This window comes from Flavobacterium undicola, assembly GCF_009909155.2.
Lineage (GTDB): Bacteria > Bacteroidota > Bacteroidia > Flavobacteriales > Flavobacteriaceae > Flavobacterium > Flavobacterium undicola.
The window spans coordinates 1-57,671 of the sequence record NZ_JAAAPM020000019.1 but is presented as its reverse complement, the minus strand read 5'-3'; the positions used below and the strand labels follow the sequence as shown (position 1 = coordinate 57,671).

Here is a 57,671-nt window from a genome sequence, read left to right as displayed (position 1 = left end):
GTGGTATCAAAGCTACTGGATTCGATGGTAGAGGTAATTATAATCTTGGAGTTTTAGAGCAAATCATTTTCCCAGAAATTGATATTGATAAAGTTAACAAGATTTCAGGAATGGATATCACTTTTGTTACTACTGCTCAAACAGACAAAGAAGCAAAGTCATTATTGGCTGAATTAGGTTTACCTTTTAAAAAGAATTAAGATATGGCTAAAGAATCAATGAAAGCCCGCGAGGTTAAGAGAGAAAAAACGGTAGCTAAGTATGCTGAGAAAAGAAAAGCTTTGATAGAGGCTGGAGATTTCGTAGGTTTGCAAAAATTACCTAAAAATGCTTCACCAGTTCGTTTACACAATCGTTGTAAATTAACAGGTAGACCAAGAGGGTACATGCGTCAATTCGGTATTTCACGTGTAACTTTCCGTGAAATGGCTAATAATGGATTGATACCAGGAGTTAAAAAAGCCAGCTGGTAAAAAACGAATTTTAATTGGTTAAAGGTTCAATGAGAAAGACTTAAAGAAAACCATAACCGCAAATTAATAAATATGAATACAGATCCTATTGCAGATTATTTAACGCGAGTTAGAAACGCTGTGGCTGCAAACCACAAAGTTGTCGAAATTCCTGCATCTAATCTAAAAAAAGAAATTACTAAGATCTTATTTGATCAAGGTTATATCTTAAGTTACAAATTTGAAGAAAACACTATTCAGGGTTCTATCAAAATTGCTTTGAAGTATGATAAAGATACTAAAGAGGCAGTTATTAAAGATATCCAAAGAATTAGTAAACCAGGTTTACGTAAATATTCTAGTTCTTCAAATATTCCTAGAATCCTTAACGGATTAGGTATTGCTATTGTTTCTACTTCAAAAGGTTTGATGACTGGAAAGAAAGCTAAGCAATTAAATGTAGGTGGTGAAGTAATTTGCTACGTATACTAATTTAAAAAGACTTATAAGAGATGTCAAGAATAGGAAAGAGTCCAATTGTAATCCCTGCTGGAGTAACTATTGAAGTTAAAGATGGTATCATTACAGTAAAAGGAAAAAACGGTCAACTAACACAGGAGTTTTCGGATGTAACTGTAACAGTTGAAGGTGATCAAGTTCAAGTTGAAAGATCATCTGATCATAAAGATCAAAGAGCAAAACACGGTTTATATAGATCTTTAATCAACAATATGTTTATTGGTGTAACTGAAGGTTTTACAAAATCATTAGAATTGGTAGGAGTAGGTTACAGAGCTTCTAACCAAGGACAAAAATTAGATTTAGCACTTGGATTTTCTCACAATATTGTTTTAGAAGTTGCTCCAGAAGTAATTGTTGAAACTATATCTGAAAAAGGTAAAAACCCAATTGTAAAATTAACATCATTAGATAAACAACTTTTAGGAGCTGTTGCTGCGAAAATCAGAGGTTTCCGTAAGCCAGAGCCGTACAAAGGAAAAGGTGTTAAATTTGTAGGTGAAGTATTAAGAAGAAAAGCAGGTAAATCAGCTTAAAAAATAAGAGATTATGTCATTAACAAAACCTGAAAGAAGACAGAGAATCAGATTCAGAATCAGAAAAACGATAAGTGGTACTGCTGCTAATCCAAGATTATCTGTATTTAGAAGTAACAAAGAAATTTACGCTCAACTTATTGATGACGTAAACGGAGTTACATTGTTGTCTGCTTCTTCAAGAGAAAAAGAAATAGGAAACGGTACTAACGTTGAAGTTGCAGCTGCAGTTGGAAAACTTGTTGCAGAAAAAGCGTTAAAAGCTGGGGTTGAAACAGTAAAATTCGATAGAGGAGGATACTTATACCACGGTCGTATTAAATCATTAGCAGAAGGCGCAAGAGCGGCTGGACTTAAATTCTAATATATTATGTCTAAATACAAAAATGTAGAATTGGTAAAACCAAGTGGTCTTGAACTTAAAGATCGTCTGGTAAGTGTTAATCGTGTTACTAAAGTTACAAAGGGTGGTAGAGCTTTCGGTTTTTCTGCTATTGTAGTTGTAGGTGATGAAAACGGAGTAGTTGGACACGGATTAGGAAAATCTAAAGATGTTTCTGAAGCAATTGCGAAAGCAGTAGAAGATGCTAAGAAAAATTTAGTTAAAATTCCTTTGAATGGTCAATCAGTTCCTCACGAACAAAAAGGTAAATTTGGTGGTGCACGTGTATTCTTAATTCCTGCCTCTCATGGTACAGGAGTTATTGCTGGTGGAGCTGTTCGTTCAGTTCTTGAATCAGTAGGTATTCACGATGTATTATCTAAATCTCAAGGATCATCAAATCCTCACAACGTAGTAAAAGCAACTTTTGATGCTTTATTACAAATGAGAAGTGCTCACACCGTTGCAAAACAAAGAGGAGTATCTTTAGAAAAAGTTTTTAAAGGTTAATCAAGGAAATTATGGCTAAATTATTAGTAAAACAAGTTAGAAGTAAAATCAACTGTCCACTTGATCAAAAAAGAGGATTAGAGGCTTTAGGTCTACGTAAAATGGGTCAAGTTGTAGAGCATGACTCAAACCCTACAATCCTTGGGATGATAAACAAAGTTAAACACTTAGTTTCTGTTGAAGAAGCTAAATAACAAATACTGTTATGAATTTAAGTAACTTACAACCAGCTGAAGGGTCAACACACAATCAAAATAAAAGATTAGGTAGAGGAGAAGGTTCTGGAAAAGGTGGTACCGCTGCACGTGGACACAAAGGAGCAAAATCTCGTTCTGGATATTCTAAAAAGATTGGTTTTGAAGGAGGTCAAATGCCACTTCAAAGGCGTGTTCCTAAGTTTGGTTTCACAAACATCAATCGTAAAGAATACGAAGGTGTTAATCTAGATACACTTCAATTATTGGTAGATAACGGTCTAGTTACAGATTCTGTTCAAATGACAGATTTTGTTGCAAATCGTTTGGCTACTAAAAATGAAATTGTAAAGATTTTAGGAAGAGGAGAATTGAAAGCTAAATTAAAAGTAACTGCTCACAAATTTACTGCTACTGCAAAAGCTGCTATTGAAGCTGCTGGTGGAGAAGCTGTAACAATATAATTTTTCAATTAATATGAAGAAATTTATTGAATCAATAAGTAATGTTTGGAAAATCGAGGAACTAAAAAACAGAATCCTAATGACCTTAGGACTGCTTTTAGTTTATCGTTTTGGAGCTCACGTTACTCTTCCAGGAATTGACGCTACACAATTAAACAGTTTAGCTGGCCAAACCGAAAAGGGTATTGGGTCTATTTTAGACATGTTTACTGGAGGAGCTTTTTCTAAAGCGTCAGTTTTTGCTTTAGGAATTATGCCTTATATTTCTGCATCTATCGTTGTACAGCTTATGGGAATTGCTATTCCTTATTTGCAAAAACTACAAAGTGATGGAGAAAGTGGTAGAAAAAAGATTAATCAAATCACACGTTGGTTGACTATTGTTATTACTCTAGTACAAGGACCTACGTATATTTACAATCTTTACAGAACTTTACCAAGTAGTGCATTTTTATTAGGTTTTAATTCTTTTGAATTCTTATTTTCTTCAGTAATTATCTTAGTTACAGGTACAATTTTTGCCATGTGGTTGGGAGAAAAGATAACTGATAAAGGAATAGGTAACGGTATATCACTATTAATAATGGTGGGTATCCTTGCTAGATTTCCTCAAGCATTTATTCAAGAATTTACAACTAGAGTTACTAATAACAATGGTGGTCCAATGTTGTTAGTGATTGAAATAATTATTTGGCTTTTAGTTATCATTGCATGTGTGTTGTTAACTATGGCTATTCGAAAAATACCAGTTCAGTATGCTAGACGTACTGCTTCTGGTGATTTTGAACAAGATATGTTAGGTGGAAATAGACAATGGATTCCTTTGAAGCTTAATGCTGCTGGGGTTATGCCTATCATTTTTGCGCAAGCAATTATGTTTATTCCTGCTGCTGTAGCAGGGTTGTCAAAATCCGATGCTTCACAATCTATTGTAGGTGCTTTTAGTAATATGTTCGGTTTTTGGTATAATTTTGTTTTTGCAACTTTAATCGTTGTTTTTACATTCTTTTATACTGCAATTACAGTTCCTACTAATAAAATGTCAGATGATCTTAAAAGAAGTGGTGGTTTTATTCCAGGTGTTAGACCGGGAGCTGAAACTTCTGATTTTCTTGACAAAGTGATGTCTTTAATAACTTTTCCAGGTTCTTTATTTCTTGCTCTAATAGCTGTGTTCCCAGCGATAGTTGTAAGTCTTATGGATGTTCAACAATCTTGGGCAATGTTTTTTGGAGGTACCTCATTAATAATTATGGTAGGTGTTGCAATCGACACCATTCAACAAATCAATTCGTACTTGTTGAATAAGCATTATGATGGTTTAATGAAAAGCGGAAAAAACAGAAAGGCAGTAGCTTAATTTTATGGCAAAACAATCAGCAATAGAACAAGACGGATCAATTATCGAAGCATTATCTAATGCAATGTTCCGTGTAGAATTAGAGAATGGACATGTTGTGATTGCTCATATTTCGGGAAAGATGCGTATGCATTATATCAAATTATTACCTGGTGATAAAGTGAAACTGGAAATGAGTCCTTACGATTTGTCTAAAGCAAGAATTACTTATAGATATTAAAGATATTCACAATGAAAGTAAGAGCATCAGTAAAAAAGAGAAGTGCCGAGTGCATTATCGTACGTAGAAAAGGAAGATTATACGTAATAAACAAAAAGAATCCTAGATTTAAACAAAGACAAGGATAATTATGGCAAGAATAGCAGGGGTAGATATCCCAAAAAACAAGAGAGGTGTTATTGCACTTACCTACATCTTCGGATTAGGAAAAAGTAGAGCTATAGAGATTTTAGAAAAAGCTCAAGTTAGCCAAGACAAAAAAGTTCAAGATTGGAATGATGACGAAATAGGAGCAATTCGTGAGGCAGTTTCAACTTTCAAAATTGAAGGTGAATTGCGTTCAGAAGTTTCTTTGAACATCAAACGTTTAATGGATATTGGATGTTACAGAGGTATTCGTCATAGAACTGGTCTTCCATTAAGAGGACAAAGAACTAAGAATAACTCTAGAACAAGAAAAGGTAAAAGAAAAACTGTTGCTAACAAGAAAAAAGCAACTAAATAATAAGTAATATGGCTAAAGCAACTACAAAAAAACGTAAAGTTATCGTTGAATCAACGGGAGAAGCTCATATTTCTGCTACCTTCAATAACATCATTATTTCTTTGACTAACAAAAAAGGTGAAGTTATTTCTTGGTCTTCAGCTGGTAAAATGGGTTTTAGAGGTTCTAAAAAGAATACTCCATACGCAGCTCAAATGGCCGCAGAAGATTGTAGTAAAGTAGCTCTTGAAGCTGGATTGAAAAAAGTTAAGGTTTATGTAAAAGGACCAGGAAACGGACGTGAGTCTGCTATCCGTTCTTTGCATAACGGTGGAATCGAAGTAACTGAAATTATCGACGTTACTCCAATGCCACACAACGGTTGTCGTCCTCCAAAGAGACGTAGAGTTTAATAATAAATTTAAGTATAACTAGGTAGAATCACGATTATCGAAGGATATGACCTGAATTCATAATCTCTACCTTAATTAATTCATTGAAATGGCAAGATATACTGGTCCTAAAACTAGAATTGCTCGTAAATTTGGCGAAGCAATCTTCGGAGATGACAAATCTTTCGAAAAAAGAAACTACCCTCCTGGACAACACGGGATGGCTAAAAAAAGAGGTAAAAAATCTGAATATGCTATCCAGTTAATGGAAAAGCAAAAAGCTAAATATTCTTACGGAATTTTAGAAAAACAATTCAGAGGTTTATTCAAAAAAGCATCAGCTACTAAAGGTGTTACTGGTGAAGTTCTTTTACAATTATGTGAGGCAAGATTGGATAACGTAGTTTTTAGAATGGGCGTTGCTCCTTCTAGAAGAGGTGCTAGACAATTAGTTTCTCACAGACACATCACTGTTAACGGTGAAGTTGTAAACATTCCTTCTTACCACCTTAAACCTGGTGATAAAGTTGCTGTTCGTGAAAAATCTAAATCTTTAGATGCTATCGAACGTTCTTTATCTAATTCAAGTCAAGTTTATGAATGGATTACTTGGAACAATGACGTTAAAGAAGGTACTTTCGTAGCTGTACCTGCTAGACTTCAAATTCCAGAAAACATTAAAGAACAATTAATCGTAGAGTTGTACAACAAATAATAATTGACTTAGTCGAAATTTATGGCAATATTTAATTTTCAAAAGCCCGATAAAGTTATCATGATCGATTCAACCGATTTTGAAGGTAAATTCGAATTTAGACCTTTAGAACCTGGTTACGGATTGACTGTTGGTAATGCACTTAGAAGAGTTTTGCTTTCAGCATTGGAAGGTTATGCAATTACATCTGTTCGCATAGAAGGTGTAGATCATGAGTTTTCTACTATTTCAGGAGTTGTTGAAGATGTTACCGAAATTATCCTTAATCTAAAACAAGTACGTTTCAAACGTCAAATTGAAGATATCGATAATGAATCAGTTTCTATTTCTGTTTCAGGTAAAGATCAGTTAACAGCTGGTGATTTTCAAAAATTTATTTCAGGTTTCCAAGTTTTGAATCCAGAACTAGTGATCTGTAATTTAGATAGTAAAATCAAATTAAACCTTGATTTAACAATTGAAAAAGGTAGAGGATATGTTCCTGCTGAAGAGAACAAAAAACAGAATGCTGCAATTGGAACCATATTTACAGATTCAATTTTTACTCCGGTAAAAAATGTAAAATATGCTATTGAAAACTTCCGTGTAGAGCAAAAAACAGATTATGAAAAATTAGTTTTTGAAATTAAAACTGATGGTTCTATTAATCCAAAAGATGCTTTGACAGAAGCTGCTAAAGTTCTAATTCACCATTTCATGTTGTTCTCTGACGAAAGAATTACACTTGAGGCTGATGAAATTGCACAAACAGAATCTTATGATGAGGAATCATTACATATGAGACAATTGCTTAAAACTAAGCTTGTTGATATGGATTTGTCTGTGAGAGCCTTAAATTGTTTGAAAGCGGCTGAAGTTGATACACTTGGTGATTTAGTATCGTTCAATAAAAATGACCTAATGAAATTCCGTAATTTCGGTAAAAAATCTTTAACAGAGCTAGATGAACTTGTAGCAGTTAAGAATTTGACTTTCGGAATGGATTTAGCGAAATACAAACTAGATAAAGAATAATTTACTTCATATTTTGCTCTCCATAGTGGATTGTAGCAAGATGAAGTTAAAATAAATTGGTCATGAGACACGGAAAAAAATTCAATCACTTAAGCAGACAGACTGCGCATAGAAAATCTATGTTAGCTAATATGGCTTGTTCTCTTATCGAGCACAAACGTATTAACACTACTGTTGCTAAAGCAAAAGCACTTAAACAATTTGTTGAGCCGCTTATAACAAAATCTAAAAATGATACGACTCACAATCGTCGTATTGTTTTTGCTAACTTACGTAGCAAATATGCGGTAACTGATTTATTCAGAGACGTAGCTGTTAAAGTTGGTGACCGTCCAGGTGGATACACTCGTATCATTAAAGTTGGAAATCGTTTAGGAGATAATGCTGATATGGCAATGATCGAATTAGTAGATTTCAATGAACTTTACAATGGAGGTAAAAAAGAAGTTAAAAAAGCAAAAAGCCGTCGTGGTGGTAAAGCTAAGAAAACAGAAGAAGCTCCAGTTGATGAGGCTCCTGCTGCAGAAACTGATACTACTACTGAAGCTGCTGAATAATTATGAAAATAATCATTCAATAAAATCAAGGATAAACTATTTTTTTAGTTTATCCTTTTTTTTTGATTTTTTATTACCTGGAGTTGGTGTTAGCTACTAATTATAAGTATTATTTCAATTTTAAAATAATTTTTTAAAATTGTTGCTTTCACTCCTTTAATGAATTAAATTTGCACCATATTTAAAAACAAATGAAATACACAACACGAAAAAGCGCCATCCTTTTATTAAGTGACGGAACTATATTCCACGGAAAATCTATCGGAATCAGCGGAACCACTTTTGGTGAAGTTTGTTTTAATACAGGAATGACTGGTTATCAAGAAATTTTCACTGATCCATCTTATTTTGGACAAATTATGGTGGCAACTAACGCACATATTGGAAATTATGGCGTTAATGAAAATGAAGTAGAGTCAAACGGAATTAAAATTTCAGGTTTGGTTTGTAAAAATTTCAGTTTTAACTATTCCAGAGTTGATGCTTTAGGAAGTTTAGAAGATTATTTTACAAAACACAATCTAATCTGTATCTCAGATGTTGATACTCGTGCTTTGGTAAGTTATATTAGAGAAAATGGAGCAATGAACTCTGTAATTTGTACAGATGATACTCCTATCGAAGAATTAAAAGCGGCTTTAGCTAGTGTTCCGGATATGAAAGGTTTGGAATTAGCTTCTAAAGTTTCTACTAAAGAGCCTTACTTTTACGGAGATGAAAATGCTAAATATAAAGTGTCTGCTTTAGATTTAGGAATTAAAACAAATATTCTTCGCAATCTGGCTAAAAGAGATTGTTATATTAAGGTATATCCTTATGATGCTTCTTATGCTGATTTAGCGTCTTTCAATCCTGATGGTTTCTTTCTTTCCAATGGACCTGGAGATCCAGAACCATTAGAAAGTGCAATTGGAGTAGCTAAAGAAATTTTGGCAAATAATAAGCCTTTGTTTGGAATTTGTTTAGGACACCAAGTAATTGGTTTAGCAAATGGGATTTCAACCTATAAAATGTTTAATGGTCACCGTGGAATTAATCATCCTGTAAGTAATTTGATTACTGGTAAAGGTGAGATTACTTCTCAAAATCACGGTTTTGCAGTAAATAGAGAAGAGCTGGAAGCTAATCCGGAAATGGAAATTACGCATCTTCATTTGAATGATGGAACTGTTGCTGGTATGAGAATGAAAAATAAAAATTGTTTTTCTGTTCAATACCACCCAGAAGCAAGTCCTGGCCCACATGATTCTTCTTATTTATTTGATCAATTTATTGAGAATTTAAAGAAGTAATTTTTTTTTTAAGATATTAAAACAGGCTAAGCATTTTTTGTTTAGCCTGTTTTTTTTGCTCTAAATTTCGGTTCTGTCTTTAATTTGTAAATTTTATTTTAAATTATGTTTAAAAAATGAATTTATAACGTTTTCGTTGATAACGATTAAAAAAAATAGTACTTTGTTTGAAAAACTTAGAATATATTTGTATTCTAAAAAATTAAAAACTAAGTAATATGAGTATTATTATCAAAATTCATGCAAGACAAATTTTCGATTCAAGAGGTAATCCTACTGTAGAAGTAGATGTAATTACAGAAAACGGTGTTTTAGGAAGAGCGGCAGTTCCATCTGGAGCTTCAACTGGAGAACACGAAGCTGTAGAATTACGTGATGGTGGAAAAGCTTTCTTAGGAAAAGGAGTTTTAAATGCAGTGAACAATGTTAATACTGTTATTGCTGAAGAACTTGTTGGAACTTCTGTTTTCGAACAAAATCTTATCGATCAATTAATGATTGATTTAGATGGTACTCCAAACAAATCTAAATTAGGAGCTAATGCAATTTTAGGAGTTTCTTTGGCTGTTGCTAAAGCTGCTGCTGCTGAATTGGGATTACCTTTATACAGATATGTAGGTGGAGTTTCTGCAAATACATTACCTGTTCCAATGATGAACATCATCAACGGTGGTTCTCACTCTGATGCTCCGATTGCTTTTCAAGAATTCATGATTTTCCCAGTAAAAGCAACTTCTTTTTCTCACTCTATGCAAATGGGTACTGAAATTTTCCATAGTTTGAAAAAAGTATTACACGATAGAGGTCTTTCTACAGCTGTAGGTGACGAAGGAGGTTTTGCTCCAAACTTGGCTGGTGGTACTGAAGATGCTTTGGATACTATCAAATTAGCAGTTGAGAAAGCTGGTTATACTTTTGGTGACGAAATTATGATTGCTTTAGACTGTGCTTCTGCTGAATTTTATGTAAACGGAAAATACGATTACTCTAAATTTGAAGGAGAAACTGGAAAAGTTAGAACTTCTGCTGAACAAGCTGAATATTTAGCTGATTTAACAACTAAATACCCAATTATCTCTATCGAAGACGGTATGGATGAAAACGACTGGGAAGGATGGAAATTATTGACTGAAAAAATTGGAGATAAAGTTCAATTAGTAGGTGATGATTTGTTTGTAACTAATGTTGAGCGTTTGTCAACTGGTATCGAAAAAGGAATTGCTAACTCAATCCTTATTAAAGTAAACCAAATTGGAACTTTAACTGAAACTATTGCAGCAGTTAACATGGCTAAAAATGCAGGATATACTTCAGTAATGTCTCACCGTTCAGGAGAGACTGAAGATAATACAATTGCTGATTTAGCAGTAGCTTTAAACTGTGGTCAAATTAAAACAGGTTCAGCTTCACGTTCTGACCGTATGGCTAAGTACAATCAATTGATTAGAATTGAAGAAGAATTAGGAAATACAGCTTATTTTCCTGGAAAAAAAGCCTTTAAAATAAAATAAGAATAACGATTTGTTGTTTTTGAAAGCCACTCTTATTAAAAGAGTGGCTTTTTTTTTCAAATTTAACAATATCACTACTTTTTTCTCTTTTTAATTAATGTTATTATCCTTAGATTTGGTAAATTATTAAGTGTAAAGATTTATTTCAAATTATTATGTCAAAAACAGCTATATTAGAAATTGATGGTAAGAAGTATGAGTTTCCTGTTATTAAAGGAAGCGAGAACGAAGAAGCGATCAATATTAACAAATTAAGAGATTTAACAGGGGCAATTACTATTGATCCAGGTTTTAAAAATTCAGGTTCTTGTACTAGTGGAATTACTTTCTTAGATGGAGAATTGGGGATTTTGCGTTATAGAGGATATGCTATTGAAGATTTAGCGGATCAAGCTAACTTTTTAGAAGTTTCTTATCTTTTAATTTTTGGTGAATTACCAAAGGCTGCTCAATTAGAACAATTTGAAACAGATATTAGAAAACATACCTTAGTAAATGAGGAAATGAAAGGTATCATCGATGGTTTCCCTAAAACTGCACATCCAATGGGTGTTTTAGCAGCTTTGACAAGTGCATTGACAGCTTTCAATCCTAAATCAGTTAATGTTGAGAATGAAAAAGAATTATATCAGGCAGTTTGTAAAACTATGGGTAAATTCTTGGTTATCGCAACTTGGACCTATAGAAAATCAATGGGTTATCCTTTGAATTATTATGATAATACTAAAGGATATGTAGAGAACTTTATGAGGTTAATGTTTGAATTACCTACAGAGCCTTATAAATTAAGCCCTATTGTAACTGAAGCCTTAGATAAATTATTTATTCTTCACGCTGATCACGAGCAAAACTGTTCTACTTCTACAGTAAGAATGGTAGGTTCTTCTCATGCAGGTTTATTTGCTTCTATCTCTGCTGGAGTTTCTGCTTTGTGGGGACCATTACACGGAGGTGCAAACCAAGCGGTATTGGAAATGTTAGAAGAGATTCACCAAAACGGTGGGGATACTGAAAAGTATTTGGCTAAAGCAAAAGATAAAAACGATCCATTTAGATTAATGGGATTCGGACACAGAGTTTACAAAAATTTCGATCCACGTGCTAAAATTATCAAAAAAGCAGCTAAAGAAGTATTAGAGACTTTAGGAGTTGATGATCCAATTTTGGAAATTGCTAAAAAATTAGAAGCAGCAGCTTTAGAAGATGAATACTTCAAAGCTAGAAATTTATATCCAAACGTAGATTTCTATTCAGGAATTATCTACAGAGCTTTGGGAATTCCTACTGATATGTTTACAGTAATGTTTGCAATTGGAAGATTACCAGGTTGGATTGCACAATGGAAAGAAATGCGTGAAAACAAAGAGCCAATTGGAAGACCAAGACAAATTTACACTGGATCTCCATTAAGAGAGTTTAAAAAACCAGTATAATATAGATTATATCAAAGCAAAAGCTTCACTGAAAAGTGAAGCTTTTTTTTATCTTTGGTGTAAGCAATAAATAATAGTTTTGAATTAAATGAAACAAGTAACAAATTCAGTTTTGATGATTCGTCCGGTAGCTTTTCGAATGAATGAGCAAACGACAGAAAATAATTATTTTCAAAAGGAATTAAGCGGAATGCTGCCAGCAGCAGTAAATGCTAAAGCGCAACAAGAATTTGACGCCTTAGTAATTCATCTTCAAAGTGTAGGGGTTAATGTTGTTGTGGTAGATGATACTCCAGAAACAGATACGCCTGATAGTATTTTTCCAAATAATTGGATTTCATTTCATGATAATGGAGATGTGGTTTTGTATCCAATGTTTGCAGAGAATCGTAGAGCCGAACGTCGGGAAGATATTTTAGATTTACTGGAAGAGAAAGGTTTTGTAATTGAAAATGTTATCGATTTTACATCGGCTGAGGAAGATGGTGTTTTTCTTGAAGGAACCGGGAGTTTGGTTTTAGATAGGGCGAAATCAATAGCCTATTGTGCTTTGTCTCCAAGAGCTAATGAAGAGCTTTTTATTGAATTCTGTGAAGATTTTGATGCTGCACCAGTAATTTTTGAAGCTTTCCATACAGTTGATGGAAAACGAAAATTAATCTATCATACTAATGTTATGATGAGTGTTGGAGAGCATTTTGCAATAATTTGCGCCGATATGATTGACGATAAAAAAGAACGCAAAATGGTTTTGGATAATCTAAGAGCTAGTGGAAAAGAGCTAGTTTTAATTACTGAGAAACAAGTGGAGCATTTTGCTGGAAATGTATTAGAACTTTCAGGAACTAATGACAAGAGATATATTGTGATGAGCACCGCTGCTGCGGAGTCATTGAACGCTGCGCAAAAAACACAATTAGAAAAACATGCGAGTATTTTGAGTGCTAATTTGCAAACTATTGAAACTTGTGGTGGTGGAAGTGCCCGATGTATGATGGCTGAAATTTTCCTGCCTAAGAATTAAATGACTTAAAAAGTTAGTTTCGTTTTAATAGCGCGATGCTAGCTGTATTTTTATTACTTTTGTGAAAAATAATACTCTAAATGAAAAATAAAAAAACCTTGGTTCTTGGAGCCTCCACAAAGACTCATAAGCCAGTGTTTAAAGCAATTGAAATGCTTGTAGAAAAAGGACATTCGGTTCTTGCTATTGGTCAAAATGCAGGAGAGGTAGCAGGAATTAAAATTAGGACTAAAGCTATTCCTATAAAAAATATTGATACGATTTCTTTGTATTTAAATGCCAAAAATCAACGCGATTATTATAATTATATAGTAGAAGCACAGCCTAAACGTGTTGTTTTTAATCCAGGAACTGAGAATCCTGAGTTGTACCAACTTTTAGAATTAAATAATATAAAAGTTGATGTAGCTTGTACGCTGACTTTGTTGGTGACAAATCAATATTAATTATCTTATTTGAAAAAATACTAAAGCCGTTTTCGTCAAGAAGATGGCTTTTTTTGTTTTAATCTAAAAACTGATTTTATCTTTGGTGGTTTTGCTAATCAATAATAAACCTACAAGAGTAATTAATCCGTTGATGATGATTAATTCGTTGTCAAAAGTGTATCCCATTAAAAAATCCTTTGAATGTTCGCTGATAAAATAAGTGAGTGCAGGTGAAGAGACGCAGACAAAAGGAACGTAACGGTCTTTTACCGTTTTTGATTTTAGAAATAGTCCAAAGCAATACAAACCTAATAATGGACCATAGGTATAGGAGGCGACTCTGAAAATCATTCCAACTACCGAACTATCGTTGATGGAATTAAAAAATACGATTACTAGAAACATCAAGAAAGAAAATCCAAGATGCGTAAAATGTCTTGTCCTTATAATATTAGGTTTATCTAAATTCTCGGTTTTATCCATTCCTAAAAAATCGACGCAAAAAGAAGTCGTTAGCGCTGTTAAAGCCGAATCGGTTGTGGCGAAAGTGGCGGCGGTTAATCCTAATAAAAAAATCACTGAAGGAACAATGCTCAGATGATGAAAAGCAATTTCAGGAAAAAGTAAATCGGTTCTGGGTTTTCCTGTTATTAGATCTTTCGGGATTTCAACACCATTTTTTGTAGCATAAATGTAAAGCAAGGCGCCAACACTTAAAAAGAAAAGATTGATAATGACGAAAATTCCAGTGAAGGTAAACATGTTTTTTTGGGCTTCGCCAATGTTAGCGCAACTTAGGTTTTTTTGCATCAAGTCTTGGTCCAGGCCTACCATGGCGATTGTCACAAATATTCCTCCGAGAATTTGCTTTACAAAATGGAATTTATTCGTTAGAAAGTCGTCAAAGAAAAAAGTTTTTGAATAATTACTGTTTTTTACCACTTCGAATGCTTGAAATACATTCAAATTTAGGCTTTGACAAATAAAGTAAATGGTTAAGAAAACGGAGCTTACTAAGAAAAAAGTCTGCAAAGTATCAGTGATAATAATTGTTTTTAAACCACCGCGATAAGTATAGGCAAAGATTAGAGCTAATGAAATTATGACGGTAACAGCAAATGGGATTTGGTAATAATCAAACACAAAACGTTGCAGCACGATAACTACGAGATATAATCTAAAGGAGGAACCAATGGTTCGGCTAATTAAAAAAATAGAGGCCGCTGTTTTGTAGGAGTAGAAACCAAGTCGTTGTTCAATATAACTATAAATCGAAGTGAGGTTCATTCGATAATATAATGGTAATAGTATTTTGGCAACGATTATAAAACCTATTGCATTGCCTAAGACAAATTGAAAATATTTGAATTGCTCTCCATTGGGAGAACCTACTTCTCCGGGGACAGAAATAAAAGTGACTCCTGATAGGGCGGTTCCAATCATTCCAAAAGCAACCAAATACCATTTGGAATTTTTATTTGCTTTAAAAAAAGCATCATTTCCATTGTTGTTTTTACTTGTGAAATGAGCTATTGCAAATAGAATTCCGAAGTAAATAACAATGAGTGTTAGTATTGTGGCTGGTGTCATTTTCCTGGATTTATAATAGCCAAAATACAATTTTTTAAGCAAGCAACCGTGGTGTGAAATGCCAATTTAAAAAGTATCCGAATTTTAAAAGGCATTTTAGAATAATCAATTATTTCAATAAACAAATTGTTACATTTGCAACTATGGAATTTTCTTCAAAATTATTAGAGAAAGCAGTAAATGAAATATCGCAATTGCCCGGAATTGGAAAAAGAACGGCTTTGCGATTAGTGTTGCATTTGTTAAAACAGCCTAAGGAACAAACTGGTTTTTTAACCCAGGCATTAGTCAATATGCGTGAGGATATTAAATTTTGCGAAAGCTGTCATAATATTTCGGATACCGCAATTTGTGAAATATGCAGTAATAAGAACAGAAATCACCAAGTGGTATGTGTTGTTGAAGACATTCGCGATGTGATGGCAATTGAAAACACAGGGCAGTTTAAAGGTGTATACCATGTTTTGGGAGGTAAAATTTCGCCAATTGACGGAGTGGGGCCAAGCCAATTAAAGATTGCCAGTTTAGTAGAAAAGGTGAAATCAGGAAAATTGATTGAGGTGATTTTTGCATTGAGTTCTACGATGGAAGGAGATACCACTAATTTTTATATTTATAAGCAAATCTCCGATTCGGATATCATAATTTCCACTATTGCCAGAGGAATTGCCGTAGGAGACGAATTAGAATATGCCGACGAAGTGACTTTAGGACGAAGTATTTTACAGCGTTTGCCTTTTGAAAAGGCGATTAAAAATAATTAATTGGTTTAATAATAACGAGGCTTTTAATATAATAAATGAAAAGCTATATTTGTTATCTAAAATAATAAAATGGGTAAGTATCTATTTGGTTTATTGCTAAGTATTAGTGTGTTGTTTTCCTCCTGTATATCAACAAGAGATTTGGTTTATTTGCAAAATAAAAATGAAACAAATATTGAAACTTCAATTTCGGCTGTAATGTCTAAACCTTATCGTTTACAATCTAATGATGTTTTAAGTATTAGCATTAAAGCAAACGATCCTAAATTAGTTGAGATTTTTAACACTACAAATGAAGGAGAATCAGGAAAGTCTGAAGCAGCTTTGTATTTTGGTGGTTTTACGGTTGATGATCATGGGAATATTAGAATGCCAGTTTTAGGGGAGTTGAATGTAATAGGATATACTCTTGACGAGGTAAGACAGCGTATTGAAAAACAATTGTTAGCTGAGTATTTCAAAAAAGAAGCTAATATTTTTGTGATAGTAAAATTGGCTGGCTTTCGTTATACCATAAATGGTGAAATAGGAAGTACAGGAACTAAAACCTTGTTTCAGGAGCATGTGAATATTATGGAAGCTATTGCTAATGCTGGCGATATTACACTTATAGGAAATAGAAAAGCGGTAACTATTATCCGTAAAACACCCACAGGAAATGAGATGCACGATATTGATCTTACAGATATTAATGTAGTGAACTCGCCTTATTTTTATTTGCAGCCTAATGATTATATTTATGTAAAACCGCTCAAGCAAAAAACTTGGGGTACAGGAAAAACGGGTATAGAGTCTTTAGGGACTATATTAACGTTAATATCTTTAACAACAACTGTTTTTTTATTATTAAAAAGATAAAACACATTTCAAAAAATGTTAGATATAAAAGATTTTTCCCTTTTTGAAAATCAGGTAAGCTTTGACTTTAAAGGATTACTTATAAAGATATTAAGTTATTGGAAATGGTTTTTGGTAAGTTTGATTATTGCTTTTACCATTGCTTATCAGGTTAATATTCGTAAAGAGAAAATTTACGAAATGGGAACTTTAATTTCTATAAAAGAAGAAAGTAATCCATTGTTTACTTCCAATACGAGTTTGACATTTAATTGGGGAGGAGTTTCTGATCAAATGCAAACTGTTTCAACCACATTGCAATCCCGGTCTCATAACGAATTAGTAGTTGATCAATTACAGTATTACATCGATTATTTGGTGCAGGAAAAGTACAATATGGTTGATGCTTATGGAGCTGTTCCGTTTTATGTGAATATCGATAAAAACAAAGGACAGTTGTCGGGAGGATTGATTAGTATTACATTTTTAAGCGAATCCGAATATCAAATAAAAATTCCGTTCGAGGGTAATTCGGCTTCATTAATTACTTATTCGGATAATTCATATAGTAGTACTGCTGTGGCTGTTGGCGATTTTGTTAAAACGTACAGAGTGGGAGAACAGGTTTCGTTGCCTTTTTTACATTGGAAATTACAAATAAAAGACAATCCGGGATTTTACAAAGGCAAAGAATATTTTGTTCGATTTAATGATTTTAATGGTGTAGTGTCTCGCTATAAAGGAATTGGTGTAGAAGCTGATGATAAAGGAGCGTCTATATTAACTTTGAGATTACAGGGTACTAATAAGGCTAGGATGGTCGAATATCTTAATGCGACTGTCAATATGCTTATCAAAAGGCAATTGGATAACAAAAATCAATTTGCAACCAATACAATTGCTTTTATAGATAGTACACTTGTTGCTATGGAATCACAATTAAAGACAGCTGGCGAAGAATTAAAGTCCTTCAAGAGAGGAAAAGATGTTTTTAATATTGAAGATGGAGGGGCTAAGTTTTCGGACAAAATTCTTCAATATGATGTAGAAAAAGATGCTATTGCTAGAAAAATCACCTATTACAATTCGCTTAAAGCCTATTTGAAAAATAGTGTTGATTATTCTAAACTTCCGGCACCATCAGTTGCAGGAATAGATGATCCAAATATTGTAGCTAATATTTCTAAATTGATTGCGCTTTCTACACAACGTTCGGAAATGGCTTATGCTGTAAAAAGTGATAAGATATTCAGGGATTTTGATAACCAGATGGAAGCTATTAAAAGTGTTTTGTTAGAGAATATAGCTAGTGCAAAATCATCTTTACAGTTTGATTTAAGGTTGGTTAATAGTAAAATTAATCAAGCTGAAGGAAATATCAAACAGTTGCCTGATGACCAACAGGAATTAATAAAAATTAAAAGGAAATACGATTTAAGCGATAATATTTACAGCACATTTTTACAAAAAAGAAGCGAAGCCGATATTGTAAAAGCAGCAAATTTATCAGATATTCATTTTATAGATCCGGCTAAAGATGTAGGAGGAGGATTAATTGGTCCTAAAACATCGGTGAATTATGTATTGGCACTTTTTCTCGGAATCTTTATTCCGTTGCTTTTTATATTCGTTGTCTTCTGTATTAATAATTCGGTTCAAAATGTAGAAGATGTTAGTAAGCAAACTCAAATTCCTTTAATAGGAGTTGTAGGTGTCTATAAAGATAAAGGGGAATTGGCAGTTTTTGATAAACCTAAATCCGCTTTATCGGAATCTTTTAGAGCTATTCGTTCTTCCTTACAGTTTTTGTACAAAAAACAACATGTAGAAGGTGCAAAAACACTTATGATAACCTCTTCTGTCAGTGGTGAAGGAAAGACCTTTTGTTCGATAAATATTGCGACAGTTTTTGCTTTAAGTGAAAAGAAAACTGTAATTGTTGGATTGGATTTAAGAAAACCAAAATTGGCTCAAGAATTTAATTTATCAAGTGATGTTGGTGTGGTTAATTATTTAATCAAACAAAAAAGTCTGGAAGAAATAGTAAATAAAACAGCAGTTCCTTATTTAGATGTTATCCTTTCGGGGCCTATTCCACCTAATCCTTCAGAGCTAATTATTGGAGGAGCTATGACAGAGTTAATGGAAGAATTAAAGGCGAAATATGATTATATTATTTTAGATACTCCTCCGGTTGGCTTAGTTTCAGATTCGTTAGAGCTTGCGCAATATGCTGATGTAACTTTGTATATAGTAAGGCAAAATATAACTAAGAAAGAGATGATTGCTTTGTTGAATAATAGAGTTAAAAGAGAAGAAATAACTAATGTTAGTATTATTTTGAACGGTTTTGAAAATAAGGCTAAATACGGATCAGCATATAGTTATGGATACGGTTATGGGGATTATTCAAATGGTTATCATGAGGAGGAAAAACCGAAAGGATTGATACAAAAATTACTTAAAAAGATTAGAAAAGCGTAGGGGTGTTTAGAATTGTATGGAAAAGGAATTTTCTTTTTTGCTTGATCAAAAAAGAAACAAAAAAATCAAGTCTTGCTCTTCCTCGTCGGTCAAATTAGTTTTCGAATGCTAAAAGAAAAGAACTCTCCGCCGCGGCGGATCAAACAGCTTTTCTTTTTACGCATTCTTCAAACATTTGACACTCGACTGCGGAAGTTAAGGACAGTTGGAGTTAGGGAAGAATCACGTTTTGTTTAAAGTTGAATAAAATTACTCATCGAACTTACTTTTTGATAATTTTGCCAATGATTTTTTTGAAAAAAAATAAACACGCTCAACAGCAAATTTTAAAAAAAAATGAGAGAAATAACAAAATATAGCATTTTAATAACAGGAGGAGCTGGTTTTATTGGTTCTAATCTTTGTGAATATTTTTTGTCAAAAGGCAATAAAGTAATTTGTTTGGATAATTTTGCCACAGGTCACCGTCATAATTTGAAAGAATGTATACCTAATCCTAATTTTCTTTTGATTGAAGGCGATATACGAAATTTTGAAGATTGTAAAAATGCAGTAGAAGGAGTTGATTATGTGTTGCATCAGGCCGCTTTAGGTTCGGTGCCGCGTTCTATTAATGATCCTATTACTACGAATGATGTCAACGTTTCAGGATTTCTGAATATGTTGCAAGCCGCTACCGAAGCTAAAGTGAAACGTTTTGTGTATGCTGCCAGTTCTTCAACTTATGGGGATTCAGTAGGATTGCCAAAAGTAGAAGAAGTAATCGGGAAGCCGCTTTCGCCTTATGCAATTACTAAATATGTAAACGAACTGTATGCTGAGATTTTCAGTAAAACTTATGGGGTAGAAACGATAGGTTTACGTTATTTTAATGTTTTTGGAAGAAAACAAGATCCGAATGGCGCTTATGCGGCAGTGATTCCTAAATTTGTGATGCAATTGATGAATCACGAAAGTATTACCATCAATGGCGATGGGAATTATTCACGTGATTTCACTTATATCGATAATGTGATTCAAATGAATGAATTGGCTATTTCGACAGATGAAATTGAGGCTGTTAACACTGTTTACAATACAGCTTACGGAGATAGAAATACTTTGAATGATTTGGTTGCTTATTTAAAAGAATATTTAAGTGCCTATGATGCTAAAATTGCAGAAGTGGCAGTTATTCATGGGGCAAACAGAGCAGGGGATATTCCGCATTCATTAGCTAGTATTGATAAAGCAAAAGAATTGTTGGCTTATAATCCGCAATATTCTTTACAAGAAGGACTTAAGATTGCAGTAGATTGGTATTGGAATAATTTGAAGTAGGAAGTAAGTTGGGAGTTAGAAGTTAGGAGTTAGAAGTTGCTTTTGATTTCATATCTCATAACACATAACCTATAACCTATAACGCATAACACATAATGAAATAAATGGGAATTACAAAAATTTGTTGCATTGGAGCGGGCTATGTTGGAGGCCCTACAATGGCTGTTATAGCACAAAAATGTCCACAGATACAAGTGACTGTTGTGGATTTAAACGAAGAAAGAATTGCAGCCTGGAATGATGAGGATGTAAATAAAATTCCGATTTACGAACCAGGACTTTCGGACATTGTTAAAGAGGCTAGGGGGCGAAATTTGTTTTTTTCTACAGATGTTGAAAAAGCGATAGATGAGGCGCAAATGATATTTATCTCGGTAAATACACCAACGAAGACCTATGGGAAAGGGAAAGGAATGGCGGCTGATTTAAAATTCATTGAGTTATGTGCCAGACAGATTGCTAAGGTTGCTAAAGAAAATAAAATAGTAGTAGAAAAATCGACTTTGCCGGTACGAACAGCGGAGGCGATTAAGAGTATTTTAGATAATACAGGTAATGGGGTGAAATTCCAAATTTTGTCTAACCCTGAATTTTTGGCAGAAGGAACAGCTGTTCAGGATTTATTAAACCCAGATAGAATTTTAATAGGTGGAGATACTACCGAAGAAGGACAAAAAGCGATTCAGGCATTGGTTGATGTTTATGCTAATTGGGTTTCCGAAGATAAAATTTTGACGACTAATGTATGGTCATCTGAATTATCAAAGTTGACAGCAAATGCTTTTTTGGCACAAAGAATCTCGTCGATAAATGCGATGTCTGAACTTTGTGAAAAAACGGGTGCCGATGTGAATGAGGTAGCAAGAGCTATTGGAATGGATAGTAGGATAGGGCCAAAATTTTTAAAAGCTTCAGTAGGTTTTGGAGGTTCTTGTTTTCAAAAAGATATTCTTAATTTGGTTTATATAGCAAAATCTTATGGCTTAAACGAGGTAGCCGATTATTGGGAGCAGGTGATTATAATGAATGATCATCAAAAAAGACGTTTCTCAAATAATATTGTAAAAACACTTTATAATACTGTTTCTGATAAAAAGATTACATTCTTAGGTTGGGCTTTCAAAAAAGATACTAACGATACCAGAGAATCAGCGGCTATATATGTAGCGGATGATTTAATAAGTGAAAATGCTAAAATTGCTGTTTATGACCCGAAAGTATCCAGAAAAAAGGTTTTAGCCGATTTGGATTATTTGGAGTCAAGAGCAGCTGATGAGAATGTAAACAGTGTTTTGTCTTTCGAAAATCCTTATGAGGCTTGTGCGGGAGCTCATGCAATTGCAGTACTTACTGAGTGGGATGAGTTTGTTGCTTACGACTGGCAGAAAATCTACGATTCTATGCAAAAACCTGCCTTTGTATTCGATGGAAGAAACATATTAAATGGATCTGATTTAGAGAAAATAGGTTTTGTTTATCAGGCAATAGGATCGTAAAATCCTCACCCCAACCCTCTCCAAAGGAGAGGGAGTCGAAGCGTAGTCAGTTTAAAAATATATAGAACTTTTGTGTTTCTATATCAAAGTAGAAAAAAAAATGAATTGGTATGTAGTTTATACAAAACCGAAATGGGAGAAAAAAGTAGCGGAACAATTAATCGAAAGAGGGATTGAATGTTATTGTCCTATAGTGACTCAAGTACGTCAATGGTCGGATAGAAAAAAAAAGGTAGAAGTTCCTCTTTTTAATTCTTATGTTTTTGTTCGTTTAGCTGAGGCAGATCGGAATTTAGTTTTTCAATCTACAGGGGCGGTGCGTTATCTTTTTTGGTTAGGAAAACCGGCAATTGTACGTGATGAAGAAATTAATACCATAAAAAAATGGCTCACTACTCCTGATCAGTATGAGATTTCAGTTTCTTCTTTACAAGTAGGGGACAAAGTGACTCTGGAATCAGGGCCTTTTAAATCTCAGGAAGCCATAGTTCAGGAAGTAAATAAGACTCATTATGTTTTGGTATTGGAGTCTATGGGCTGTGTTTTGAAGATGAAACTTAAATGATATATTTTTTAATTTTTTATGATGCGTCTAAATCTTTCTATTGTGATAGAAAGATTTAGACGCATTCTTATTATGTGTTGAGTAAAATATAAAGTTTTGGTTTCTATTTTTTGTTAAATAAGTAGGATTAAACCTTTATTTTTGTGTTTTTTGGCATCACTAAATTAGGTGATATTTTTAAATAATATTTCTTTGGTAAATTGATACTTTGCCTTGATTAGTAGTTGTTTATGAGTTTGTTATTATTTGATGTTTTGTTTGTGAACTTTAACTATAAAATAAGTAATGGAAATTAGGCTTTTAGTAGTTATATTTGCACTCAAAAAATCAATATTTTTCTGCCCGTTTTTGTGGGTTGGAACCGCGAAGCGTTGGTAGCTACTCCATAAATAGCAATATAAATAAGAGTAAATTGATGGATTTTAATTCTAAAATAGCAGTTATAGGTCTTGGGTATGTAGGCTTGCCTTTAGCAAGACTATTTGCTACAAAATATGCTGTTGTTGGATTTGATATCAATCAAAAACGAATTGATGAATTACGCCTTGGAATTGATAGTACTTTTGAAATAGAAGAGAATATTTTAAAATCGGTTTTGATTTCTACGGCTGTCATGTCGAGCGGAGTCGAGACGCAAAATAAAAATGGTCTTTATTGTACCAATCAATTAAAAGACATTGCCGATTGTGATTATTATATTGTAACAGTTCCTACTCCTGTTGATAAAAACAACCGTCCTGATCTGACACCTTTGTATAAAGCCAGTGAAACAGTGGGCAAGGTTTTGAAAAAAGGAGATGTTGTAATTTATGAGTCAACCGTTTATCCTGGAGTAACCGAAGATGAATGTGTGCCCGTTTTAGAACGAATTTCAGGATTGCAATTTAATATTGATTTTTTTGCGGGTTATTCTCCTGAAAGAATCAATCCAGGGGATAAAGAACACACAGTAGATAAAATTTTGAAAGTTACCGCTGGCTCTACTCCGGAAATTGGACAAAAAGTAAATGCCTTATACCAATCAGTAATCACGGCAGGAACGCATTTAGCTCCTTCTATAAAAGTGGCTGAGGCTGCCAAGGTAATTGAAAACTCCCAACGTGATATCAATATAGCTTTTGTAAACGAATTGGCTAAAATATTCAATTTGATGGATATTGATACTCAGGCAGTTTTAGAAGCAGCGGGAACCAAATGGAATTTTTTGCCTTTCAAACCCGGATTAGTTGGAGGACATTGCATTGGTGTTGATCCTTACTATTTAGCGCAAAAAGCACAAGAATTAGGATATCATCCTGAAATAATATTGGCTGGACGTCGTTTGAATGACAGTATGGGGGAATATGTAGCAGCTCAGGTAGTTAAATTGATGATAAAAAAAGGGATTTCAGTTAATGGAGCTTCGCTTTTAATGCTGGGAATTACTTTTAAAGAAAACTGTCCTGATGTTCGTAACACCAAAATTGTAGATGTGATTAAAGCATTGCAGGAATATGGAATTTCAGTTACAACATTTGATCCATTGGCTAATCCAGCTGAAGTAGAAAAAGAATATCAGCTAAGTACAACAAATCAGATACCAAATAGAAAATTTGATGCCATCGTATTAGGAGTAGCACATACTCCGTTTTTAAAAATGGATTTATCAACGCTTCAAAATACAACTAGTATCATCTACGATGTAAAAGGAGTGTTGGGAAATATTATAGATGGTAGATTGTAGAGGATACTCAATAATAATAAACAGATAATAAAAGCAGTATTTTTTGAATTCGATTAAATTAAAATATATGAGAATAGGTATCACTTTTAGTGCTTTCGATTTGTTACATGCAGGACATATCACGATGTTGGAAGAGGCCAAAAGGCAATGTGATTATTTAATCGCAGGATTGCAAACTGATCCTACTATTGACCGTCCAGAAAAGAATCGACCTGCACAGTCTGTTGTGGAGCGTTATATTCAGCTTAAGGGCTGTCGGTTTGTCGATGAAATTGTGCCTTATGCAACGGAACAGGATTTAGAGGATATTTTGCGTTCATTTAAAATAGATGTTAGAATTCTTGGGGACGAATACAAGGATGAAAATTTTACCGGTCGAACCTATTGTGAAGAAAAGGGGATAGTTCTTTATTTTAATGTAAGGGATCACCGTTTTTCTAGCAGTAGCTTACGTAGGGAAGTGAAGGAAAAAGAATTGCTGAAAGAAAATAAGTAACTGTAAGTTCCATATATTATTTTAGTCTTTATATAATTAAAATTTAGCCACAAAGTCATAGATACAATAACACATAACTGATAACAGTTAGTATGGAAAAACAACATTCAATTATACACGTTATCCTTACAGGAGGAATAGGAAGTAGATTATGGCCTTTATCACGTAAAAGCCAACCCAAACAATATTTAGAAATATTTGAAGGAAAATCTTTATTCGAAATGACAGTGGAGCGTAATAAGACTATTGCAGATAAAATTATTGTAGTTGGAAATAGAGATAATTGTCACCTTAGTCAAAAAGTGATGGATAAATCGAATACTCCTTATGTTAATATCGTAGAGGCCACTCCCCGAAATACTGCTGCTGCAATTGCTTTTTCGGCATTTACCTCTCAAGCTGATGATATTCTTATTGTTACTCCTTCCGATCATATTATTGATGATATGGAAAAATATGAAGAAGCAATTAATCAAGGAGTAGAAAAAGCTGCTAATGGTGCTATTGTCACTTTTGGAATTCAACCCACTAAGCCGGAGACAGGTTATGGTTATATTGAACGACTTGGTGATAAAGTAATTTCATTTAGAGAAAAACCGAATGAGATTACTGCAATCAATTTTCTAGCAAAAGGCAATTTTCTTTGGAATAGCGGAATGTTTTGTTTTAAATCAGGTGTTTTCTTGGAAGAATTAAAAAACTTTCAACCGGATGTATATGAAAAAGCTAAGGTGGCTTGGGAAAATAATGACAATGGAAATTTAGATTTAGATTTATCGTTAGAAATTCCTTCTATAAGTGTGGATTATGCAGTGATGGAGCGCAGTAAAAAAATTAAAGTGGTTCCTTCTGATTTTACATGGTCTGATTTGGGGTCTTTTGAATCGGTTTATGATTATTTTGCAACCAAAGGTCATCCGGTGGATCAAAAAGGAAATATGGTTATTGGCACAGATACTTTTACCGCATTTGTTGGTTTGCGTAATACTATTTTTGTATTTACTCCCGATGCTAATTTGATTTTGAAAAAAAGTCATTCCCAAGATGTGAAATATGTCTATAATGATCTGGAAAAGGAAAAATCGATATTGTTACATTAAAACAATAAAAACAGTTCAATAATAAATTTATGAAAAAAATAATTACAGTCCTTTTAGTTTTGTTTGCCATGTTTCAGTCTTCTGATGCATTGGCACAAGATATATTGAAAGCCAGTGATTTAAGTACGCTGAAGGTAGATAATTTGACAGAGAGTGACTTGGTTAAAATTAAGTCACAATTGCAAAGCAATAACATGACTATAGATCAGGCCGAACCGATGGCTTTGGCTAAAGGAATGTCTGCAGCCGAATTTTCCAAGTTGCGTACCCGAATGGCTAATCAGCGAGGGAATGGAGAAGCTTCAAATGCGAAGAGTTTAGCTGAAGAAAGTGGCAGAAAACAAGAGAAAATAAGTAATACGAAAGTAAAAGACACCGAGAATGCTTTGGTTTTTGGTTCGGAATTGTTTGATACTCCGACTTTGAATTTTGAGCCCGATTTAAAATTGGCTACTCCGGTAAATTATGTATTAGGACCTGGAGATGAGCTACAAGTTAGTGTCTATGGTGTGCAAGAATATAATGCTTCTATTCCAGTGAGTGTTGAAGGTAAAATTACCATTCAATATGTGGGTCAGATTGCTGTATCAGGAATGTCAATTGAAGCAGCTACTCAAAAAATTAAAGCCGCCATTGCAAGAGTCTATAGTACTGTGGGGTCTGGACAATCTCAGGTTAGTGTCAGTCTGAGTCGCATCCGTACCATAAAAGTAACTTTAATTGGTAGCAAGCAGCCAGGAAATTATTCAGTTTCTTCTTTGGCTACGGTATATAATGCTTTGTTTTTAGGTGGAGGCCCCGCTAAAAATGGCAGTTACCGAAACATTGAGTTGTTACGCAACAATAAAGTATACAGAACGATTGATTTATACCGTTTTCTTGTTAAAGGGGATCAATCAGATAATGTGGGTTTAAAGGATAATGATGTGATTCGAATTCCGGCCTATACGCAAAGAGTTTCTCTGGAAGGACAGCTAAAACGTCCCGGTATTTTTGAAATGAAAAAAGGGGAAACTTTTGCTGATTTATTGACATTTGCTTCCGGCTTTAATGAGTTGGCTTATACCGCTTCTGTAAATGTGATGCAAAAAACGGCGAAGGAATTTAAAGTAAAAGATATTTATGCTTCGGAATATGGTAATTATAAACCGCTTTCCGGAGATGTATTCCGTGTATCCAAAATATTGAACCGTTTTGAAAACCGAATCAAAATTGACGGAGCCGTATTCAGACCGGATACCTATTCTTTTTATGAGGGGATGCGAATTTCGGATTTGGTTTCCAAAGCAGATGGCTTAAAAGAAGATGCTTATAGTAATAGAGCACGTATTATCAGATTGAAACCGGATTTGACTACGGAAATTGTCAATGTTAATCTGGAAAAGGCTTTGAAAAATGATGCAGAAGCCAATATTGCATTGCAGAAAGAAGATGTGGTGACCGTATATTCGGTTTTGGACTTTGTGGAGGAATATAAAATCACCATAGACGGTGAAATTAAAAAACCGGGGGTTTATGACTACCAGGAAAATTTAACATTGAATGATTTATTAATTCAGGCTGGTGGATTAACGGGTTCAGCTTCTAAAAGAGTGGAAATAGCCCGAATGATTCAATCGGACGAAATAAATGATAAAAACCAGGATAAAGCCCAGTTGTTTAATCTGGAAATTACAGCTGATAACAATGAACAAGCCAAAAATTTTGCGTTAGAGCCTTTTGACGTGGTTAATATTCGCAGGATGGCAGTTTATGAAAAACCGGAAATGGTGACTGTTAGCGGAGCCGTTCCTTATGCGGGAAAATATGTTTTGGTTACTAAAAAAGACAAGGTGTATGATCTGATACAGCGAGCAGGTGGTTTGACTTCTCTGGCGAATATCAACGGGGTTAAAATTAAACGACCGATTCAGGGTGCGCAAATTGAAGCTTTGGAAAATGTGAATTTGAATCTGGGTAAAAAGGACAGTATTCAAGACAAGTTAACTAAAAAATTAAAAGAGGATTTAAAATACGCAACAATACCTGTAGACTGGAAGTCTGTTGCTAAAAATCCTAAGAACAGCAGCAATGTGACCTTATTTCCTGGAGATGAAATTGAAGTGGCTACGTTTACCGAAGGCGTAAAAGTGGCCGGTAATGTGTTGTTGACTTCTGAGATTCCTTATAATAGCGGTAAAGGATTTAACTACTATTTAAATGCCGTAGGTGGGGTAGATGCTAAAGGTTGGAAGAAAAAAGCCTATATTATTTATCCTAACGGAAAGGCAGATGTTGCAGGTTCTTTCCTGTTTATCCGTTCCTATCCTAAGGTAACGCCAGGCTCCCAGATTGTAGTGCCGGAAAAACCAGAGCGAAAGAAATTAAGTGCTGGTGAATGGGTTGGTATTGGTAGTGTGATTTCCAGTCTAGCATTATTGATTATAACCGCTTTTAAATAAAAAGTCAGTTGTGGGTTGTCTGTTGTTAGTTATTAGAGGCAATTCTTGGTGAATCCAAGACAGAGAATAGAAAATAGAGAATAGAAAATATGAATGAACAAAATCCGAACGACGAAATATCCTTAAAAGAACTCATAGAAAAAGGAAGAGAATGGTGGCAGTATTTACTGAGTCAATGGAAAATTATTGTGTTGGTCGGGGTGATAGGTTCTGCTTTAGGATTGGCATATTCTTTTATTAAAAAACCGGTTTATACGGCAACATTATCTTTTGCCTTAGAAGATGAAAAAGGTGGAGGATTAGGAGGAGCTTTAGGATTGGCAAGCTCTTTTGGATTGGATTTAGGAGGGAGTGGAGGCGGAGTTTTTACAGCTTCCAATTTGACGGAATTGTTCAAGTCCCGTTCTATGGTTGAAAAAACCTTACTGTCTCCTGTTATAGTAGATGGGAAAACTATTTCTCTGGCCGAGATGTACATTCAAAAGAATGAATGGCGAAGTGGTTGGAATAAAAAACCAAATCTCGCAAAATTACAATTTTTTCCCAATGCTGATCGTCAAAAGTTTACCAGGGTTCAAGATAGTATTATGGGAGTCATGTATGCTAATTTATCAAAATCAGCTTTGTCTGTAGCCCAAAAGGATAAAAAGATTTCTATTATTAACATTGATGTAATTTCTGAAAATGAATTGTTTTCAAAATATTTTTGTGAAGCCTTAGCTAAAACCGTGTCTGAATTTTATATAGCCACTAAAAGTAAAAAAGCCCGGATGAACATGGCTATTTTGGAACGACAGACGGACTCTATCCGTCGCGAATTGAATGGAGCAATTACCGGTGTGGCGGTAGCCAATGATAATACCTTTGGTTTGAATCCAGCAATGAATGTGCGTCGTGCACCTTCTGCCCGCAGGCAGGTGGATGTGCAGGCGAATACGGCTATCCTGACTGAATTGGTCAAACAAACCGAATTGGCTAAGGTAACTCTGCGTAAAGAAACCCCATTGATCCAGGTGATTGATAGACCAATTTTACCCTTGCCTAAAGAAAAATTTGGTAAAGTCAAAGGGATTGTATTGGGAGCGTTTTTAGCAGGATTTATGGTTGTTTTAGTTTTGATTATACGAAAGATTTTGAAACAAATAATATAAATAAATTTTTTATAGCCATTTGTAGTAATGAAGAATTATACTTTAAAAGTTCATAATATTAAGAAAGAAACCAAAGACACTATTACGCTTTGTTTTAAACAACCCGGTTTACGTAAAATTAAGTATAAAGCGGGACAGTATCTTACGTTGTCTTTTCGAATAAATGGGAGAAAATATACCAGACCTTACTCTTTTTCTTCTGCCCCTTCTATTGATCCTTTTTTGGAGACTACAATTAAGCGGGTTCCCGAAGGTGTCTTTTCTAATTATATTCATGATAATGTTCAAGTTGGAGACATTATCGAAGTGATGGAGCCTATGGGAGATTTTATTTATGATCAAGACGACAAAGTTGACCATATTTGTTTTTGGGGTGTCGGTAGTGGAATAACCCCTTTGATATCTATAATGAAAGAAGTTTTGGTTTCAAATCCAGTAGTTCAGGTCAATCTAATTTATGGGAATAAAAATTTTGAATCAACTATATTTTTAGAAGGGATTAATGAATTACTGAAATTATACCCATACAATTTGAAAGTTTGGCATTTTCATACCCAATACAATCATGATGAAAATCATCATTTCGTAAAAAGTGGCCGAATTAACAAAGACTTTATATTAGATTTACTTAAAGATGCCAATGTTGAAAGAATCAAGCATTATATTTGCGGTCCCAATGATTTAAAAAACACAATCAAAACTGCTTTGGATATTTTAAAATGTCCTAAAGAAAATGTTTTTTCAGAGGATTTTGAATTGGTAAAAGATCCCAAGGATTTTGAAGCTATTTTAACCCAACAGGTAAAAATCAATTTTGAAGGAAAGGATACTTTTGTTGAAGTCTTAAAAGGGAAAAGTATTTTGGAAGCGGCTTTAGATGTAGGAATCGAATTGCCTTATTCTTGTCAAACAGGGAGTTGCAATACATGTAAAGGTAAATTAAAAACCGGTGGATTGCGTATGATAGGATTGCTAAAAGAGAGAGAAGATTTGGCACTGGATGATTATTTGTTGTGTTGCAGTCATCCGTTAACGGAGGATGTTTATATTCAGATTTAAAAATCATAAAAGATAATAAATGAAAGTAGTAATTTTTGCAGGTGGTTTTGGTACTCGCCTTATGGAAGAAACGGAAGCACGACCAAAGCCAATGGTAGAAATTGGAGGTAAGCCTATTTTGTGGCATATCCTTAAAATGTATGAACAATACGGTTATAACGATTTTGTGATTTGTTTGGGTTACAAAGCGACTTACATCAAAGAATATTTTTACAACTATTATTTGCACAATTCCGATGTTACTATTGAATTGGCTAATAATAATATCAAGGTGCATTATTCAGACACCGAATCCTTTAAAGTGACTTTAATCGATACCGGTTTGTACACCAATACGGCCGGAAGACTTAAGAAGGTAGAAAAATATGTAAAAGATAAAACTTTCATGTTGACTTATGGTGATGGGGTGGCAGATGTTGATTTCAAGGCGTTGTTGGATTTTCATCAGTCACATGGGAAATTAGCAACTTTAACCAGTGTACAGGTACCCGGTAGATTTGGGAATTTAAACATTGGTCAAAAAGGTGAGGTATCCAGTTTTGTAGAGAAACCTGCCGGAGATGGTATGTGGATTAATGGAGGTTTTTTTGTTTTGGAACCGGAAATTTTTAAATATTTAGAAGGTGATGTGACGGATGTACAATGGGAAAAAGGACCTTTAGGGGCAATAGCAAGCGATGGACAACTAGCCGCATATAAGCATGATGGTTTTTGGAAATGTATGGATGCCTTGAGAGATCGTATCGAGTTGGAGGAAATGTGGAATTCAGGTAATGCAAAATGGAAAACATGGTAGTTTCTTCTTTTGAAAGTTTACAAAATATTTATAAAGGCAAAAAAGTTTTCCTGACCGGGCACACTGGTTTTAAAGGTGCCTGGATGCTGAAAACACTTTCTTTATTGGGAGCTGAGGTAAAAGGCTATGCCTTGGAACCTCAAACGCAGGATGATTTATTCCATTTAATAGAAGGAGATGCTATCTGTACTTCGGTTATTGCCGATTTGAGGGATAAGCAACGTTTGCAGGATGAGTTGGTTTCTTTTCAGCCTGATTTTGTTTTTCATTTAGCGGCACAACCTTTAGTGCGATTGTCTTATGAAATTCCTGCCGAAACTTTTGAGGTCAATACAATAGGAACGGCTAATGTATTAGATGCCGTTCGTTTACTTGATAGACCTTGTTCCGTGGTTTTGATAACGACCGATAAAGTCTATCACAACAATGAATGGTTGTATCCGTATAGAGAGAACGATCGTTTGGGAGGCTATGATCCGTATAGTGCGAGTAAAGCCTGCACCGAATTGGTAATTGATTCTTACCGAAATTCGTTCTTCAATAGTAACAATTACAAGCAACACCAAAAAGGGATAGCGGTGGCAAGAGCCGGAAATGTAATTGGCGGGGGTGATTGGTCAAAAGACCGTTTGATACCGGATATTGCTAAAGCTTTTGCAAAGGAAAAGCCGGTTACTATTCGTAACCCACAATCGGTAAGACCTTGGCAACATGTATTAGAACCAGTCATTGGATATTTGTTGTTGGGAGCCAATTTAATAACTGATCCCATACATTTTAGTCAGGCTTATAATTTTGGGCCACAGCTTTCGGATGCCCTACCAGTAGAAGAAATGCTCCAATTAGCGATACAAAGTTGGGGAAAAGGAGAATATATTGTTGAGCAAATTGATAACCAACCACACGAAGCAGGGTTACTTAAATTAGATATAAGTAAAGTTATTTCAGAATTGAATTGGAAGCCTAAACTTAGTGCTCAACAGGCGGTCAGTATAACAATGGATTGGTATAATCTGTTTTTCTCAAATCCAATTGCAGTAAATGAAAAAACTACAGAACAAATAATTGACTTTATATCTTAAATTTATGACTTCAAATGTTATCATAAAGGAAGATCTTCAAACCATTTATGAATCTGATATAGATTGGTCAAAATTTTACAACAGAACGATTCTTATAACTGGAGCTAATGGTTTTTTACCTGCATACATTGTTGAATCTCTTTTGTATTTAAATTTCATAGATAATAGAAACAATGTAAAAGTAATAGGATTAGTTAGGAATATTCAAAATGCAAAAACTAGGTTTAAGGAATATCTTAATAATGATAATTTAGAATTTATTCAACAAGATGTTTCTGCAACAATTGAAGGATTAAATAATATCGATTTTATAATTCATGCAGCTAGTCAGGCAAGTCCAAAATATTATGGTGTTGATCCTGTAGGTACTTTGAAAGCCAATGTTTTAGGTACTATTAATTTGTTGGAATTTGCAAAAAAAAATGATATTAACTCTTTTTTGTATTTCAGTTCTGGAGAAGTATATGGTGAATTAAAATCAGAACAAATACCTGTAAAAGAAGATGTTTTCGGATATGTAAATCCAACCAATGTTAGATCATGTTATTCGGAAAGTAAGAGGATGGGAGAAAATATTTGTGTAAGTTATTTTCATCAGTTTCATGTCCCTGCAAAAATTGTTAGACCCTTTCATACTTATGGACCAGGAATGAAATTAGATGATGGGCGAGTTTATGCTGATTTTGTCTCAAATGTTTTAAATGCGCAAGATATTTGTTTGCATAGTGATGGTTTAGCAAGAAGAGCCTTTTGTTATTTAACAGATGCGACCATTGGGTTTTTTAAAGTTCTTCTTGATGGTGATAATGGTGAGGCATATAATGTTGGGAATCCTAATGAGGAATACAGTATTTTGGAATTAGCACAAATCATGGTTAATCTGTATCCTGAAAAAGGATTAAAAGTTGTTAAACATTTAAGTGAAAATAATAATAGCTATTTAAAAAGTACTTTAACAAGAAATTCGTCTAATATTGATAAAATGAATGGACTTAAATGGAAACCGATAGTATCAGTTAGTGATGGTTTTAAAAGAACGATTAAAAGTTATAAGTGATAATTGAAAAAATAAGTTAAATATGAGTATCAAAATAAAAGTTTCCGATTTAATAGCTGATTTTTTAATAGAGAATGAAATAAAGCATGTTTTTGGAATTATAGGAGCCGGTAATGCACATATTTTTGATTCAATTCAGCAAAAAGGGTATACTGAAATAATTTGTGTTCATCATGAGCAAGCTGCATGTATGGCGATGCAGACTTATTATAGAACTAATGGAAAAGTAACAGCAGCAATTCTTACAACTGGCGCTGGCTCAACAAATGGAATTACAGGAGTAGTAAGTGCATGGGCTGATTCAATTCCTGGAATTATTATATCTGGAAATGAGCATTCAAAATTTGTAGAATTACATAAAGATGTTAGAATGTGGGGTGTTCAAGGTTATGATAGCCCCGCAATGGTTGAAAAGGTAACAAAGTATGCAGTAAAAGTTTCTGAGACAAATTTAGTAGTTTATGAGTTAGAGAAAGCATATTCAATTGCTAAGTATGGCCGTCCTGGTCCATGTTGGATTGATATACCTATGAACTTGCAATCGAGTAATATTGAAGAAAACGAAATAATTCATTTTCAGCCATCAGAACTCCCTCAATTAAATTTGGATTCGGATCTAAAATTGCTAGAAAATATAGATTTAATTACAGAATCTATAAAAAAATCTAAACGTCCTTTATTTTGGTTTGGTAATGGAATTAGACTTGCAAATGCAGAAAAATTATTGGAGTTATTATTAGAAAAATATAAAGTTCCTTCTTTAGTTACATGGGCTGGTATAGATACAATTGATTCAAATCATCCATTAGTTTATGGAAGAGCTGGTACTTACGGACAAAGAAGTGCTAATTTTATAGTTCAAAATTGTGATCTATTAATTTGTATTGGTACTAGAATGGCAATTTCCCAGATTGGTTATGATATTAATGAATTAGCCCGAGATGCTGATATTGTTGTAGTGGATATTGATAAATTCGAATTGGAAAAGTATAAAGAAAGATATAAATATTCGATAAATGCTGATGCAGGGAATTTTATTGAAAAATTACTTAACAAGGAATTAAATCAATCATTAGATTTTTCAGATTGGATTCAAACTTGTAATAATTATAGAAAAAAATACCCTTGGTTTAATTCAGATGATCATCCTGATAAAGATGGGTTTATTAACTCATATCAGTTCATGGAAAGACTAAATTCTCATTTAAAAATAGATCAGCATATTACAACTGACATGGGGACAGCCCTTTTAAGCGGACATCAAGTTTTAAGAATAGGTAAGAATCAAAGATTGATGACTTCTACTGGATTAGGGGAAATGGGGTATGGTTTGCCTGCGGCAATTGGGGTATCTGTAGCTAGAGGAAAAGGAGAAGTTTTATGTTTGAACTGTGATGGGGGAATGATGATGAATTTGCAAGAATTACAAACCATAGTCCATTATAAATTACCGATAAAATTATTTGTTTTTAATAATGATGGTTATTTAATGATTAAACATACGCAAAATGCTCTTTTTAATGGTAGACGAGCTGGTGTTGATAGTAATTCGGGAGTAACTTGTCCTAATTTTAGTGCATTAGCTACCGCCTTTGGGATGCCTTCATTTCAAATTAAAACATGGGAAGATTTTGAAAATGTTATTCCCCAAGTTCAAGACATGGATGGTCCGGTAATTTGTGAAGTATTTATGCATCCCTACCAATTATTTGTTCCAAAATTAGGCTTGGCGATTCAAAGTGATGGTAGCTTAATATCTCCTCCTTTAGAAGATCTATCTCCATTTATTTCAAGAGAAGAATTGAAAGAAAATATGTTAAATGGATTGCATCCGAAGTCAGTTGCGATTGAAGCTTAATAAATAAAAATGAAAAAACTTAAAGTTGCAATATTAGGGAGTGGAAATATAGGGACTGATTTATTAATTAAAATCCAACGTTCCGAATTTTTAGAATGTGTGTTGTTTATTGGAAGAAATTTATCCTCATCAGGTATGGCTAAAGCTATTGCTATGGGAGTGAAGGTTTCAGATGAAAGTATAAATGCAATAGTAAAAAATTCAGATTTAGTTGATTTAGTTTTTGATGCAACATCAGCTAAAGACGCTAAAATTCATTGGGATATTCTTGATAAATTAGGGAAGATTGTTGTTGATATGACACCTGCTAAACTAGGTATATTTTGTATTCCAGCTGTAAATTTAGATGAAGTTGTAGAGCACAGAAATGTAAATATGATTACTTGTGGTGGTCAAGCGTCAATTCCTATTGCCCATGTCATTGGTAAAACTCAGAAAAATGTAGAATATATCGAAGTAGTGTCCAGTATTGCTTCCAGAAGTGCAGGACCTGCAACCAGATTAAATTTAGATGAATATGTGGATACTACCGAAAATGGTGTAAAACATTTTTCTAATGCCCCAAGAACAAAAGCAATTTTAAATTTGAATCCTGCCAATCCGTGCATCGATATGCAAACTACTATCTTTGCTCAGGTAGAGAATCCAGACATGGATTATTTACAAAAGGAGATTGATGTAATGATAAAAAAGATACAAGAATATGTGCCAGGATATAGTTTATTGGTTCCGCCAGTTTTTGAAAACGGGAGAATAGTTATTATGGTCAAGGCACAAGGACTAGGAGACTATTTGCCTAAATATGCAGGTAATTTGGATATTATCAATTGTGCCGCAATTGCAGTTGCAGAACAATATTCAAAAAAAATTAACAACATCAAATAAAATCTCATGGTTAAGCAAATATTAATAAGTGATTCTACATTACGTGATGGTAATCATGCATGTGCACATCAGTTGAGTATTGACCAGATTGCTATTTATGCAGAGGCTGCAGATAAGGCAGGTGTTCCCATTGTGGAGGTTGGTCATGGTAATGGTTTAGGGGCATCTTCGCTTCAAGTTGGACTTTGCAAAGAAACGGATAAAGATATGCTTGAAACCGCTAGGAAACATCTTAGCAAAAGTAAGTTAGGGATTCACGTAATTCCAGGGTTTGCAACTATAAAGAGAGATTTAATTAGTGCGATAGACATTGGAGTTGATGTTGTTAGAGTTGCATCACATTGTACGGAGGCTGATATTACGCAACGTCATTTAGGATATGTAAGAGAAAGAGGGAAAGAAGCATATGGTGTATTGATGATGAGTCATATGGCATCAGCAACAGTTTTGGTTGAAGAAGCTCAGAAAATGGAACTTTATGGAGCAGAAGGAATTATAATTATGGATTCGGCAGGGGCATATTTGCCTTCTGATGTGCAAGAAAAAATTTCGGCATTAGTTAATGGATTAAAAGTTCCTGTAGGTTTTCATGCACATAATAATCTTGGGATGTCCATTGCAAATTCTATTACAGCTATAGAATCAGGAGCTAAAATTCTTGACGGAACAGCCAGAGGTTTTGGAGCAGGTGCAGGTAATGCACAAATTGAAGTTTTGGTTGCTGTTTTAGAAAAAATGGGTTTTATAACAGGAATAGATTTGTATAAAATTCTTGATGCGTCTGATGTTGCGGAGAAAAATGTCATGAGTAGCGTTCCAATTATTAAATCAGACAGTATTGTTAGCGGTTTATCTGGAGTTTTTTCAGGTTTTGCAAAGCATGTTACCAGAATTTCAAGTGAATACGAAGTGGATCCAAGAGATGTTTACCGTGAGTTAGGTAAAAGAAAAATTGTTGGTGGTCAGGAAGATATTATTATTGAGGTAGTGATGGATTTAATTAGAAATCGAAAATAATGAGTTTAGCTAAGAATAAAATTGTATTTGAGGATTGTAAAACTTCATGTGTAGAAATTGAGAGTTTTTCAATTTTAGATAATAAATCAATACTCATCACTGGTGGAACAGGTTTTATTGGTAAATGGATAGCAGAAATGGTGTCTTATATAAATTCTACTAGCAAAATAAATATTAAATTATATTTGCTGGGTAGAGATATAGCTAAGTTTAAAGAAGAAGTTCCTCACTTGGCCGAAAAATCCTTTATGGATTTTATCGAGCAAGATGTTAGATACTTACATGATTTACCATCTAACATAAATTATATTATACATGCAGCAGGTTCTCCAGATAATAGAGAACATGTTTCAGATCCATTAAAAACAATTGAAACATTTTATAAAGGAACTCAATCTTTATTAGATGCAGCATCAAGAATTCAGGATTTAAAAAAAATAGTACATTTAAGTTCACACCAAGTTTACGGTAAAAATGAAACAGAACAACTAATAAGTGAAAATTATTTTGGTCCTTTTGAAGGACTTAATATTTCTAATTGTTATGCTGAATCTAAAAGAATAGCGGAAACCTTATGTTCGTATTATAAAAATAATTTAGGGTTACCTATAATAATTTTAAGACCATTTGCCTTTATAGGGCCATATCAAGATCTTGAAAAACCATGGGCAATTAATAGTTTTATTAGAGATGCAATTTTGGGAGGGCCTATTCGAATTTTAGGTAATGGTTTAACGGAAAGAAGTTATTTATATGCAAGTGATATGGCATATTGTATTTTAAAATCATTAATTGATGGTAAAATTGGTGAAATATATAATCTAGGAAGTAATACTCCAATATCTTTAAATGAATTAGCTTTCAAAATACAAAGTCATTCAGCTACTAAAATGGAAATTTTATCAAGATCCTCGAAAGAGAATTATTTAAGCATTTCTAAATTGGTTCCAAATACTAATAAAATAGCCAAAGATTTAAATGTAAAAGAAATATTTACGATTGATGAAGCGATCAATAGAACCTTGCTATGGAATCAACTAAACAAAAATAATTAAAGAATAAAATTAAAATAATAAGATTTAATCAGTCATTAATATGTTACAAAATTTAAAAGAAGATTCTCTATTAAATAGCTTAAGAGAAATTGCAAAAAAGAAATCAACTCAAGTTATTATTGCAGGAGAAAACTATATTCCTGTTACAGGAAAAGTATTAGACGAAGAAGATATTTTAATGGGAGTCGATGCAGCTCTTGATGGGTGGTTAACAGCAGGTCGCTTTGCTAATAAATTTGAAGCAGATTTTGCTGCTTATTTTGGAGCACATAGATCTCTTTTAGTGAATTCAGGTTCTTCTGCTAATTTAGTAGCTTTTTATGCTTTGACTTCTCCAAAATTAGGAGAGAGAGCTATTAAACCAGGGGATGAAGTAATTACGGTTGCGGCTGGTTTTCCGACAACAATCAATCCAATCATTCAGTTTGGAGCAATTCCAGTTTTTATCGATGTTGATATTGCAACACATAATGTAAAATCAGATATGATTGAAGCTGCAGTGAGTCCTAAAACCAAAGCGATTATGATTGCACACTCCTTAGGTAATCCTTTTGATTTGGATGAGGTAATGCGAGTTGCCAAAAAATACAATCTTTGGGTAGTAGAAGACGATTGCGATTCTTTAGGAGCTACTTACAAAGGAAAGAAGACGGGAACTTTTGGGGATATTTCTACATTCTCTTTTTACCCTGCACATCATATTACTATGGGAGAAGGTGGTGCAGTTTTAATAAATAATCCTATTTTATCAAAACTGGCAGAAAGTTTCCGTGACTGGGGACGTGATTGCTATTGCGAACCAGGGAAAGATGATACCTGTGGTTGTCGTTTTGGACAACAGTTAGGGACACTGCCTTATGGATATGATCACAAATATACCTATTCTCATATTGGTTTCAATTTAAAGGTTACTGATATGCAGGCTGCTTTTGGGGTATCTCAAATCAAGAAAATTGACGGATTTGTACAAAGACGTAGAGAAAATTATGCGGCTTTGTATGAACGCATGAAAGAGTTTGAAGAAGTATTCATCTTACCGGAACCAACTCCTAATTCGGATCCTTCATGGTTTGGTTTTCTTTTGACCTTGAGAGAAGGCGATGCTGCTGATCGTCACATGCTGGTACAACATTTGGAAAAAAATAAAATTGGAACCCGTTTGTTGTTTGGGGGTAATTTATTGAGACAACCCGCTTATGCTAATATTGAACACAGAGTGGTAGGCGATTTAGGCAATACGGATACTATTATGAATCAGTCGTTTTGGTTAGGGGTATGGCCAGGATTAAATGAAACACATTATGATTATATTGCAAACGTGATTAGGGAATATTTAAATTCTTAATGTGATAAATTTAATTAAGAAGGCGTCAAACAGAATAGGAATTGACGGTGCGATTGCTTTTACGATTTTGTCAAGAATTATTCAGGCTAGTGGTGGAGTAGTAACACTAATTTTTATTGCTAAATGTTTAACCAAAGTTGAACAAGGATATTATTATACTTTTGGTAGTATATTAGCCATTCAGGTTTTTTTTGAATTAGGACTTTCAGGGATTATTACTCAGTTTGTGGCACATGAAAATGCCAATTTGATTTGGAATGACAGAATCAGTTTTATTGGTTCTGCAGAATCAAGCTCCAGATTGTCTTCGCTATTACGGTTTACAATTAAATGGTTTGCTGTAATTGCAATATTATTATTTATCGGATTATTAATAGCAGGCTACTTTTTCTTTGATAGATTTGGAAAGAATGATAGGTTGATCGAATGGCAAATCCCGTGGTTAGTACTATCTGTTACAACATCTTTATCGTTAATGGTTTCGCCGATATTGGCTTTTTTTGAAGGACTAGGTAGGGTTAAGGAAGTAGCGAAAATCAGGCTTTTCCAACAAATTATTCAACTTTTTTTAGTTCTGGTTTTTTTCTCGTTAGGATTTAAACTGTATTCAAGTCCGATAGCAGCAATTTTAGCTTTTACTATTGTACCTGTTTGGATATTGTTTAGTTCGAAATTAAAATTATTGGTTTTTGTTTGGAATAAAATAAGCAAATGGAAGGTAAATTATCGATTAGAAATTTTTCCTTTTCAATGGAAAATAGCCTTGAGTTGGATAAGTGGATACTTTATTTTTCAGCTTTTTAATCCCGTACTTTTTGCTACCGAAGGAGCTATTGTAGCAGGACAAATGGGAATGACTTTGACTATTCTAAATGCGATTTTTTCATTGGCATTCAGTTGGATTACAACTAAAGTACCAGTTTTTTCGGGTTTAATTGCTCAAAAAGATTATAAGGAATTAGACAATTTATTTAATAAAACACTCCTTCAGTCAACGGTTTTAAATGCTTTTGGACTTATTGCTTTTTTTTCTTTGATTTTTATTTTACGTTATTTTGATATTAAAATAGGAGGTAAAAATTTTGCAAATCGTTTTTTGTCCTTTTTTCCCTTGTTTTTCATGATGATTCCGATTTTATTAAATCATATAGTTGGCTCTTGGGCACTGTATCTTCGTTGTCATAAAAAAGAACCGATGTTGGTACAAAGTGTTGTTATGGGAGGACTTTGTTGTCTCTCAACGATTGGTTTAGGGCATTATTTTGGAGTAATGGGAATTACGTTGGGCTACATGATTTTGACTGTCATCGGGACAATTTGGACATATTTTATATTTATAACTAAGAAAAAAGAATGGCATAATGAGTAATAAATTATTATCGATATGTATTCCAACTTATAATCGAGCTGAGGTATTAGATGAAACATTAAAAAAACTTTTTTTTAATCCTGAATTTAATGTTAACCTTATAGAAGTCATTGTTTCTGATAATTGTTCTACTGATAATACAACTGAAGTAGTTGGTAAATATCCCTTGGTGAGGTATTATCGAAATGAAGAAAATATCAAAGACCGTAACTATTCGGTAGTTTTAGAATATGCTACGGGGAGTTATATAAAACTTTTTAATGATACTCTTTTGTTTAAAGAAGGGGCTTTGAAAGCAATACTGGATAGAATTGAAAAACACCGGGGAGATGATTCTAATCTATTTTTTTATGGAAATACATTTCTTTATTCAAATTGCGAAGTAGAAATATGCTATAAAAAAAAATATTTGAATACAGTTAGTTTTTTAAGTACTTGGATAGCTAATTTTGGAGTTTGGAGAGAAGATTTTGAAAAAATAAAAAACAAAGACCGATATGCTGAATTGCAATTTGTTCAAGTAGATTGGAGTTATAGAATTATTGAAAATAACAAAAAGACAATAATTTATTTTGAAGATTTATTTGATGTAATTACACCAAATAAAAAAGGAGGTTACAATGTGTTTGATACTTTTATAAACAAATATTTATCTATTATAAAACAAGAGAAATTTTCTTTGTTGTCTTATGAGATTGAAAAATACAGACTTTGTAGGTATTTTGTTTATCCGTGGTTATTAACTCTTTTTGTAAATAATAAACAATTTTTTGTTTTTGATACAAATGGAGTTGTTAAGATAATTTTTAAAAAATATTGGTATGAACTTTATTTGTATCCAATGTTAATTTCGTTTTGGCTAAAAAAAATAACAAGATGAAACAAATTATAAAAAAAACATTAAGTAGTATACTATATCCTGCGTATGTTGTTTTTTCTCCAAGGCTAGTTGATTGGTTTAATACAAGGAGGAATTTATTGTATTCTATGTGGAAAGTAAATGAATTTAAACAAGCTGAAAATGTTTACATTCATTATCCTTTAAATCTGCAGGGAGGAAAATATATAAAACTAGGAAATAATGTTGGATTTGATCAAAGATTAAGATTAGAAGCATTCGACAAGTTTCTTGGGGATAATTTTTCTCCGGAAATAATTATTGGAGATCAGGTTTTGATACAAAAAGATTGCCATATTGGGGCTATCAATAAAATAATTATAGGTAATAATGTTTTAATTGCAAGTAAAGTTTATATAAGTGATCATTCACATGGCGAAATAACAGTAGAAGCTTTGTTACTTCCACCTGCTAAAAGGAAGCTATACAGTAAAGGACCAGTTATCATTGAAGATAATGTATGGCTGGGTGAAGGAGTTGTTGTTTTACCTAATGTAACAATAGGAGAGAACAGTATAGTTGGAGCAAATTCAGTGGTCACAAAATCAATACCTAAAAACTGTGTTGTTGCTGGTAATCCGGCAAAAATAATAAGACAATTAATATAATGGAAAAAAGAGCACGAGTAATAGCATTTTATTTGCCACAATTCCATCCTATACCAGAAAATGATATATGGTGGGGAAAAGGATTTACTGAGTGGACTAATGTAGGAAAAGCTAAACGTTTCTATAAAAAGCATTATCAACCAAGAGTACCTGCAGATTTGGGATATTATGATTTAAGAGTTCCCGAAACCAGAAAAGCTCAAGCTGATATGGCTAGAGAGTTTGGTGTCGAGGGATTTTGTTACTGGCATTATTGGTTTGGAAATGGAAAAAGACTGATAGAACGCCCCTTCAATGAAGTTGTAAGTTCCGGTGAGCCTGATTTTCCTTTCTGTCTAGCTTGGGCTAATGAAAGTTGGAAAGGGTTTGCACATGGATTAAAGAATAGAAACTTATTGATAGAGCAATTATATCCAGGTATAGATGACTATACAGCTCATTTTTATGAAGTTTTACCTGCCTTTAAAGATAAAAGATATATTAAAGTGAATGGTAAACCTTTATTTATGATTTACAAATCTATTGAATTTAAGGATGTTTCAATCTTTATAGAATTATGGAATAAACTAGCTAGAGAAAATGGATTAGAAGGTATATATTTTATTGCGCAAACACCCAATATTGAAGATAAGGATACAATTTTAAATTTAGGCTTTGAAGCGATTAATGTAGTCAGAATGTTTGATTTCATAAAAAAGAGGAATTATATTCAAAAAATAATGCAAAGGATTAAAATAAATATATTTAATTATCCAAGAATATATAATTATTCTAATGTTTTGAAGTGGTTTTCTGGAAGTGAAGATAAAGACAAAGATGTATTCCCATCTATATTTCCCAATTGGGATCATACTCCGCGCAGTGGAAGAGAAGGGATAATTTTACATGAATCAACTCCTGAATTGTTTAGAAAACATGTAGCACAGGTTGTTAATACAGTCAAAGATAAAAAGCCTGATGAAAGAATTATTTTTGTTAAATCTTGGAATGAATGGGCAGAAGGGAACTACATGGAACCAGATTTAAAATTTGGCATGAAATATCTCGAAGCTTTAAAAGAAGAAATACATTAACATTTGAATTCAAAATTTAACTAAAGTATGTATTATTTTCTATTCTTTATTGTTTTGTGTGCAGCATGTTTAGTTAGTATTGCTGTGGATGGAAAGGAATATTCTAAATACATTTATATATTTCTTTTTTTTCTGTTTTGGTTTACGGCAGGATTAAGATACGAAACCGGTATTGACTATTATGCCTATAAAGATATTTATCTCGATACTTATACTTTTAAAGATGCAATTATAAATGAGAAAATTTCAGAGGTAGTTGCTGAGCCAGGTTATCTTTTATTAAATTCATTATTTAGATCATTTGGAACAGAAATTAATATAATGTTCTTTTTTATCTCGCTAGTTACAAGCTTTCTTTTATTCAATAGTTTTCAGAAGTATCTCAGTAAATATAAATTCATTGCTTTATTAATTTATTTTTCTTTTGTTTACTTCACTCTTGATATGAGTGGAATTAGACAAGCTATAGCAGTAAATATTTTTTTATATTCTTTCAGATTTATCCTTGAAAGAAAAATGATTAAGTATTTTTTCATGGTTATCTTAGCTTCTTTTTTCCATGCTTCTGCTTTAATCGGCCTAGTTCTATATTGGTTATTTAATAAAAAAATAAGCTCTTCATTTATAGTTGTACTTACACTTTTTGGACTTATCGTTATATCTATGAAAATATCAATAATTAACATAATAGTAGATGATGTACTGACCAAGATTATGCCTGCAACAGCAATGTTTAAACTTTTTTATTATTCCACTTCTGATAATATTTGGGGTTTAAACATTAAGGTTTTTTTTAATATTATTGTACTTTTTATTTTAGTTTATAATAGGAAAATCTTAGCAGATAGATTTGTATATTTTAATTTAATTTTAAATTCGTTATTTTTCTATGTTTTTTGCAGAGAAATTCTTTGGGAATCAATCAATATAAATAGCAGGATAAATTTTTATTTTATATTTGGCTTAGTAATGGGAATTCCTTTATTGTTGGATTTGGTACAAAAAAAACATAGTAAAATTGGCGTTTTTGTATTTGTTATAGCAATTAATTTTTATCAATGCAGTGAGTTTTTTTTCATTAGAAGTGCTGTCAATCCATATCAAAACTATTTTATTTATAAAACTTTTAATTTAAAAAGTACAGGACAAGAGCGATTTAAAGAAGAAGCGAATAAACAATTGTGATAACAAATAAATGAAGAATATTCTTTTTATTACTCATTCAGGAAAAGCTGGAGGTGCACAGAATGTATTGAGTTTTGTAATTAATAATACGTTTGAAGATAAAGAATATAAGAGATATGTTATTTATCCAAAATTTCAAGGTTTAGAATTTGTAAAATTGTTAAATACTGATATTTATGCAGAATCAGTATTTTACAGATCAAATTCCTCTAACACTTTTAAAAGTATTGTTTGTAACATAATTAATATTCCAGGATTAATCTATTTAGTATTATTTTGTTATTTAAATAAAATAAAAGTAATTTATATAAATTCTACCGTAAATTTTATTGGGATTGTTTTATCATTTTTAACCCCAACTAAAGTTATATGGCATGTACATGAACAGCCTAACGAAAAAGTAAAAATAATTCCGAATTATTTTCGAAAAGTTTATAAAAAACTCTTCCTTTCAAAGAAAATCAACTCAATTTTTGTTTCAAATTATAGTGTGAAAAGCTGGGAAAAGACACTTTCTATAAAAATTTCTAAAGCTAATATAGTTTACCCCCCTGTTAGAACTCCAGTAACTGTTTCTAAACAGCTAGATAAAAATGAATTTTGTTTTGGTTTTTTAGGAGCATTGGTAAGAGAAAAGAATATTTTAACACTTTTAGAAGCATTTGATGAAATTCTTAAAAGAAATTTAGGAGAAATCAAATTGATAATTGCCGGAGAAGGAATATTACGTAATGAAATAATTGAAAAAGTAATAGAGTTAAACATTTCAGATAAAATTGAATTACTTGAATATAATAGTGATGTTTCTCTATTTTTTTCTAAGATTGATGTATTAGTCCAGCCTTCTTATAACGAATCTTGGGGATTAGTAGCTCTTGAAGCATTATCATATTCTAAGGCTGTTATTATGACAAGAGAAACTGGATTGAGAGAAATTTTGGTTGATGGTAAGGATTGCTTGTTTATTGATCCACTTAAAAAAAGTGATCTAATGGAAAAAATGATTTTTTTACTAGATAATAAGACAGAATGCCTAAATCTTGGGCATAATGGATATAAGAAATTTAAGTCATTTGAATTTAACGATACCTTCAGTAATTCTATAAAAAATATTTGTGATTATGAAAAAAATAATAAATGAAACAATATTCTAAATATGCTTTTTATACAATAATTTTAACTGAATTATTATTGCTTCCAGTTTATTTCATGATTAATTATATGAAATGGAACTTTGGAAAGTATAGAAAAAAAAACATTCCATTAAAAATAAGAAAACCAGTACTTGGCAATTTTGTAAAAGTGTGTGTACACGAATGGGGTGGGTATAAAGGTAAAAGAGAAAAAATAATTAAGAATATTAAAGAATTTGAATGTGGTTTGGATTATCAATTATCAAGATTTCTTAAATATAAAGGAAAGTATGATGTTGATTTAACAGTAACAGTTTCGGAATCTTCTTTAATGGATAAAAAAATTGAAAATGTAAATGTAATTGAAGTTTCTAATGTAGGTATGGACTTCTCTGGATATGAAAGATTCTATGATAGGATTAAAGAAATTGATAATCAATATGTTATTTTAAGTAACAGTTCAGTGAACAAGTTGCAGAAAGAATTTATCGATGGATATCTTGATTATTTTAAAGAAAATACTTCTATCGGAATGATGGGGATATCTGTAAATTCAAAAATTTATCAAAGTTTTATTATAAATAACTATAATCCTCATTTACAGAGTTTTTTTTTACTAACCACAATAGATGTTTTACGAGAAGTGGTTGAAGTTAATGGCAGTTTTCCAGGTAAGGGAATTAATCATAAATTATTGTTAATTAGAAAAGGAGAAGTTGCTTTGTCTACAATAGTTCTTAACTTAGGATATAAATTAGCTGTCGTTCTGGAAAATGGGACTCCTTTTTTATTTGATAAAAGTTCTTTTGCAGATAATGGCAAATCTTCGTGGAATATCGATTTTGGGGATTATAGAATAAATGCAATAAACCCTAATGCAATAAATCCAATTAAAAATATATATTTATGAACAACAGAATGCTTTCGGCTTCCATTGTGCTATATAACACTGATTTATTTGAAATTAAGAAAACTATTGATAGTATTTTTAATCAAAATTTGGATATTAAACTTTTTTTAATTGATAATTCACTCTTCGATAATTTGCGTGAGTTAAGTAATGATGCACGAATAGAATATATCCACAACCCTGCTAATCCAGGATTTGGGGCTTCGCATAATATAGCTATAAATAAAGCAATTCAATCGGGCTCTCAGTTTCATTTTATTGTAAATCCGGATATTTATTTTGAAGGAGATGTTGTTTCGGTAATGTTAGAATATATTGAAGAGGATGAGTCAATAGGAATGATGATGCCTCAGATTCTAAATGAAGATGGTAGTATTCAGAATTTACCCAAACTTTTGCCTAGTCCGTTTAGTATATTGAAAAGAAAAATTAAAAAACCAACAAAGGCATATGAGAAATTCATCAACAAATATGAATTAAGAGAAGTGCCAAAAGATTTTATCTACAATGCACCTGTGCTTTCAGGATGTTTTACTTTGCTTAATTTGGATGCTATAAAAAAAGTGGGGATGTATGACGATAACTTTTTTATGTATTTTGAAGATTGGGATCTTTCCAGAAGGATGCATCAGCAATATAAAACTATTTATTTTCCGAGAGTTTCGGTTTATCATGGTTATGATTCGGGAGCAAATAAGAGTCGTAAATTATTTAAAATATTTGTAAATTCTGCAATAACTTATTTTAATAAGTGGGGTTGGTTTTTTGATTCTGAAAGAGAAAAAATAAATAAAGAAGCTTTATCTCAATTTAAGTAAATGAAAATTTCTATAACAGGGGCTTCAGGATTTGTAGGAATCAATCTTTTAGAATATTTAAAATTTCCCCATGAGCTAAAGACATTGAGTATTCGTTATCAACCTGATCAAACATTTGAAATTAATGCAGATGCCTTAATTCATCTTGCAGGCAAAGCACACGACTTAAAGAAAGTGTCTCATCCGCAGGACTATTATGAAGCTAATTTTGAGTTAACCAAGCAATTGTTTGATACTTTTTTGCTTTCAGGTGCCAAGGTTTTTATTTTCATGAGTACTGTGAAAGCAGTTGCCGATGAAGTGAAAGCAGTATTAAGCGAAGATGAAATACCGAATCCTAAAACGCATTATGGTATTGCTAAATATCAGGCCGAGCAATATATATTAAATAAGGAATTGCCGGAAGGCAAACGGGCGTATATACTCAGGCCTTGCATGATTCACGGTCCCGGAAATAAAGGGAATTTAAATTTATTATACCAATTGGTTGCTAAAGGATTGCCTTGGCCATTAGGAGCTTTTGAAAATAAAAGATCATTTCTGAGTATAGAAAATCTTTGTTTTGTGATCAAAGAATTGTTAAATAATGAAGCGATTCCTTCCGGAGTTTATCAGGTAGCTGATGATGAATCCTTGTCCACGAATGAATTGATTCAATTGTTAGGAACAACTTTAGGAAAAAAATCTATCATTTTTAATATTCCTTCTTCCTGGATTAGAAAGATTGCAAAATTTGGGGATTATCTACACTTGCCTCTTAATTCGGAACGGTTGCAAAAACTAACCGAAAATTATGAGGTGAGTAATCAAAAGATCATAGCTGCTATTGGAAAACCTTTGCCAGTTAAGGCTAAGGCAGGATTATTACAAACATTCGAATCATTTAAAATAAAAAATAAAAATGACCATTGAAAAAACAACAATAGAAGATTTAGTAATCATCAACCCCACCGTATTTGAGGATTCGCGTGGGTATTTTTTTGAGGCCTACAATCAGGCGAAATTCCAGGAGAATGGAATTAATTATCAGTTTATACAAGACAACCAGTCTTTCTCTAAACGAGGGGTGATTCGAGGATTGCATCTGCAGATTAATCCTTTTGCTCAGGCAAAATTAGTTCGTGTTCTTGAAGGAGAAATCCTGGATGTAGCGGTAGATTTGCGTAAAAATTCACCAACTTATGGAGAGCATGTGAGTGTGGTATTAAGCGCTGAAAATAAAAAGCAATTAATGGTGCCGCATGGTTTTGCACATGGTTTTTCGGTTTTGAGTGAAACAGCTTCAGTATTATACAAAGTAGATCAGTTGTATCATAAGGAAAGTGAGAGAGGAATCCGTTATGATGATCCTGTATTAAATATTGATTGGCAATTGAAACCGGAAGAAGTTATTGTTTCGGAAAAGGATATTATTTTGCCTAGTTTTAATGACATCGATTGGGAGTTTTAGAAGGCAGTTGTGTCTTTCGGCAAGCTCAGGATGACGGGGAGAAGTTGTGTGTTGTCGGTTATGGGTTTAAGGGTTTAAAAGTTTAAGGTTTGGCCTGGTTGTAATCAAAAGGAGCAGGCTTATAAAAAACGAAACCCATTAGTTTGAATTTCTTCAGGGACTAATGGGAATAAGATAGTGCAAAGATAAAACAAATAAGTGATTTGAGCAAACAATAAAACAAATGAGGTATAGTGACTTTGAAAGTATAATGACTCCTGCACGTATGAATCGCTATTTAATAGCTTGTAGAGGTAATTCGAGAAAAGCAATGACACTTTACAGGAAAAATCTACAATTGACCCAGGAACTTTTTACCGTGATAAGTTGCTTTGAAGTGGCATTAAGAAATGCTATTGATACCAAGTGTGTTTTAACTTTTGGTAATGATTGGTTGAGAGATGGGGCAATTGGAGGAGGAATGTTTGATAACGGAAAATGTCGTATGACTTCAAAAAACATTAATGAGGCAATGGGTAAATTAAACAACTATACCCATTTCAAATTAGTGGCTGAACTGGGTTTTGGATTTTGGCGGTTTATGTTTGCCCAAAATCAATTTAATGCAACGAATAGAATTCTTTTAAAAGTGTTTCCTTCAAAACCAATTTCAACACCAGCTTTACAGTACAACAACACTTATATTTTTAACCAACTTGCAAAACTAAATGACATCAGAAATAGAATGGCCCATCACGAGCCCATTTGCTTTTTGCCAGGTCAGCCAGTAAAAAGTACAACGTATGCAAGACAACATTATAATATGATTTTACAACTTTTTCAATGGATGCAAATAAATGAATCGGCACTGTTATATGGGCTTGACCATATAAATACCGTTTGCAACGAAATTGATAATCTGTAAAAAAAAAAACGTGGTTAAGAGCAATTGATGGTTCCACATGGATTTGCACACGGTTTCTCGGTTTTGAGCGAAACGGCCTCTGTGATGTACAAAGTAGATCAGTTGTATCACAAGGAAAGTGAGAGAGGAATTCGTTATGATGATCCTACGTTGGCGATTGATTGGCAGCTGAGTCCGGATGAAGTTATTGTATCGGAGAAGGATATTGATTGGGAGTTTTAAAATGCGAATTGTCACGAATTATCACGAATTTATCTAATCTAAATCGAGAATTAGCATTATATGGGTTGTCAGTTATGAGTTGTGAGTTGTCGGTTATGAGTTCCGATAGCAATCTGGATAAGTAGTCAGTTGTCGGTTGTGAGTTCTCAGTTGTGGGTTCCGATTCCGATAGCCATCGGGATGGGTTATGGGGTGCGTCTCTCGACTTAGCTCGAGATGAACTGTTTTATAATAATGCTTCAAAATGCATTAAAAATTCAGTTAAAAATAATGAATATAATTCTTATTTTTAAAAGAAAAGATATGGCAAAAGCATTTGGACCTGTTCAAATTGTTGGTACACTTGATGATTTGAATTTTTATATTACCCCTGACGGTAATATAGTTCGGGAAAAAGGAAAAACGGGCAATAGCAAAAAGAGCTTTAAAGAGAATCCTATTTTTACTCCTATGAAGCTGCATAGTAAAGATTTTGGTCTTTGTGCCAAAAAAGGGCGTATTTTCCGGCAGCTGGTTAAAGCATTTTATGATCATGCCAAAGATGGTTCGATAGCCGGAAGAACCAATCAACTGTTGCACGCAATTATTAAAGAGGATAAGGAGCATGAGCGCGGACAAAGGCAATTGCATACGGGAATGCAGTCGGCAGCAGCTTTGGAGTTTTTGACCGGTTTTGAAGGTAATAAGGGAAGACCACTTACCAAAGTCTTAAAAAAGAAGATTGCTTTTAACTGGGAAAAGAGAGCGATTAGTATTAAAACTATTAATCCGTTGCAACATATCGATTGGCCTGCTGAAGCCAGTCAGGTACATTTTCAAATCGCAATGGCTAATTGGGATTGTGTCAATGATACTTATGAAACGGTTTACAGTAATGAAATTGTATTGGAAAAGAAAGCAGGAGTTTGTCAGTTGGCTTTTGAACTAAGTCCACCAGAAAATAAAGATTTATGGCTTGCTTTTATCCACGTTAAATTTAGTAGTCGGATTTACAATACATTGAAAGTTTTGCCAAGAAAATTTAATACGACCACGTTGCTAGGCACCCAGCTTTTTAATTGAAGACTCGGTTGTGGGTTGTCAGTTGTCGGTTATCAGTCCCGATAGCTATAGGGATGAGTTGTACACGCTTAAAGGAAGTTTATAATTTGGATTAATTCGTTTTAATTCGTTAGATAAAAAAATAAATGAAAAAAATACTAATTACAGGAGGGAATGGACAATTAGGGTCGGAATTACGACTTTTATCAAAAGCATATCCCCTATTTGAGTGGATTTTTACCGATTATCAGGAATTGGATTTGTGTAATCTGGAAAAATTAGAAATAGAATTAACTAATATTAATCCTCAAATTATCATCAACTGTGCGGCACATACCGCGGTTGATAAGGCCGAATCGGAGTTTGATTTGTCGGATGTGTTGAACCATCAGTCGGTGGCGGTATTGGCTCGATGGAGTCATGCGAACGATTGTCAATTGGTTCATGTTTCGACGGATTATGTGTTTGACGGAACGGCATCGACAGCCTTGACTGAAACAGCCCAACCTAATCCAATAAACGTTTATGGTGTTACTAAATTAGCGGGAGAACAGGCTTGTTTACGTGAAAATCCAAACGCCATTATTCTCAGAACTTCGTGGGTCTATTCCAGTTTTGGGAATAATTTTGTCAAAACAATGTCACGCTTAATGGAAGAACGTGATAGCTTAAATGTGGTAAACGACCAAATAGGAAGTCCAACCTATGCGGCCGATTTAGCGCAAGCCATTATGACAATATTGACACATGATATCTGGGAAGCCGGAATTTATAACTTCTCTAATGAAGGAGAAATCAGTTGGTACGAATTTGCCTTGGCAATACAAGAAATTGGTCAGTTTGATTGTGCCATCAGTGGAATCCCTTCATCAGTATATCCTACACCGGCGAAACGCCCACAATATTCTTTATTGGATAAAACTAAAATCAAAACCACTTTTGGGGTGGTGGTTCCTGAGTATAAAGAGAGTTTGAAAAAATGTATGGAACTTTTAAAAGTTAGAAGTTAGAAGCTGGAAGTTAGTAAATTTCTTTTTCCACCCTTTAGGGAGGGGAAAGAAAAAGAAATTTAGAGGTAGAGGAAAACAAAAAAAGAATTTATTAATTCGTGTCAATTCGGATTAATTCGTAAAATTAGAAATAAATGAAAAAAATACTAATTACCGGTGGTGCCGGATTTATAGGTTCGCATGTTGTGAGACGTTTTGTAAATCAATATCCGGAATATCAAATTTTTAATTTGGATGCCCTGACTTATGCAGGGAATTTGGAGAATATTGCCGATATTGAGAAAGCACCTAATTATACTTTCATCAAGGGAGATATTGTTGATGCTCCTTTTTTAGATGAATTGTTTGCTGAATACCAATTTGATGGTGTATTGCATTTGGCAGCCGAATCGCATGTCGATCGTTCAATAACTGATCCGTTAGCCTTTGTAAAAACGAATGTCATTGGAACAGTGAATCTGTTGAATGCTGCTAAGGCTATCTGGCATGGCAATTACGAGGGGAAACGTTTTTACCATATCAGTACTGATGAGGTTTATGGAAGTTTGGGTGCTGAAGGGCTGTTTACAGAAACGACTGCCTATGATCCGAATTCTCCTTATTCGGCTTCGAAAGCCAGTTCCGATCATTTTGTCAGAGCTTATGGAGAGACTTATGGTTTGCCGTATGTTTTGACCAATTGTTCCAATAATTATGGACCGTTTCATTTTCCTGAAAAGTTAATTCCGTTATTTATTAATAATATTATTCAAAATAAACCTTTACCAGTTTATGGTGATGGTAAATATACCCGTGACTGGCTGTTTGTTGAAGATCATGCTGTAGCAATCGATTTGGTTTTCCACGAAGGTAAAAATCATGATACTTATAATATTGGTGGTTTTAATGAATGGCAAAATATTGATTTAGTAAAGTTACTTTGCAAGATAATGGATGAGAAATTGGGAAGAGCTGAAGGAACTTCAGCGCAATTGATTTCCTATGTTAAAGACCGTCCAGGGCATGATTTGCGTTATGCGATCGATGCAAATAAAATAAACAAAGAATTAGGATGGAAACCTTCGGTTACTTTCGAACAAGGATTGGAAAGAACCATTAATTGGTATTTGGAGAATCAAACTTGGCTGAATAATGTGACTTCAGGGGCTTATGCTTCGTATTATGAAAAGCAATATTCTAATTAATTCTAATTTTATACGAATTTATACGAATTTCACGAATGGATTTTCGTGCTAAAATACTTAATGAAACGGTTGTGTATATGTATTTAAAATGATTAACTCATTGGTATCCAAAGTTTTTTTTTGGTATAATTAACCACGTTGAATTACTGTCAATGACGTTTTATTGAAAATGAAAATTAGGGTTTACTAATTTTCTTTTTTAGCTCACTTAACTTTTATTATTAAGTGGTGTTCGCTGAATCTTCGATTTGTCTTGATCAAAAAAGAAACAAAAAAATCAAGTCTTACACTTCCTCGTCGGTCAAATTAGTTTTCGAATTAGCTTCGCTCTGTTCGCCTTCGGCTCGAGTCTAAAAGAAAAGAACTCTCCGCCGCGGCGGATCAAACAGCTTTTCTTTTTACGTATTCTTCAAACATTTGACGCTCGACTGCGGAAGTTAAGGACGATTTTAACAGGGAAATAAAAGCAATTTAATTTATAATTAGATACAAACATAAAAGTCATTTTGTATTCCTTTTTTTGTAAAAAATAAGCTTCGAACTGACGAAAAAATCATTATCAAAAACTAATTATCTCCAACGGTTTAAGATTTAAAACAATGTTGCACGTTATGAGTTTGGTGTTTTTTAAAATAACCCCAAACTCATAACCCATAATAACCCATAACTAAAAATAATGAAAGGAATTATACTAGCCGGAGGATCCGGTACCCGTTTGCACCCCTTAACATTGGCAATGAGTAAACAAATGATGCCTGTGTATGATAAGCCCATGATTTATTATCCGTTATCTACTTTGATGATGGCGGGGATTCATGAAATATTAATTATTTCTACTCCTCATGATTTGCCTAATTTCAAAAAATTATTAGGTGATGGTTCTAATATTGGTTGTCAATTTAGTTATGCAGAGCAGGCTGTTCCTAATGGTTTGGCACAAGCTTTTGTTATTGGTGAAGAATTTATAGGATCGGATAGTGTTGCTTTGGTATTAGGAGATAATATTTTCTTTGGATCGAATATGCATGAATTGTTACAGTCGAATACTAATCCTGATGGAGGGGTAGTTTTCGCCTATCATGTTTCGGATCCGGAGCGTTATGGAGTGGTAGAATTTGATGAGAATCACAAGGCTCTTTCGATTGAAGAAAAACCATTGAAACCTAAATCGAATTATGCTGTACCTGGCTTGTATTTTTATGATAATTCTGTGGTAGAAATTGCCAAAAATATTCAACCGAGTGCCAGAGGGGAATATGAAATCACCGATGTAAATAAAGTCTATTTAGAAAAAGAAAAATTAAAAGTTGGTATCTTGAGTAGAGGTACAGCCTGGTTAGATACAGGTACTTTTAATAGTTTAATGCAAGCAGGTCAATTTGTACAGGTTATTGAAGAGCGTCAGGGACTAAAAGTAGGCTGTATCGAAGAGATTGCCTGGCGACAAGGGTTTATCACCGACAAACAACTCAAAGATTTAGCCGAACCTTTGAAAAAATCAGGCTATGGTGAGTATCTGTTGGGCTTATTGAAGCATAAGAGTTATTAGCTGTTAGCCATCAATGTTTAATTAATACAAAAAGATTTCAGTCATCATTTTTATATTATGCAATACCTTATCTTATTTTTATTATTTCTACTTATTGAACTTCTCTATTTCAAAATTGCGGATCAATACAATATCATAGATAAACCAAATAGCAGATCATCTCATACTTCGATTACGTTACGTGGTGGGGGGATTATTTTTCCAATTGCAATAGTTGTCGCTTTTTGTATGGGATATGTTTCTTGGTCAATAATGCTGGCAGTAATATTGGTTGCAGCAGTCAGTTTTATTGATGATATTAAGCCCTTGTCACAATTGCCTCGTTTTGGTTCTCATATAGTGGCTGTTGTTTTAGTCTTTTATGATTTAAACCTATTTGTAGAATCATTGTGGTTAATCCCTGTTTTATTTGTACTGCTTATTGGTTGGGTCAATGCGTTTAATTTTATGGATGGGATTAATGGAATAACGGTTTTATATGCAGTAACGGCTATCGTCAGTTTTTCTTTTTTACCTGTCAATGAAGCCAGTTTGCCATTATTAATTACTATGGGATTGTCATGTCTTGCTTTTGGGATATTTAATGTTCGAAAAAAAGCAAAAACTTTTGCAGGAGATGTTGGCAGTATCAGTATGGCACTTTTTTTAGGCTATTTTATGATTAAGACCATTATTGAGTCCGGGCAATTTGGGTATATCCTTTTCTTTTCCGTTTATGGGATTGATGCCATTATCACCATCATGAACAGATTACTTAAAAAAGAAAATATATTTCAGCCACACCGTTCCCATTTGTACCAATATCTGGCCAATGAAATGGGCTACTCTCATATTTTAGTTTCCTTAATTTATGCAGGATTTCAATTGGGAATAAATGCGGTTATTATTTATATGGATAGTAAAGGAAATTTAAATCTATTGGTTACTATAGGACTTTTATTAACTTTGACTTTTGGTTATTTAGGGGTTCGTAACTTTGTTATTTGCAAAATGGACTTGAAGCATTCCTAATATAGATTTCTTTTTTTATATTTTATAAATATGTCTAAGGATAAAATTTGGCTTTCCCCTCCTCATATGGGAGGCAGTGAACTGAAGTACATTCAAGAGGCATTTGATACCAATTGGATTGCTCCGGTAGGTGCTAATCTTGATTGTTTTGAAGCAGATTTAGAAAAGTATTTGAGTAACCGATATGTGACTCTTTTGAACTCTGGTACAGCAGCAATTCATTTGGGGTTAATATTATTAGGGGTTCAGGCTGGGGATGAAGTACTCTGTCAAAGTATGACTTTTGCCGCTTCAGCGAATCCAATTCTCTATTTAGGTGCTAAGCCTATTTTTATTGATAGTGAAATAAAGACTTGGAATATTTGTCCCGTTGCACTCGAAGAAGCAATAGTAGATCGTATAGCCAAAGGTAAAAAGCCCAAAGCTATTATAGCGGTGCATTTATATGGTGTTCCATATCAAATCGAATTGGTCAGATTGGTGGCTGATAAGTATAGTATTCCTATTTTAGAAGATAGCGCAGAAGCTTTAGGAAGCTGTTATAAGGGAAAAGCTTGCGGTACTTTCGGAGATGTAGGTGTCTTTTCTTTTAATGGGAGTAAAATTATCACGACTTCAGGAGGTGGGGCATTGATTGCTTCTTCGAAAGTATTAAAGAACAGGGCGCTGTTTTTAGCGACACAAGCTAAAGACAATGCTCCTTACTACCAACATAGTGAAGTTGGCTATAATTACAGAATGAGTAACATTTGTGCCGGTATTGGTAGGGGGCAAATGGAAGTTTTGGATTCTCATATCGATTTGAGGAGGAGTATGCACGAATTTTATGTGGAATTATTCAATACTATTGATGGAGTCGAAGTTTTTACCGTGCCTAATGACGATTATTTTGCAAATTATTGGCTAAGCACAATCTTAATCGATCCCTTAAAAACAAATGGAATTAACTGTGAAACCCTAAGACTGGCCTTTAAAGAAGCTAATATTGAATCCCGTCCTTTGTGGAAACCCATGCACTTGCAACCTGTTTTTTCGACTTGTCCTTTTTATGGTGGTATTGTTGCTGAATCTCTTTTCAAAAAGGGGCTTTGTTTGCCATCCGGATCGAATTTAACCAACGAAGATCGAATGAGAATTAAAACGGTTGTTTTAGAATTGTTTAAATAATTATTAAAAGACATCAATTCGAGACTTAGTTTGCAGACTAAAAAAACAGTTTAAATTATGCTAGTTTTGCATTCAATTGTGCCCTTAGCTTCCGCAGTCGAGCGTCAAATGTTTGAAGAATACGTAAAAAGAAAATCTGTTTGAGCGTAGCGAGTTCTTTTCTTTTAGACTCGAGCCAAAGGCGAATAGAGCGAAGCTAATTCGAAAACTAATTTGACCGACGAGGAAGCGGAAGACTTGATTTTTTTGTTTCTTTTTTGATCAAGCAAAAAAGAAAATTAGTAAGCTGTAATTTTTCATTTAATGAAAACACTATTATTAGTGTTTTGTGTAGTCCCGAGACTTCGGACGGAACAAAACTTCTCGATACACTACGCTACTAGAAGTGACGCATATAGAGAGCCGTTTTTTAATCTCTTGGGTTTAATTCCTCGAAGCTCTGCTTCGACTCTTTTTTTGTAATATTGTGTTGTGAGCGAGTATATACATAAAAGTCATAATGTTTCAGTTTTGTTATATCATTTTGTATGT

General features: G+C 33.4%; 59 protein-coding genes and 1 pseudogene (1 of these 60 running past the window's edge). 59 read left to right on the top strand and 1 reads right to left on the bottom strand.

The genetic code is table 11. From position 1 onward, the window contains the following. The 21 genes from rplE to GTZ96_RS11955 all read left to right on the top strand — a co-directional run. Positions 1 to 200: the 3' end of a 50S ribosomal protein L5 gene (gene rplE, locus GTZ96_RS12055; RefSeq protein WP_161644175.1), read on the top strand. It extends 352 nt beyond the left edge of the window; 200 of the gene's 552 nt are visible here — the last part of the coding sequence; its start codon lies off the left edge, out of view; its stop codon occupies positions 198 to 200. A 3-nt stretch (positions 201 to 203) separates the two neighbouring features. Continuing rightward, positions 204 to 473 carry a 30S ribosomal protein S14 gene (gene rpsN, locus GTZ96_RS12050; RefSeq protein ID WP_024981518.1) on the top strand — a complete coding sequence of 90 codons (270 nt, stop codon included), beginning with the start codon at positions 204 to 206 and terminating at the stop codon, positions 471 to 473. A gap of 72 nt (positions 474 to 545) precedes the next feature. Continuing rightward, positions 546 to 944: a 30S ribosomal protein S8 gene (rpsH, locus tag GTZ96_RS12045; RefSeq protein ID WP_161644174.1), complete on the top strand. Its 399-nt coding sequence runs from the start codon at positions 546 to 548 to the stop codon at positions 942 to 944. A gap of 20 nt (positions 945 to 964) precedes the next feature. Continuing rightward, positions 965 to 1,507 carry a 50S ribosomal protein L6 gene (rplF, locus tag GTZ96_RS12040; RefSeq protein WP_161644173.1) on the top strand — a complete coding sequence of 181 codons (543 nt, stop codon included), beginning with the start codon at positions 965 to 967 and terminating at the stop codon, positions 1,505 to 1,507. Between the two features lie 13 nt (positions 1,508 to 1,520). After that, positions 1,521 to 1,871: a 50S ribosomal protein L18 gene (rplR, locus tag GTZ96_RS12035; protein WP_161644172.1), complete on the top strand. Its 351-nt coding sequence runs from the start codon at positions 1,521 to 1,523 to the stop codon at positions 1,869 to 1,871. Positions 1,872 to 1,874: 3 nt separating this feature from the next. Then, a complete protein-coding gene (rpsE, locus tag GTZ96_RS12030) occupies positions 1,875 to 2,399 on the top strand; it encodes a 30S ribosomal protein S5 (protein WP_085950926.1) in 525 nt (174 codons plus the stop codon). An 11-nt stretch (positions 2,400 to 2,410) separates the two neighbouring features. Next, complete coding sequence (rpmD, locus tag GTZ96_RS12025; protein WP_011963452.1) at positions 2,411 to 2,593, top strand: 50S ribosomal protein L30; 183 nt, start codon at positions 2,411 to 2,413, stop codon at positions 2,591 to 2,593. Positions 2,594 to 2,604: 11 nt separating this feature from the next. Beyond that, the gene (gene rplO, locus GTZ96_RS12020) at positions 2,605 to 3,057 is read left to right on the top strand and encodes a 50S ribosomal protein L15 (protein WP_161644171.1); all 453 of its coding nucleotides are present in this window, start codon (positions 2,605 to 2,607) and stop codon (positions 3,055 to 3,057) included. Between the two features lie 13 nt (positions 3,058 to 3,070). Continuing rightward, positions 3,071 to 4,417, top strand: coding sequence for a preprotein translocase subunit SecY (gene secY, locus GTZ96_RS12015; RefSeq protein ID WP_161644170.1), 1,347 nt, complete (start codon positions 3,071 to 3,073; stop codon positions 4,415 to 4,417). A gap of 4 nt (positions 4,418 to 4,421) precedes the next feature. Beyond that, positions 4,422 to 4,637, top strand: coding sequence for a translation initiation factor IF-1 (gene infA / locus GTZ96_RS12010; RefSeq protein WP_026714631.1), 216 nt, complete (start codon positions 4,422 to 4,424; stop codon positions 4,635 to 4,637). 11 nt (positions 4,638 to 4,648) lie between these two features. Further along, entirely contained in the window at positions 4,649 to 4,765 is a 117-nt protein-coding gene (gene ykgO / locus GTZ96_RS12005; protein ID WP_002987490.1) for a type B 50S ribosomal protein L36, read from the top strand. Between the two features lie 2 nt (positions 4,766 to 4,767). After that, on the top strand, positions 4,768 to 5,142 hold the full coding sequence (rpsM, locus tag GTZ96_RS12000) for a 30S ribosomal protein S13 (RefSeq protein ID WP_161644169.1): 375 nt from the start codon (positions 4,768 to 4,770) through the stop codon (positions 5,140 to 5,142). An 8-nt stretch (positions 5,143 to 5,150) separates the two neighbouring features. Further along, positions 5,151 to 5,534 carry a 30S ribosomal protein S11 gene (gene rpsK, locus GTZ96_RS11995; RefSeq protein WP_035637333.1) on the top strand — a complete coding sequence of 128 codons (384 nt, stop codon included), beginning with the start codon at positions 5,151 to 5,153 and terminating at the stop codon, positions 5,532 to 5,534. 88 nt (positions 5,535 to 5,622) lie between these two features. Then, positions 5,623 to 6,228, top strand: coding sequence for a 30S ribosomal protein S4 (rpsD, locus tag GTZ96_RS11990; protein ID WP_161644168.1), 606 nt, complete (start codon positions 5,623 to 5,625; stop codon positions 6,226 to 6,228). Between the two features lie 21 nt (positions 6,229 to 6,249). Continuing rightward, a complete protein-coding gene (locus GTZ96_RS11985) occupies positions 6,250 to 7,242 on the top strand; it encodes a DNA-directed RNA polymerase subunit alpha (RefSeq protein WP_071183834.1) in 993 nt (330 codons plus the stop codon). Between the two features lie 62 nt (positions 7,243 to 7,304). Then, positions 7,305 to 7,799 carry a 50S ribosomal protein L17 gene (gene rplQ, locus GTZ96_RS11980; RefSeq protein ID WP_161644167.1) on the top strand — a complete coding sequence of 165 codons (495 nt, stop codon included), beginning with the start codon at positions 7,305 to 7,307 and terminating at the stop codon, positions 7,797 to 7,799. A gap of 191 nt (positions 7,800 to 7,990) precedes the next feature. Further along, complete coding sequence (carA, locus tag GTZ96_RS11975; RefSeq protein WP_161644166.1) at positions 7,991 to 9,091, top strand: glutamine-hydrolyzing carbamoyl-phosphate synthase small subunit; 1,101 nt, start codon at positions 7,991 to 7,993, stop codon at positions 9,089 to 9,091. 218 nt (positions 9,092 to 9,309) lie between these two features. Beyond that, a complete protein-coding gene (gene eno, locus GTZ96_RS11970; RefSeq protein ID WP_161644165.1) occupies positions 9,310 to 10,602 on the top strand; it encodes a phosphopyruvate hydratase in 1,293 nt (430 codons plus the stop codon). A 155-nt stretch (positions 10,603 to 10,757) separates the two neighbouring features. Beyond that, complete coding sequence (locus tag GTZ96_RS11965; RefSeq protein WP_161644164.1) at positions 10,758 to 12,035, top strand: citrate synthase; 1,278 nt, start codon at positions 10,758 to 10,760, stop codon at positions 12,033 to 12,035. Between the two features lie 88 nt (positions 12,036 to 12,123). Further along, on the top strand, positions 12,124 to 13,059 hold the full coding sequence (gene ctlX / locus GTZ96_RS11960) for a citrulline utilization hydrolase CtlX (protein WP_161644163.1): 936 nt from the start codon (positions 12,124 to 12,126) through the stop codon (positions 13,057 to 13,059). 80 nt (positions 13,060 to 13,139) lie between these two features. Beyond that, positions 13,140 to 13,505, top strand: coding sequence for a CoA-binding protein (locus GTZ96_RS11955; RefSeq protein ID WP_161644162.1), 366 nt, complete (start codon positions 13,140 to 13,142; stop codon positions 13,503 to 13,505). A gap of 63 nt (positions 13,506 to 13,568) precedes the next feature. Here the strand turns inward: GTZ96_RS11955 and GTZ96_RS11950 are convergent, their stop codons facing one another. Beyond that, entirely contained in the window at positions 13,569 to 15,077 is a 1,509-nt protein-coding gene (locus GTZ96_RS11950; RefSeq protein WP_161644161.1) for a sodium:solute symporter, read from the bottom strand. A gap of 143 nt (positions 15,078 to 15,220) precedes the next feature. Here GTZ96_RS11950 and recR point away from each other — a divergent pair, with 143 nt between their 5' ends. The 38 genes and pseudogenes from recR (at position 15,221) to GTZ96_RS11760 (ending at position 57,140) form a co-directional block, all read left to right on the top strand. Further along, a complete protein-coding gene (recR, locus tag GTZ96_RS11945) occupies positions 15,221 to 15,841 on the top strand; it encodes a recombination mediator RecR (protein ID WP_161644160.1) in 621 nt (206 codons plus the stop codon). 69 nt (positions 15,842 to 15,910) lie between these two features. Continuing rightward, entirely contained in the window at positions 15,911 to 16,699 is a 789-nt protein-coding gene (locus tag GTZ96_RS11940; RefSeq protein WP_161644159.1) for a polysaccharide biosynthesis/export family protein, read from the top strand. A 15-nt stretch (positions 16,700 to 16,714) separates the two neighbouring features. After that, entirely contained in the window at positions 16,715 to 19,162 is a 2,448-nt protein-coding gene (locus tag GTZ96_RS11935) for a polysaccharide biosynthesis tyrosine autokinase (RefSeq protein WP_161644158.1), read from the top strand. A 336-nt stretch (positions 19,163 to 19,498) separates the two neighbouring features. After that, positions 19,499 to 20,482: an SDR family oxidoreductase gene (locus tag GTZ96_RS11930; protein WP_161644157.1), complete on the top strand. Its 984-nt coding sequence runs from the start codon at positions 19,499 to 19,501 to the stop codon at positions 20,480 to 20,482. Positions 20,483 to 20,586: 104 nt separating this feature from the next. Next, positions 20,587 to 21,978, top strand: a complete 1,392-nt coding sequence (locus GTZ96_RS11925) for a UDP-glucose 6-dehydrogenase (protein ID WP_161644156.1) — start codon at positions 20,587 to 20,589, stop codon at positions 21,976 to 21,978. Positions 21,979 to 22,078: 100 nt separating this feature from the next. Continuing rightward, positions 22,079 to 22,543 carry a UpxY family transcription antiterminator gene (locus GTZ96_RS11920; RefSeq protein WP_161644155.1) on the top strand — a complete coding sequence of 155 codons (465 nt, stop codon included), beginning with the start codon at positions 22,079 to 22,081 and terminating at the stop codon, positions 22,541 to 22,543. Positions 22,544 to 22,958: 415 nt separating this feature from the next. Next, positions 22,959 to 24,266, top strand: a complete 1,308-nt coding sequence (locus tag GTZ96_RS11915; RefSeq protein ID WP_161644154.1) for a nucleotide sugar dehydrogenase — start codon at positions 22,959 to 22,961, stop codon at positions 24,264 to 24,266. A gap of 67 nt (positions 24,267 to 24,333) precedes the next feature. After that, positions 24,334 to 24,762 carry an adenylyltransferase/cytidyltransferase family protein gene (locus GTZ96_RS11910; RefSeq protein WP_161644153.1) on the top strand — a complete coding sequence of 143 codons (429 nt, stop codon included), beginning with the start codon at positions 24,334 to 24,336 and terminating at the stop codon, positions 24,760 to 24,762. A 92-nt stretch (positions 24,763 to 24,854) separates the two neighbouring features. Beyond that, positions 24,855 to 25,862, top strand: coding sequence for a mannose-1-phosphate guanylyltransferase (locus tag GTZ96_RS11905; protein ID WP_161644152.1), 1,008 nt, complete (start codon positions 24,855 to 24,857; stop codon positions 25,860 to 25,862). A 29-nt stretch (positions 25,863 to 25,891) separates the two neighbouring features. Then, positions 25,892 to 28,303 carry an SLBB domain-containing protein gene (locus tag GTZ96_RS11900; protein ID WP_161644151.1) on the top strand — a complete coding sequence of 804 codons (2,412 nt, stop codon included), beginning with the start codon at positions 25,892 to 25,894 and terminating at the stop codon, positions 28,301 to 28,303. An 89-nt stretch (positions 28,304 to 28,392) separates the two neighbouring features. After that, complete coding sequence (locus tag GTZ96_RS11895) at positions 28,393 to 29,454, top strand: Wzz/FepE/Etk N-terminal domain-containing protein (protein ID WP_161644150.1); 1,062 nt, start codon at positions 28,393 to 28,395, stop codon at positions 29,452 to 29,454. Between the two features lie 27 nt (positions 29,455 to 29,481). Beyond that, positions 29,482 to 30,513, top strand: coding sequence for a ferredoxin--NADP reductase (locus tag GTZ96_RS11890; protein ID WP_161644149.1), 1,032 nt, complete (start codon positions 29,482 to 29,484; stop codon positions 30,511 to 30,513). 19 nt (positions 30,514 to 30,532) lie between these two features. Beyond that, positions 30,533 to 31,309: a glucose-1-phosphate cytidylyltransferase gene (gene rfbF, locus GTZ96_RS11885; protein ID WP_161644148.1), complete on the top strand. Its 777-nt coding sequence runs from the start codon at positions 30,533 to 30,535 to the stop codon at positions 31,307 to 31,309. Next, on the top strand, positions 31,294 to 32,391 hold the full coding sequence (gene rfbG / locus GTZ96_RS11880; RefSeq protein ID WP_207720184.1) for a CDP-glucose 4,6-dehydratase: 1,098 nt from the start codon (positions 31,294 to 31,296) through the stop codon (positions 32,389 to 32,391). The genes rfbF and rfbG overlap by 16 nt, the downstream gene beginning before the upstream one ends. Before the next feature lie 4 nt (positions 32,392 to 32,395). After that, positions 32,396 to 33,448, top strand: coding sequence for an NAD-dependent epimerase/dehydratase family protein (locus GTZ96_RS11875; RefSeq protein WP_161644147.1), 1,053 nt, complete (start codon positions 32,396 to 32,398; stop codon positions 33,446 to 33,448). A gap of 22 nt (positions 33,449 to 33,470) precedes the next feature. After that, positions 33,471 to 35,306, top strand: coding sequence for a thiamine pyrophosphate-binding protein (locus GTZ96_RS11870; RefSeq protein WP_161644146.1), 1,836 nt, complete (start codon positions 33,471 to 33,473; stop codon positions 35,304 to 35,306). Positions 35,307 to 35,315: 9 nt separating this feature from the next. Then, positions 35,316 to 36,191: an acetaldehyde dehydrogenase (acetylating) gene (locus tag GTZ96_RS11865; protein WP_161644145.1), complete on the top strand. Its 876-nt coding sequence runs from the start codon at positions 35,316 to 35,318 to the stop codon at positions 36,189 to 36,191. Between the two features lie 6 nt (positions 36,192 to 36,197). Further along, positions 36,198 to 37,208, top strand: a complete 1,011-nt coding sequence (gene dmpG / locus GTZ96_RS11860; protein ID WP_161644144.1) for a 4-hydroxy-2-oxovalerate aldolase — start codon at positions 36,198 to 36,200, stop codon at positions 37,206 to 37,208. Next, complete coding sequence (locus GTZ96_RS11855; protein WP_161644143.1) at positions 37,208 to 38,263, top strand: NAD-dependent epimerase/dehydratase family protein; 1,056 nt, start codon at positions 37,208 to 37,210, stop codon at positions 38,261 to 38,263. Before dmpG ends, GTZ96_RS11855 begins: the two co-directional genes overlap by 1 nt. A 40-nt stretch (positions 38,264 to 38,303) precedes the next feature. Continuing rightward, the gene (gene rfbH, locus GTZ96_RS11850) at positions 38,304 to 39,608 is read left to right on the top strand and encodes a lipopolysaccharide biosynthesis protein RfbH (RefSeq protein WP_161644142.1); all 1,305 of its coding nucleotides are present in this window, start codon (positions 38,304 to 38,306) and stop codon (positions 39,606 to 39,608) included. 1 nt (position 39,609) lies between these two features. Next, a complete protein-coding gene (locus tag GTZ96_RS11845) occupies positions 39,610 to 40,977 on the top strand; it encodes a lipopolysaccharide biosynthesis protein (protein ID WP_161644141.1) in 1,368 nt (455 codons plus the stop codon). After that, complete coding sequence (locus GTZ96_RS11840; RefSeq protein ID WP_161644140.1) at positions 40,970 to 41,857, top strand: glycosyltransferase family 2 protein; 888 nt, start codon at positions 40,970 to 40,972, stop codon at positions 41,855 to 41,857. The genes GTZ96_RS11845 and GTZ96_RS11840 overlap by 8 nt, the downstream gene beginning before the upstream one ends. After that, positions 41,854 to 42,483 carry an acyltransferase gene (locus GTZ96_RS11835; protein WP_207720183.1) on the top strand — a complete coding sequence of 210 codons (630 nt, stop codon included), beginning with the start codon at positions 41,854 to 41,856 and terminating at the stop codon, positions 42,481 to 42,483. Before GTZ96_RS11840 ends, GTZ96_RS11835 begins: the two co-directional genes overlap by 4 nt. Next, positions 42,483 to 43,556, top strand: coding sequence for a glycosyltransferase WbsX family protein (locus GTZ96_RS11830; protein ID WP_161644139.1), 1,074 nt, complete (start codon positions 42,483 to 42,485; stop codon positions 43,554 to 43,556). Before GTZ96_RS11835 ends, GTZ96_RS11830 begins: the two co-directional genes overlap by 1 nt. Before the next feature lie 27 nt (positions 43,557 to 43,583). After that, on the top strand, positions 43,584 to 44,741 hold the full coding sequence (locus tag GTZ96_RS11825; protein ID WP_161644138.1) for an EpsG family protein: 1,158 nt from the start codon (positions 43,584 to 43,586) through the stop codon (positions 44,739 to 44,741). A gap of 10 nt (positions 44,742 to 44,751) precedes the next feature. After that, positions 44,752 to 45,882, top strand: coding sequence for a glycosyltransferase family 4 protein (locus GTZ96_RS11820; protein WP_161644137.1), 1,131 nt, complete (start codon positions 44,752 to 44,754; stop codon positions 45,880 to 45,882). After that, complete coding sequence (locus GTZ96_RS11815; protein ID WP_161644136.1) at positions 45,879 to 46,784, top strand: hypothetical protein; 906 nt, start codon at positions 45,879 to 45,881, stop codon at positions 46,782 to 46,784. The genes GTZ96_RS11820 and GTZ96_RS11815 overlap by 4 nt, the downstream gene beginning before the upstream one ends. After that, positions 46,781 to 47,602, top strand: coding sequence for a glycosyltransferase (locus GTZ96_RS11810; RefSeq protein ID WP_161644135.1), 822 nt, complete (start codon positions 46,781 to 46,783; stop codon positions 47,600 to 47,602). The genes GTZ96_RS11815 and GTZ96_RS11810 overlap by 4 nt, the downstream gene beginning before the upstream one ends. Beyond that, the gene (locus GTZ96_RS11805; protein ID WP_161644134.1) at positions 47,603 to 48,514 is read left to right on the top strand and encodes an NAD-dependent epimerase/dehydratase family protein; all 912 of its coding nucleotides are present in this window, start codon (positions 47,603 to 47,605) and stop codon (positions 48,512 to 48,514) included. Continuing rightward, positions 48,504 to 49,052: a dTDP-4-dehydrorhamnose 3,5-epimerase gene (gene rfbC / locus GTZ96_RS11800; protein ID WP_161644133.1), complete on the top strand. Its 549-nt coding sequence runs from the start codon at positions 48,504 to 48,506 to the stop codon at positions 49,050 to 49,052. Before GTZ96_RS11805 ends, rfbC begins: the two co-directional genes overlap by 11 nt. Positions 49,053 to 49,275: 223 nt before the next feature. Beyond that, positions 49,276 to 49,956 (top strand): Abi family protein, encoded by a 681-nt coding sequence (locus GTZ96_RS11795; protein WP_161644132.1) that lies wholly within the window; start codon positions 49,276 to 49,278, stop codon positions 49,954 to 49,956. 18 nt (positions 49,957 to 49,974) lie between these two features. Next, positions 49,975 to 50,178, top strand: a pseudogene (locus GTZ96_RS11790) (dTDP-4-dehydrorhamnose 3,5-epimerase family protein); the annotation flags it as partial. 270 nt (positions 50,179 to 50,448) lie between these two features. Next, positions 50,449 to 51,240, top strand: a complete 792-nt coding sequence (locus GTZ96_RS11785; protein ID WP_181033182.1) for a hypothetical protein — start codon at positions 50,449 to 50,451, stop codon at positions 51,238 to 51,240. A gap of 125 nt (positions 51,241 to 51,365) precedes the next feature. Beyond that, the gene (rfbD, locus tag GTZ96_RS11780; protein WP_161644130.1) at positions 51,366 to 52,229 is read left to right on the top strand and encodes a dTDP-4-dehydrorhamnose reductase; all 864 of its coding nucleotides are present in this window, start codon (positions 51,366 to 51,368) and stop codon (positions 52,227 to 52,229) included. Between the two features lie 134 nt (positions 52,230 to 52,363). After that, positions 52,364 to 53,413, top strand: a complete 1,050-nt coding sequence (rfbB, locus tag GTZ96_RS11775) for a dTDP-glucose 4,6-dehydratase (protein WP_161644129.1) — start codon at positions 52,364 to 52,366, stop codon at positions 53,411 to 53,413. Between the two features lie 676 nt (positions 53,414 to 54,089). Then, positions 54,090 to 54,962: a glucose-1-phosphate thymidylyltransferase RfbA gene (gene rfbA / locus GTZ96_RS11770; protein WP_161644128.1), complete on the top strand. Its 873-nt coding sequence runs from the start codon at positions 54,090 to 54,092 to the stop codon at positions 54,960 to 54,962. Between the two features lie 57 nt (positions 54,963 to 55,019). Then, positions 55,020 to 55,973, top strand: a complete 954-nt coding sequence (locus tag GTZ96_RS11765) for an MraY family glycosyltransferase (RefSeq protein WP_161644127.1) — start codon at positions 55,020 to 55,022, stop codon at positions 55,971 to 55,973. Positions 55,974 to 56,003: 30 nt separating this feature from the next. Further along, a complete protein-coding gene (locus GTZ96_RS11760) occupies positions 56,004 to 57,140 on the top strand; it encodes a DegT/DnrJ/EryC1/StrS family aminotransferase (protein ID WP_161644126.1) in 1,137 nt (378 codons plus the stop codon). Positions 57,141 to 57,671 lie beyond the last annotated feature (531 nt).

Bases quoted from the DNA above. Each gene is read 5' to 3' on its own strand.
- GTZ96_RS11865 (WP_161644145.1), top strand. From the start codon at position 35,316: ATGAAAAAACTTAAAGTTGCAATATTAGGGAGTGGAAATATAGGGACT.
- GTZ96_RS11840 (WP_161644140.1), top strand. From the start codon at position 40,970: ATGAGTAATAAATTATTATCGATATGTATTCCAACTTATAATCGAGCT.
- rfbH (WP_161644142.1), top strand. From the start codon at position 38,304: ATGTTACAAAATTTAAAAGAAGATTCTCTATTAAATAGCTTAAGAGAA.
- rplF (WP_161644173.1), top strand. From the start codon at position 965: ATGTCAAGAATAGGAAAGAGTCCAATTGTAATCCCTGCTGGAGTAACT.
- GTZ96_RS11830 (WP_161644139.1), top strand. From the start codon at position 42,483: ATGGAAAAAAGAGCACGAGTAATAGCATTTTATTTGCCACAATTCCAT.
- GTZ96_RS11765 (WP_161644127.1), top strand. From the start codon at position 55,020: ATGCAATACCTTATCTTATTTTTATTATTTCTACTTATTGAACTTCTC.
- GTZ96_RS11890 (WP_161644149.1), top strand. From the start codon at position 29,482: ATGAAGAATTATACTTTAAAAGTTCATAATATTAAGAAAGAAACCAAA.
- rpsH (WP_161644174.1), top strand. From the start codon at position 546: ATGAATACAGATCCTATTGCAGATTATTTAACGCGAGTTAGAAACGCT.
- GTZ96_RS11810 (WP_161644135.1), top strand. From the start codon at position 46,781: ATGAACAACAGAATGCTTTCGGCTTCCATTGTGCTATATAACACTGAT.
- rfbB (WP_161644129.1), top strand. From the start codon at position 52,364: ATGAAAAAAATACTAATTACCGGTGGTGCCGGATTTATAGGTTCGCAT.
- secY (WP_161644170.1), top strand. From the start codon at position 3,071: ATGAAGAAATTTATTGAATCAATAAGTAATGTTTGGAAAATCGAGGAA.
- GTZ96_RS11905 (WP_161644152.1), top strand. From the start codon at position 24,855: ATGGAAAAACAACATTCAATTATACACGTTATCCTTACAGGAGGAATA.
- GTZ96_RS11900 (WP_161644151.1), top strand. From the start codon at position 25,892: ATGAAAAAAATAATTACAGTCCTTTTAGTTTTGTTTGCCATGTTTCAG.
- ctlX (WP_161644163.1), top strand. From the start codon at position 12,124: ATGAAACAAGTAACAAATTCAGTTTTGATGATTCGTCCGGTAGCTTTT.
- rplR (WP_161644172.1), top strand. From the start codon at position 1,521: ATGTCATTAACAAAACCTGAAAGAAGACAGAGAATCAGATTCAGAATC.
- infA (WP_026714631.1), top strand. From the start codon at position 4,422: ATGGCAAAACAATCAGCAATAGAACAAGACGGATCAATTATCGAAGCA.
- GTZ96_RS11820 (WP_161644137.1), top strand. From the start codon at position 44,752: ATGAAGAATATTCTTTTTATTACTCATTCAGGAAAAGCTGGAGGTGCA.
- rpsM (WP_161644169.1), top strand. From the start codon at position 4,768: ATGGCAAGAATAGCAGGGGTAGATATCCCAAAAAACAAGAGAGGTGTT.
- GTZ96_RS11965 (WP_161644164.1), top strand. From the start codon at position 10,758: ATGTCAAAAACAGCTATATTAGAAATTGATGGTAAGAAGTATGAGTTT.
- GTZ96_RS11855 (WP_161644143.1), top strand. From the start codon at position 37,208: ATGAGTTTAGCTAAGAATAAAATTGTATTTGAGGATTGTAAAACTTCA.
- GTZ96_RS11815 (WP_161644136.1), top strand. From the start codon at position 45,879: ATGAAACAATATTCTAAATATGCTTTTTATACAATAATTTTAACTGAA.
- GTZ96_RS11895 (WP_161644150.1), top strand. From the start codon at position 28,393: ATGAATGAACAAAATCCGAACGACGAAATATCCTTAAAAGAACTCATA.
- rpmD (WP_011963452.1), top strand. From the start codon at position 2,411: ATGGCTAAATTATTAGTAAAACAAGTTAGAAGTAAAATCAACTGTCCA.
- rfbD (WP_161644130.1), top strand. From the start codon at position 51,366: ATGAAAAAAATACTAATTACAGGAGGGAATGGACAATTAGGGTCGGAA.
- eno (WP_161644165.1), top strand. From the start codon at position 9,310: ATGAGTATTATTATCAAAATTCATGCAAGACAAATTTTCGATTCAAGA.
- GTZ96_RS11835 (WP_207720183.1), top strand. From the start codon at position 41,854: ATGAAACAAATTATAAAAAAAACATTAAGTAGTATACTATATCCTGCG.
- GTZ96_RS11875 (WP_161644147.1), top strand. From the start codon at position 32,396: ATGACTTCAAATGTTATCATAAAGGAAGATCTTCAAACCATTTATGAA.
- carA (WP_161644166.1), top strand. From the start codon at position 7,991: ATGAAATACACAACACGAAAAAGCGCCATCCTTTTATTAAGTGACGGA.
- GTZ96_RS11940 (WP_161644159.1), top strand. From the start codon at position 15,911: ATGGGTAAGTATCTATTTGGTTTATTGCTAAGTATTAGTGTGTTGTTT.
- rpsD (WP_161644168.1), top strand. From the start codon at position 5,623: ATGGCAAGATATACTGGTCCTAAAACTAGAATTGCTCGTAAATTTGGC.
- GTZ96_RS11935 (WP_161644158.1), top strand. From the start codon at position 16,715: ATGTTAGATATAAAAGATTTTTCCCTTTTTGAAAATCAGGTAAGCTTT.
- GTZ96_RS11920 (WP_161644155.1), top strand. From the start codon at position 22,079: ATGAATTGGTATGTAGTTTATACAAAACCGAAATGGGAGAAAAAAGTA.
- GTZ96_RS11870 (WP_161644146.1), top strand. From the start codon at position 33,471: ATGAGTATCAAAATAAAAGTTTCCGATTTAATAGCTGATTTTTTAATA.
- rpsN (WP_024981518.1), top strand. From the start codon at position 204: ATGGCTAAAGAATCAATGAAAGCCCGCGAGGTTAAGAGAGAAAAAACG.
- rplQ (WP_161644167.1), top strand. From the start codon at position 7,305: ATGAGACACGGAAAAAAATTCAATCACTTAAGCAGACAGACTGCGCAT.
- GTZ96_RS11930 (WP_161644157.1), top strand. From the start codon at position 19,499: ATGAGAGAAATAACAAAATATAGCATTTTAATAACAGGAGGAGCTGGT.
- GTZ96_RS11795 (WP_161644132.1), top strand. From the start codon at position 49,276: ATGAGGTATAGTGACTTTGAAAGTATAATGACTCCTGCACGTATGAAT.
- recR (WP_161644160.1), top strand. From the start codon at position 15,221: ATGGAATTTTCTTCAAAATTATTAGAGAAAGCAGTAAATGAAATATCG.
- rpsK (WP_035637333.1), top strand. From the start codon at position 5,151: ATGGCTAAAGCAACTACAAAAAAACGTAAAGTTATCGTTGAATCAACG.
- rplO (WP_161644171.1), top strand. From the start codon at position 2,605: ATGAATTTAAGTAACTTACAACCAGCTGAAGGGTCAACACACAATCAA.
- dmpG (WP_161644144.1), top strand. From the start codon at position 36,198: ATGGTTAAGCAAATATTAATAAGTGATTCTACATTACGTGATGGTAAT.
- GTZ96_RS11785 (WP_181033182.1), top strand. From the start codon at position 50,449: ATGAATATAATTCTTATTTTTAAAAGAAAAGATATGGCAAAAGCATTT.
- ykgO (WP_002987490.1), top strand. From the start codon at position 4,649: ATGAAAGTAAGAGCATCAGTAAAAAAGAGAAGTGCCGAGTGCATTATC.
- rfbG (WP_207720184.1), top strand. From the start codon at position 31,294: ATGGAAAACATGGTAGTTTCTTCTTTTGAAAGTTTACAAAATATTTAT.
- rfbA (WP_161644128.1), top strand. From the start codon at position 54,090: ATGAAAGGAATTATACTAGCCGGAGGATCCGGTACCCGTTTGCACCCC.
- GTZ96_RS11985 (WP_071183834.1), top strand. From the start codon at position 6,250: ATGGCAATATTTAATTTTCAAAAGCCCGATAAAGTTATCATGATCGAT.
- GTZ96_RS11925 (WP_161644156.1), top strand. From the start codon at position 20,587: ATGGGAATTACAAAAATTTGTTGCATTGGAGCGGGCTATGTTGGAGGC.
- GTZ96_RS11910 (WP_161644153.1), top strand. From the start codon at position 24,334: ATGAGAATAGGTATCACTTTTAGTGCTTTCGATTTGTTACATGCAGGA.
- GTZ96_RS11805 (WP_161644134.1), top strand. From the start codon at position 47,603: ATGAAAATTTCTATAACAGGGGCTTCAGGATTTGTAGGAATCAATCTT.
- GTZ96_RS11760 (WP_161644126.1), top strand. From the start codon at position 56,004: ATGTCTAAGGATAAAATTTGGCTTTCCCCTCCTCATATGGGAGGCAGT.
- GTZ96_RS11950 (WP_161644161.1), bottom strand. From the start codon at position 15,077: ATGACACCAGCCACAATACTAACACTCATTGTTATTTACTTCGGAATT.
- GTZ96_RS11955 (WP_161644162.1), top strand. From the start codon at position 13,140: ATGAAAAATAAAAAAACCTTGGTTCTTGGAGCCTCCACAAAGACTCAT.
- rfbF (WP_161644148.1), top strand. From the start codon at position 30,533: ATGAAAGTAGTAATTTTTGCAGGTGGTTTTGGTACTCGCCTTATGGAA.
- rfbC (WP_161644133.1), top strand. From the start codon at position 48,504: ATGACCATTGAAAAAACAACAATAGAAGATTTAGTAATCATCAACCCC.
- GTZ96_RS11915 (WP_161644154.1), top strand. From the start codon at position 22,959: ATGGATTTTAATTCTAAAATAGCAGTTATAGGTCTTGGGTATGTAGGC.
- GTZ96_RS11825 (WP_161644138.1), top strand. From the start codon at position 43,584: ATGTATTATTTTCTATTCTTTATTGTTTTGTGTGCAGCATGTTTAGTT.